Annotated in this window: 34 protein-coding genes; 19 read left to right on the plus strand and 15 right to left on the minus strand. The window is 64.4% G+C overall.

Annotated elements, in window-relative coordinates:
• From CRM90_RS25325 to CRM90_RS25345, 5 genes are all read left to right on the plus strand, one after another.
• Nucleotides 1-2,487 (plus strand): SDR family NAD(P)-dependent oxidoreductase (locus tag CRM90_RS25325; RefSeq protein ID WP_142391452.1); only part of this gene is annotated, 2,487 nt, incomplete at its 5' end.
• On the plus strand, nt 2,484-8,969 hold the full coding sequence (locus tag CRM90_RS25330; protein WP_102809660.1) for a beta-ketoacyl synthase N-terminal-like domain-containing protein: 6,486 nt from the start codon (nt 2,484-2,486) through the stop codon (nt 8,967-8,969). The genes CRM90_RS25325 and CRM90_RS25330, both read left to right, overlap by 4 nt.
• A complete protein-coding gene (gene rfbA, locus CRM90_RS25335) occupies nt 8,966-9,835 on the plus strand; it encodes a glucose-1-phosphate thymidylyltransferase RfbA (RefSeq protein WP_102809661.1) in 870 nt (289 codons plus the stop codon). The genes CRM90_RS25330 and rfbA overlap by 4 nt, the downstream gene beginning before the upstream one ends.
• Nucleotides 9,835-10,833, plus strand: a complete 999-nt coding sequence (rfbB, locus tag CRM90_RS25340; RefSeq protein ID WP_102809662.1) for a dTDP-glucose 4,6-dehydratase — start codon at nt 9,835-9,837, stop codon at nt 10,831-10,833. Before rfbA ends, rfbB begins: the two co-directional genes overlap by 1 nt.
• A 16-nt stretch (nt 10,834-10,849) precedes the next feature.
• Entirely contained in the window at nt 10,850-12,286 is a 1,437-nt protein-coding gene (locus CRM90_RS25345) for a sugar nucleotide-binding protein (protein WP_102809663.1), read from the plus strand.
• Nucleotides 12,287-12,439: 153 nt separating this feature from the next.
• Here CRM90_RS25345 and CRM90_RS25350 read toward each other — a convergent pair whose 3' ends face one another.
• The 5 genes from CRM90_RS25350 to CRM90_RS25370 all read right to left on the minus strand — a co-directional run bounded on the left by CRM90_RS25350 (nt 12,440) and on the right by CRM90_RS25370 (nt 21,555).
• The gene (locus tag CRM90_RS25350; RefSeq protein ID WP_286145664.1) at nt 12,440-13,135 is read right to left on the minus strand and encodes a rhamnosyl O-methyltransferase; all 696 of its coding nucleotides are present in this window, start codon (nt 13,133-13,135) and stop codon (nt 12,440-12,442) included.
• 256 nt (nt 13,136-13,391) lie between these two features.
• A complete protein-coding gene (locus tag CRM90_RS25355) occupies nt 13,392-16,331 on the minus strand; it encodes an MMPL/RND family transporter (protein WP_142391453.1) in 2,940 nt (979 codons plus the stop codon).
• Nucleotides 16,332-19,214: an MMPL/RND family transporter gene (locus tag CRM90_RS25360; protein ID WP_102809664.1), complete on the minus strand. Its 2,883-nt coding sequence runs from the start codon at nt 19,212-19,214 to the stop codon at nt 16,332-16,334.
• Nucleotides 19,211-19,630, minus strand: coding sequence for an MmpS family transport accessory protein (locus tag CRM90_RS25365; protein WP_102809684.1), 420 nt, complete (start codon nt 19,628-19,630; stop codon nt 19,211-19,213). The genes CRM90_RS25360 and CRM90_RS25365 overlap by 4 nt, the downstream gene beginning before the upstream one ends.
• 530 nt (nt 19,631-20,160) lie before the next feature.
• The gene (locus tag CRM90_RS25370; RefSeq protein WP_102809665.1) at nt 20,161-21,555 is read right to left on the minus strand and encodes a condensation domain-containing protein; all 1,395 of its coding nucleotides are present in this window, start codon (nt 21,553-21,555) and stop codon (nt 20,161-20,163) included.
• 110 nt (nt 21,556-21,665) lie between these two features.
• Between CRM90_RS25370 and CRM90_RS25375 the strand changes: the two genes are divergently transcribed.
• The 3 genes from CRM90_RS25375 (at nt 21,666) to CRM90_RS25385 (ending at nt 24,818) form a co-directional block, all read left to right on the plus strand.
• Nucleotides 21,666-22,640 carry a sulfotransferase family protein gene (locus CRM90_RS25375; protein ID WP_102809685.1) on the plus strand — a complete coding sequence of 325 codons (975 nt, stop codon included), beginning with the start codon at nt 21,666-21,668 and terminating at the stop codon, nt 22,638-22,640.
• A gap of 4 nt (nt 22,641-22,644) precedes the next feature.
• The gene (locus CRM90_RS25380; protein WP_102809666.1) at nt 22,645-23,913 is read left to right on the plus strand and encodes a glycosyltransferase; all 1,269 of its coding nucleotides are present in this window, start codon (nt 22,645-22,647) and stop codon (nt 23,911-23,913) included.
• Nucleotides 23,914-24,011: 98 nt separating this feature from the next.
• Nucleotides 24,012-24,818 (plus strand): TylF/MycF/NovP-related O-methyltransferase, encoded by an 807-nt coding sequence (locus CRM90_RS25385; RefSeq protein ID WP_199190053.1) that lies wholly within the window; start codon nt 24,012-24,014, stop codon nt 24,816-24,818.
• Nucleotides 24,819-24,859: 41 nt separating this feature from the next.
• On the opposite strand, the gene CRM90_RS25390 is transcribed toward CRM90_RS25385, so the two are convergent.
• On the minus strand, nt 24,860-25,672 hold the full coding sequence (locus CRM90_RS25390) for an alpha/beta fold hydrolase (protein ID WP_142391454.1): 813 nt from the start codon (nt 25,670-25,672) through the stop codon (nt 24,860-24,862).
• Between the two features lie 224 nt (nt 25,673-25,896).
• Between CRM90_RS25390 and CRM90_RS25395 the strand changes: the two genes are divergently transcribed.
• Complete coding sequence (locus CRM90_RS25395; protein WP_102809668.1) at nt 25,897-26,886, plus strand: Gfo/Idh/MocA family protein; 990 nt, start codon at nt 25,897-25,899, stop codon at nt 26,884-26,886.
• A 132-nt stretch (nt 26,887-27,018) separates the two neighbouring features.
• Complete coding sequence (locus CRM90_RS25400) at nt 27,019-28,017, plus strand: Gfo/Idh/MocA family protein (RefSeq protein WP_102809669.1); 999 nt, start codon at nt 27,019-27,021, stop codon at nt 28,015-28,017.
• A gap of 42 nt (nt 28,018-28,059) precedes the next feature.
• On the opposite strand, the gene CRM90_RS25405 is transcribed toward CRM90_RS25400, so the two are convergent.
• Both CRM90_RS25405 and CRM90_RS25410 read right to left on the minus strand, forming a co-directional pair.
• Nucleotides 28,060-29,178: a class I SAM-dependent methyltransferase gene (locus CRM90_RS25405; RefSeq protein WP_102809687.1), complete on the minus strand. Its 1,119-nt coding sequence runs from the start codon at nt 29,176-29,178 to the stop codon at nt 28,060-28,062.
• 47 nt (nt 29,179-29,225) lie between these two features.
• Nucleotides 29,226-30,863, minus strand: coding sequence for a GMC oxidoreductase (locus CRM90_RS25410; protein WP_102809688.1), 1,638 nt, complete (start codon nt 30,861-30,863; stop codon nt 29,226-29,228).
• A gap of 176 nt (nt 30,864-31,039) precedes the next feature.
• Here CRM90_RS25410 and CRM90_RS25415 point away from each other — a divergent pair, with 176 nt between their 5' ends.
• The 5 genes from CRM90_RS25415 to CRM90_RS30350 all read left to right on the plus strand — a co-directional run bounded on the left by CRM90_RS25415 (nt 31,040) and on the right by CRM90_RS30350 (nt 37,350).
• A complete protein-coding gene (locus CRM90_RS25415) occupies nt 31,040-32,308 on the plus strand; it encodes a glycosyltransferase (protein WP_102809670.1) in 1,269 nt (422 codons plus the stop codon).
• 132 nt (nt 32,309-32,440) lie between these two features.
• Nucleotides 32,441-33,823 (plus strand): nucleotide sugar dehydrogenase, encoded by a 1,383-nt coding sequence (locus tag CRM90_RS25420; protein ID WP_102809671.1) that lies wholly within the window; start codon nt 32,441-32,443, stop codon nt 33,821-33,823.
• 42 nt (nt 33,824-33,865) lie between these two features.
• Nucleotides 33,866-34,855: an NAD-dependent epimerase/dehydratase family protein gene (locus tag CRM90_RS25425; RefSeq protein WP_102809672.1), complete on the plus strand. Its 990-nt coding sequence runs from the start codon at nt 33,866-33,868 to the stop codon at nt 34,853-34,855.
• 12 nt (nt 34,856-34,867) lie between these two features.
• Nucleotides 34,868-36,076 (plus strand): acyltransferase family protein, encoded by a 1,209-nt coding sequence (locus CRM90_RS25430; protein ID WP_102809673.1) that lies wholly within the window; start codon nt 34,868-34,870, stop codon nt 36,074-36,076.
• On the plus strand, nt 36,073-37,350 hold the full coding sequence (locus CRM90_RS30350; protein WP_142391455.1) for a glycosyltransferase: 1,278 nt from the start codon (nt 36,073-36,075) through the stop codon (nt 37,348-37,350). The genes CRM90_RS25430 and CRM90_RS30350 overlap by 4 nt, the downstream gene beginning before the upstream one ends.
• A gap of 12 nt (nt 37,351-37,362) precedes the next feature.
• Here the strand turns inward: CRM90_RS30350 and CRM90_RS25440 are convergent, their stop codons facing one another.
• From CRM90_RS25440 to CRM90_RS25465, 7 genes are all read right to left on the minus strand, one after another.
• On the minus strand, nt 37,363-39,561 hold the full coding sequence (locus CRM90_RS25440; protein ID WP_102809689.1) for an acyltransferase family protein: 2,199 nt from the start codon (nt 39,559-39,561) through the stop codon (nt 37,363-37,365).
• Between the two features lie 71 nt (nt 39,562-39,632).
• On the minus strand, nt 39,633-40,433 hold the full coding sequence (locus CRM90_RS30790; RefSeq protein WP_199190051.1) for an ABC transporter permease: 801 nt from the start codon (nt 40,431-40,433) through the stop codon (nt 39,633-39,635).
• Nucleotides 40,430-41,185: an ABC transporter permease gene (locus CRM90_RS30795; RefSeq protein WP_199190052.1), complete on the minus strand. Its 756-nt coding sequence runs from the start codon at nt 41,183-41,185 to the stop codon at nt 40,430-40,432. The genes CRM90_RS30790 and CRM90_RS30795 overlap by 4 nt, the downstream gene beginning before the upstream one ends.
• The gene (locus tag CRM90_RS25450) at nt 41,182-42,111 is read right to left on the minus strand and encodes an ATP-binding cassette domain-containing protein (protein ID WP_102809675.1); all 930 of its coding nucleotides are present in this window, start codon (nt 42,109-42,111) and stop codon (nt 41,182-41,184) included. Before CRM90_RS25450 ends, CRM90_RS30795 begins: the two co-directional genes overlap by 4 nt.
• A 126-nt stretch (nt 42,112-42,237) precedes the next feature.
• Nucleotides 42,238-43,281 carry an NAD-dependent epimerase/dehydratase family protein gene (locus CRM90_RS25455; protein ID WP_102809676.1) on the minus strand — a complete coding sequence of 348 codons (1,044 nt, stop codon included), beginning with the start codon at nt 43,279-43,281 and terminating at the stop codon, nt 42,238-42,240.
• A gap of 24 nt (nt 43,282-43,305) precedes the next feature.
• Nucleotides 43,306-45,504, minus strand: coding sequence for an acyltransferase family protein (locus CRM90_RS25460; protein WP_102809677.1), 2,199 nt, complete (start codon nt 45,502-45,504; stop codon nt 43,306-43,308).
• 149 nt (nt 45,505-45,653) lie between these two features.
• Nucleotides 45,654-46,154: a DUF2505 domain-containing protein gene (locus CRM90_RS25465; protein ID WP_102809678.1), complete on the minus strand. Its 501-nt coding sequence runs from the start codon at nt 46,152-46,154 to the stop codon at nt 45,654-45,656.
• A 131-nt stretch (nt 46,155-46,285) separates the two neighbouring features.
• On the opposite strand from CRM90_RS25465, the gene CRM90_RS25470 reads away from it, so the two are divergent.
• The 4 genes from CRM90_RS25470 (at nt 46,286) to CRM90_RS25485 (ending at nt 50,679) form a co-directional block, all read left to right on the plus strand.
• A complete protein-coding gene (locus CRM90_RS25470) occupies nt 46,286-46,996 on the plus strand; it encodes a class I SAM-dependent methyltransferase (protein WP_102809690.1) in 711 nt (236 codons plus the stop codon).
• A gap of 18 nt (nt 46,997-47,014) precedes the next feature.
• Nucleotides 47,015-48,286 (plus strand): glycosyltransferase, encoded by a 1,272-nt coding sequence (locus tag CRM90_RS25475; protein ID WP_102809679.1) that lies wholly within the window; start codon nt 47,015-47,017, stop codon nt 48,284-48,286.
• A 287-nt stretch (nt 48,287-48,573) separates the two neighbouring features.
• Complete coding sequence (locus tag CRM90_RS25480) at nt 48,574-48,798, plus strand: MbtH family protein (RefSeq protein ID WP_102809680.1); 225 nt, start codon at nt 48,574-48,576, stop codon at nt 48,796-48,798.
• Nucleotides 48,799-48,828: 30 nt separating this feature from the next.
• On the plus strand, nt 48,829-50,679 hold the full coding sequence (locus CRM90_RS25485; RefSeq protein WP_102809681.1) for a condensation domain-containing protein: 1,851 nt from the start codon (nt 48,829-48,831) through the stop codon (nt 50,677-50,679).
• Nucleotides 50,680-50,705: the final 26 nt, after the last annotated feature.

Consider the following 50,705-nt stretch of genomic DNA (forward strand, 5'->3'; position numbering starts at 1 on the left):
GTTGTGTTGTCGATTGTTTCGGAGAAGACGGGTTATCCGGTGGACATGCTCGGGTTGGGCATGGAGATGGAGGCTGAGCTCGGGATCGATTCGATCAAGCAGGTCGAGATTTTGGCGGCGTTGCAGGCGAAGTTCCCGGGTGCCCCGGAGATCCCGGCCTCGGAGCTGGCCAACCTGCGCACTCTGCAGGACGTCGTCGACACCGTCTCCGGATTCGCTTCAGGTGGCCGCACCGAACAGCCCACCGCGGCACCGCAGGCTACTGCGTCGTCGTCCGCTCCGGTCGGGCTGTCCTGCACCGAGGCCGAGCTGCGCGCCGCGCCGCCCACCGGTCTCGCGATGGCGGGCCTGCGCGACGGCGTCGTCTTCGTCACCCGTGAGGACCCTGCCTTCGCCGATGCCCTGCAGACCGCACTGACGGCTCGCGGCATCAACGCCAGCGCTGTCGACGAGGTACCCGCCGAGGCAGGCGCCGTCATCAGCTTGGCCGCCCTGTCCGCGGCTCGCACACCCGAAGACTGTGTTGCGATGCACCTGCGCGCATTCCACGCTGCACGCAGCGTCGCCAGGAGCAACGCTGCGACAAGGCTTTTCGTCGCCGTACAGTCGACGGGCGCTCGGTTCGGCGCTGCTGACGTACCGGTCGGAGTCGCGAGCCTGGTGAAGACCGCAGGCTGGGAATGGCCGAACGCATCCGTGCGGGCCGTTGACATGGAAAGCCTGGACGCCGAGCGACTGGCTGCCGAACTGCTCGAGGGTGGTAGCGGTATCGAGGTCGCGCTGCGCGCCGACGGCACCCGATTGGTGGCGGTCGACGACATCGAATCGTCGGTCGGCGAGGGTGAGACGATCAGCGTCACCACGGGCGGCGTTGTGCTGGTCACCGGTGGCGCTCGTGGTGTGACGGCGGATTCGGCACTGGCGCTGGCCAAACGCCACGGCCTGCGGCTCGCGCTGCTCGGCCGCACGCCCCTGCGGGATGTGAGCGCCGACGAACCGGCTGGTACCACGGCCGCCGAGATCGCCACCGCACTGGCGACATCGGCGCGGGCCCGCGGTGAACAGCTCAGCCTGCCGCAGGCACGCGCCCAAGCCGAAAGCCTGCTGGCCGAGCGGGAAGTCCGCGCCACCCTGTCGACCGCGGAGCGGCAGGGCACACCCGCACGCTACTTCGCGGCCAGCATCACCGACCGCGCCGCACTGGACACCGTGCTGAACGAGGTCCGGGCGAACTTCGGACCGATTGTCGGTGTCGTCCATGGCGCCGGTGTGCTCGCCGACAAGCGTCTGGAAGACCTCGACGACGACGGCTTCCTCAAGGTGTTCAACACGAAACTGGTTGGTGCGGAGGCACTCCTGGATGCAACGTCGTCCGACGAGCTGCGCTTCATCTCGTTGTTCTCCTCGATTGCGGCGCGAGCAGGCAATCCCGGACAGGCGGCGTACGCGTCCGCCAACGCGGCGCTGGAGGCCATCGCGGCCCGCGAGTCCGCACGGCGCAACGGCGAATGTGTCGTCCGCGCATTCGGCTGGGGACCGTGGGACGGCGGAATGGTCGACGCGACACTGAAGAGCCGATTCCTCGCCGGCGGTGTGGGTGTCATCCCCATCGATGAAGGAGCACAGTTCTTCGCCGACCACGCGCTGTGCCGTTCGTCGGCCACCGCGGTCGTGGTTGCCGCCCCCGCCGAGCCCCGGCTGCGGGCCGCCCACCTGGAGTGGGATATCTCGGCCGAAGACCTGCCGGTGCTGACCGATCACCAGGTCCGTGGCCGGGTGGTGGTGCCGGTGGTGATCGCGCTCGATGCGATTCTGCGCGCCGCTCGCGGCCTGGTCGCCGATACCTGCCCAGTGGTCCGTGATTTCCAGGTGCTCTCCGGCGTGACCTTCGCCGATGGCGAGAAGCAGACACTGAGAATCGATTTCGAACCCATCGGCTCGGAGTACGCGGTGTCCGTCAGTGATGTGCAGGGCCGGGCCCGTTACCGCGCCACCGTCGATACCGCAGCCATCGCGGCACCGCAATTGTCGGTTCCGCCGGTGTCGGGATCGGCCTGGCCGGTCAGCGTCGAGGAGGCGTACGCCGGACCCCTGTTCCACGGGCCGCAGTTCGCGGTGATCGAGCGTCTCGACACGTTCGGCGCTGCCGGCGGAAGTGCCGACCTCAAGAGCCTCGACACTCTCGGCTGGCCACAGAACGGCTGGGCGATCGACGCCGCCGGCGTCGACGGCGGCCTGCAGCTCGGCATTGTATGGGCCGCTTCTCAGGGGCGCCCGCTGGTGCTGCCGATCCGTATCGCGCGTGTCGTTCTGCACCGGGCGTTCGGCGACGGCAGTATCGGCCGCTGCCGGTTGGCCGCACACCCGGTCAACGACAAGCGGGTCGACTTCGACATCGCGTACGAAACCTCCGACGGTGCGCTCATCGCAACGCTCGAAGGTGTCGAGTTCTACGCCGCGGGCGGCGCCGCGGACACTCCGGCGTGAGCGGTTTCGAACCCGTCGCGATCGTCGGACGCAGTTGTGCGCTGCCCGGCGCAGCGACACCGGAGGAGCTGTTCGACGCGTCGCTGAGCGGACGTTGTCTGTTGACCCCCACCCCGCGTGACCGGTGGCGAGGCGTGGACGCGGGAAAGCTGCTGGCCAGCGACAAACCGGGTCTGCGTGTCGCGTCGGCGACCGGAGGCTATGTCGCGACCTCGGTCGATCTGAGCCAGTTCGCCTCGCGGATACCCGATTTCGACCAGCTCGATCCGATCGTCGGGTGGCTCGCTCAGTGCGCTCAGCAGGCGCTCGGCCGTCCGCTCGCGGCTCCGCGCACCGGCTTGATCGTCGGCAATCTGTCGTATCCCAGCACCATGGGCACGGCGTTCGTCGAGGCCTTCTGGACGGGGGAGGGCAACGACGATCCGCGCAACCGGTTCTCGTCGGGGCTGCCCGTGCACCTCGTCGCCGGCGCGATGGAGATGAACGGCCCGGTGTTCACGCTCGACGCGGCCTGCGCATCGTCGCTCTACGCGATCAAACTCGCCTGCGACGCACTACACGACGGCGATGCCGACGTGATGCTTGCCGGCGGTGTCAACGGATCGGACGACCTGTTCCTGCATCTGGGCTTCACCTCGCTGCAGGCGCTCAGCCCGACAGGACAGTCCCGCCCGTTCCACGCGGAAGCCGACGGCCTGGTGCCGTCCCAAGGCGCCGCGCTGGTGGCGCTCAAGCGCCTCTCCGATGCGGAGCGCGCCGGGGACGACATCCTCGGGGTGATCCTGGGTGTCGGGCTCTCGAACGACGGCCGTCAGAGCGGCTTCCTGGCGCCGGCGGTGGGCGGTCAGACCCGTGCCATGCTGTCCGCGCTGGAGCAGGCGGGGCTGACGCCGGCCGACATCGACTATGTGGACTGTCACGCCACCGGCACCCCGCTGGGCGACGCCACCGAGTTGCAGAGCATAGCGGCCGCCTATGGTGACGTTCCGCTGAAACTGGGTGCGCTGAAAGGCAACCTGGGCCACACCATCACGGTGTCCGGCGCGGCAAGCCTGGTCAATGTGCTCTCCGCCATGCAGGCGTCGACCATTCCGCCCACCGTGTGTGAGAAGCCGACCGACAAGCTCGGTGATACGCCGTTCACCTTGGTGACCACCCCCACGGCGTGGGACGGCCCGGTCAAACGCGCGGCGGTCAGCAACTTCGGGTTCGGCGGCAACAACGCGCACCTGATCGTCGAGAACTACCGCGGGCCAAGGCCTTCGGTGAACCGGCAACAGCCGCCGACCGACGAGATCGTGATCTGCGGACTCGGTGTGGTCACCGGCGACGCGCGCGATGCCGAGGCATTCCGTCGCCGGGTGTTCGGCCCGGAGGCGCAGCCCACCCCGCTCGACAGCGTGGCCCTCGAGCTTGCCGGACTCGGTTTCCCGCCCAACGAACTCGCGGGCAGCCTCAGTCAGCAGACCGTGATGCTGGCAGCGGCCGGGCAGGCGCTCGACGGTGTCGTCACCGATCCGGAGCGAACCGGGGTGTTCGTCGGCATGGGCTGCGATGCCATGATCGCGCGGCAACGGTTGCGGGTGCTCAACACCGACAACGAACGGTGGCTGGAGGCCAACGCACAGGCGGCCCCCAGGCTGACCGCCGACGGCGTGGTGGGAACCATGCCGAACATTCCCGCCAACCGCATCCATGCGCAGCGCGATTTCCGCGGATTCGGATTCACCGTGTCCACCGAGGAACTGTCCGCGATCACCGCGCTGCAGATCGGCATTCGCGCGCTGCGACATCGTGAACTCGACACTGTCGTGGCCGGTGCGGTGGACATGTGTTGTGAACCTGCGCATTCGCAGGCTGCCGACGCGCTCGACGCCGACACGAGCGTGGGACACGGCGATGCCGCGGTGGCCTTCGTGCTCAAGCGGCGCGGGGACGCCGAAGCGGCCGGTGACGAGATCATCGCCGTCATCGACACCGACGACGAACCGATCGAAACCGACCCCAACTTCGCGGTCGGCCGGATCGGTCGCACTCATGCGGCCAGTGCTGCTGTGGAGATCGCGGCCCGCGCCGAGGCAGTCCGGGCCCGGGTGCGGGTGGACACGGCCGGGGCTCAACCGGCGCCGGGCGGAACCTCGGCGGCGGTGTGGGTGGAGGCGCTGGGAGGCCACGCCGACGGCATCACCGTGTCTGCCGGAGATGGTGCGCCCAAGCCGCTGGCTGTTGGCGTTGTTCCGGTTTCGCAACGCTATGCCGGCGACAGCCGGGCCGACCTGCTGGCGCGGATGAAGCGCGGCGAGGCGGGTGGAGCCGGGCCGGTGCGGTGTTCATTGGTGGGTGACAGCGAGTCCACGGTGGACACGCTGCGGCAGCAGGCTATCCAGCGCCTGGAACGCGGCGAGGCTCCGGCGATCCCCGGCATCGCATACGCCGAGGAACCGATGGCCGGCGAACTGGCGTTCACGTTCACCGGCGCGGCCGCGGCGTACCCGGGTGCCGGGCGCGATCTGCTGTTCGCGTGGCCCGAGATCGGTGATGCACTCACCGAACGGCTCTCCGGCGTCGGTGATCTGGCGCGCGCGCTGCACGGAGCCGGGATCACCACGCTGGATCCGCGCACCCAGCTGACCGGCTGCGCTCTGGTCTGCCAGTCGCAGGCCGAGTTCTCCCGAACCGTACTGGGACTCAAACCGACTGCCGCGATCGGACTTTCGTCGGGTGAGACCAACTCGCTGTTGGCCTTCGGGGTCTGGCGTGATCTGGAACCGATGCTGGGCGAGATCGAGGCGTCGGGCATGTACGGCGACGAACTGACCGGTGACTGCCGCGTCGCGGCGGCCGACTGGGGACTCGGAGATCAGCCGGCCCCGTGGGAATGCTGGCGGATCACCGCGCCCCGCAGTGAGGTCGACGCGGCCCTGGCCGCCGAACCGCACGCCTACATGACCATCGTGCAAGCACCCGACGATTGCGTCATCGGTGGGGATCCCGCGGCATGCCGCCGGGTGATCGACGCGCTCGCCGGCGCCACCGCGATCCCGCTGGGGCTGGACATGGTGATTCATTGCGAGGCCATGGCGCCGTTCGCCGATACCTGGCGCAACATTCACACCCGGGACACGCACGAGGTCCCCGACATCCGCTTCTACACCAACGCGGTCAACCGGGCCTACGTCCCCACCCGTGAGGCCGCCGCCGAGGCGATCACCCGTCAGGCCCTCGAGCCGATCGACTTCCCCGCAACGATTCTGCAAGCGTGGGAGGACGGCGTCCGGATCTTCGTCGAGCACGGTCCGCGCAGCATCCTGACCGGTGCGGTGGGCAAGATCCTCGACGATCGGCCGCATCTGGCTGTCGCGCTGGACCCTCAGGAACGGCGCGGGTTGCGCGCCCTGGCCGAGAGCGTGTCCAAGCTGTGGGTGCACGGACTGCCCGTCGACATCGAGGCGTTCGAGGCGCGTATCCGGCAACTACGCGAACAGCGGGGGCCGGCAGCGTCGGAGGGAACTCGCACGCTGACGTTCCCCGCGCACTGGCCGGACATCGTCTCGGTTCCCGAGACGCCCAAGACTGTTTCGCCCCCAGCACCACCCAGGACTGTCTCGACGCCGGCGGCGTCCAGAAACGGAAGTACACCCATGTCTGATGTGCGAAGTGTTCAAGTCATGCCGCCCGCGCCTGCGCAGCTCGCGCCGCTGGTGGTAGCGCAGGACCTCGCAGTGCACACCGTCACGGAGACAAGCACTGTCGTGGCCCGGCCGGTTGCTCCGGCCGCGCCGACGGCTGGCGCGCTCAGCGATCAGACGACGACGGCGCTGAATCTGGTCGCCTCGGTCAGCGACGCGCACACCGCCTTCCTAGAGCGACAGGCAGAAGCCCACTCGTCGTTCCTGAAGTCGCGCGGCGATCTTCTCGCGCTGGTGTCGGGACGGCGGGGATCGATTTCCACGGTCGCGACGAGCGCGCCCGCGGTCTTCACACCCGCACCGACACCCGCTCCCGCGGCGAGCGCACCGGTGATGCCTTCGCCGCCCGCACCGCCTCCGCCGCCGCCGGCACCCCCGGCGCCGCCGGTCACCGTGACACCGGCCGCAATGCACGCGCCTGCGCCTGCGCCGAGCACGCGTCCGGCGGCGGCCACAGAGCCGCTGTGGACCCGTGCTCAGCTGGAAATCCTTGCCGGCGGCAAGGTCTCGGAGGTCATGGGACCGAAGTTTGCCGAGTACGACCAGTACGAGCGGCTGGTGCGGATGCCGGAGCCGCCGCTGCTGCTGGCCGACCGGGTGATGAGCATCGAGGGTGAGCCGGGAACGATGGGCACCGGCACAATCGTCACCGAGACCGACGTCGACCCCGACGCCTGGTACATCCACAACGGCCGCATGTCGCCGGGCGTGGTAATCGAGAGCGGGCAAGCGGATCTGCTGCTCGCCTCCTGGCTAGGCGCGGATTTCACCAACCGCAGCGAACGCGTCTACCGCCTGCTCGGCTGCGACCTGACGTTCATGGGCGAACTGCCCAAGGGCGGTGACACGCTGCACTACGAGATCCACATCGACGGTCATGCGAAAACCGGTGATACGCGGTTGTTCTTCTTCCACTACGACTGCTACATCGGTGACCGGCTGATGATCTCGGTGCGCAACGGGCAGGCCGGATTCTTCTCCGATGCCGAGCTCGCCGAGTCGGACGGGGTGTTGTGGGACGCCGCTGACGACGCTCCGCGCGAGGGCGCGGTCCGCGATGAGCCGCCGGTGGTCACTCAGAAGCGTTCGTTCACCCGCGAGGATGTCGAGGCCTTCACCGAGGGGCATGCCTACCGGTGCTTCGGACCCGGCTTCGAACGGGCCGCCGCCCACACCCGCACGCCGTCACTGCCGAAGGGCAAATTGCGGCTGATCGACGAGATCGCCGAATTCGATCCCAACGGCGGACCGTGGGGCCGCGGGTATCTGCGCGCCACCGCCGCCGTGCCCAAGGACATGTGGTTCTACGACGGGCATTTCAAGAACGACCCCTGCATGCCCGGCACGCTGATGGCCGACGCGGCCACCCAGGCGCTGTCGTTCGCGATGGCGGCCTACGGGTTCTCCATCGAACGCGACGGGTGGCGATTCGAGCCCGTCCCGGATGACATGGCCCGCTTCGTCTGTCGTGGACAGGTGACCCCGGACGCCGACCACATGCTCGACTACGAGGTGTTCATCGAAGAGATCATCGACGGTCCGACGCCGACGGTCTTCGCCGCTCTGCTCTGCCGCAGTGACGGTTTCAAGGTGTTCCACGCCCGTCGCTTCGGGATGCGTCTGGTCCCGGACTGGCCGATGCCGCCGGGCGCACCCGGGCCGGTGCAGATCCTGGCCGGCACCAACGATGTTCGCGGTGACCAGGGCGCGCTTCTGGCGTGCGGGCGCGGGATGCCGTCGGATGCGTTCGGCGCCCTGTACGCGCCGTTCGACGGAACTCGGCGGGCGCCGCGTCTTCCGGACGAGCCGTACCACTTCATGTCCCGCGTACTCAGCGTGTCCAGTCCGCCGGGGGTGCCGACCAAGGGCGGCACCGTCGTCGCGGAATATGATGTGCCAGAAGGCGAATGGTATTTCGCCGACGCTCATGTCGACGCGGTGCCGATGCCGGTGCTCATCGAAATCCTGCTGCAGCCGTGCGGCTGGTTGTCGTCGTACAACGGATTTGCCGCGAATCGTCTCGACGACGTGGTGTTCCGCAATCTCGACGGTGGCGAGGTCGTCCAGCATCGGCCGGCCCGGGTCGGCACGCTGCGGGTGACCTCGACGCTGGAGCGGTTCGCCGACGGCGCCGGGTCGACGATCGTCTTCTTCGACGTGGTCTGCACCCAGAACGACGACGTCATCATGACGATGAAGACGGCATTCGGGTTCTTCAGTCCCGAGGCGCTGCGCAACCAAGTCGGTCTGCGGATGAAACCAGGCGTGCTGGAGGCGCTTTCCGAACCGGCTCCGGTCGAACTGTCGTACCGGGCTCCCGAGCTCGACGGCGCACCTTGGCTGGACCAGGGGAGGCTTCAGGTGCTCGACCGGGTGAAGTTTTGGCCCGGCGGGGGAGAAGCAGGTCTGGGCCGGCTGGTCGCCGAGTATGACGTCACCCCGGAGGCGTGGTTCTTCAAGGCCCACTTCTTCCAGGATCCGGTGCAGCCGGGTTCGCTGGGTCTGGAAGCCATGCAGCAGGCGGCCCGCGCGGCGGTCCGGCTGGCCGGGTTGGTCGGCGTGGGTGACGAATTCGAGTTCGAGCCCGTCGCTTTGGATCAAATGTTCAGCTGGAAGTTCCGCGGTCAGGTGACACCGACCAACAAGCGCACCAAGTCCGAGATCGAGATTCTGTCGACCCAGAGCGACGATCGTGGCGTGCTCGCGGTGTTCGACGGCCGGTTCTGGTGTGACGACCTGTGCATCTACGAGACCCGCGGGATGGGCGTTCGCGTCATCCGACGGATGTCATGAAGGGCATCATCCTGGCGGGTGGTTCCGGAACCCGCCTGCACCCGATCACCCTTGGCGTGTCGAAGCAGTTGATCCCGGTGTACGACAAGCCGATGGCGTATTACCCGCTGTCGACGCTGATGTTGGCGGGGATCCGCGACATCCTGGTGATCACCACCCCGCACGATGCGGAGAGTTTCGAACGGCTGCTCGGGGACGGATCCCGGTTCGGCATCTCGCTCACGTTCGCACAGCAGCCGTCCCCGGATGGACTCGCTCAGGCATTCACCATCGGTGCGGACTTCATCGGCAACGACAAGGTCGCCCTGATCCTGGGTGACAATCTGCTGTACGGTCCCGGACTGGGTACCCAGCTCAAGTGCTTCTCCGACGTCGACGGCGGCCAGATCTTCGCCTACTGGGTGGCCGAGCCCTCGGCCTACGGTGTGGTCGAATTCGATCCCAGCGGAGTGGTGGTGTCGCTGGAGGAGAAACCGAAACAACCTCGAAGCAATTTCGCGGTCCCCGGGTTGTACTTCTACGACAACGACGTCGTAGCGATTGCGCGGGACCTCTCGCCGAGTGATCGCGGTGAGTACGAGATCACCGACGTCAACCGGGAGTATTTGGAGCAGGGCCGGTTACGAGTGCAGGTGTTGCCCCGCGGCACGGCGTGGCTGGATACCGGGACCTTCGATCAGATGACCGACGCGGCGGATTTTGTTCGTACGATGGAGCGGCGGACCGGTTTGAAGATCGGCGTTCCAGAGGAAATCGCGTGGCGGCAAGGCTTTCTCTCCGATGACGAACTGCGTGAGCGGGCCGAGATGCTGGTGAAGTCGGGGTACGGCTCGTACCTGTTGGATCTGCTGGAAAGGGGTCTCTAGTGGCGCAGCTTCTGGTCACCGGAGGCGCCGGCTTCATCGGATCCAACTTTGTGCATTACGCGCATCAGCACACCGACCATCACATCACCGTGCTGGACAAACTCACCTATGCCGGGAATCGGGAGTCGTTGGCCGGCCTGCCCGAGAATCGGGTCAGCTTCGTCCACGGTGATGTCGCCAACACCGAGCTCGTCGACAAGCTGGTGGCAGGGGTCGACAGCGTCGTGCATTACGCCGCGGAAACCCACAACGACAATTCACTGGACGACCCGGAGCCGTTCCTGCACACCAACTTGATCGGGACGTTCACTCTGCTGGAAGCGGTCCGCAAGTACGGCGTGCGGTATCACCACATCTCGACCGATGAGGTGTACGGCGACCTGGCGCTCGACGATCCGGGCCGGTTCACCGAAGCCAGCCCGTACAACCCTTCGTCGCCGTATTCGTCGACCAAGGCCGGCAGCGATCTGTTGGTGCGGGCGTGGATGCGTTCCTACGGCGTGCAGGCGACGATCTCGAACTGCTCCAACAACTATGGCCCGTATCAGCATGTGGAGAAGTTCATTCCCCGTCAGATCACCAACGTGCTGCGGGGGACACGCCCCAAGTTGTACGGGGAGGGGTTGAATGTGCGCGATTGGATCCACGCCGATGATCACTCCTCGGCAGTGTTGCAGATTCTGGAAGACGGCCGGATCGGGGAGACATACCTGATCGGCGCCAATGGCGAGAAGGACAACAAGACCGTCGTCGAGCTGATCCTGACGATCATGGGCCAGCCGGCCGATGCCTACGAGAATGTGCCGGACCGGACCGGTCACGACCTGCGGTACGCCATTGATGCGACCAAGCTGCGCGATGAGCTCGGCTGGCGGCCGCGATATCCTGACTTCGAGCAAGGGCTGGCCGCGACGATCGACTGGTATCGCGACAACGAAAGCTGGTGGGCGCCCGCCAAAGACGCCACCGAGGCTTTCTACGCCAGACTCGGGCAATGACAGGGGAGCGCACGCAATGACGGAGCTTGGAAAACCACTCCGCGCAACGGAGACGGCGATTCCCGGTTTGGTCATCTGGGACCTGCCTGTTCATGGTGACAATCGCGGCTGGTTCAAGGAGAACTGGCAGCGCGAGAAGATGGTGGCCGCCGGGATGCCCGATTTCGGGCCGGTGCAGAACAACGTCTCGTTCAACTCCTCGGCCGGCACCACCCGTGGCATTCATGCCGAACCGTGGGACAAGTACATCTCGGTTACTACTGGCCGGATCTTCGGCGCGTGGGTCGACCTGCGCGACGGGCCGACCTTCGGGACCGTGGTGACCGCTGAGATTGACCCATCGCGCGCCGTCTTCGTGCCGCAAGGCGTCGGTAACGGGTTCCAGACGCTGGAGCCGAACACCGCCTACACCTACCTGGTCAACGATCACTACTCGCCGGACGGTGTCTACACCTCGCTGAACCCCGCGGATGCGACTATCGCAATCGATTGGCCGATCCCGCTGGAGCAGGCCGAGCTGTCCGCCAAGGATCGGGCTCAAGGACCGCTGTCGGACGTTGTTCCGGTCCAGCCGCGCAAGACGTTGGTGATCGGTTGCAACGGGCAATTGGGCCGCGCACTGCGTGACGCCTTCGACGGCCTGTCGCATGTCGAGTACGTCGATCTGCCCGACTTCGATCTCACCAGTGCGGATTTCGCTTCGGCGCGCTCCTGGCGGGATTACGACACGATCGTCAATGCCGCGGCGTATACGGCGGTGGATGCCGCCGAGACCGCCGAGGGACGGGCCGCGGCGTGGGCGGCAAACGTCACCGGCATCGCGAATCTGGCGCGCGTCGCAGCGGCACACCGGCTGACCGTGGTGCACGTATCGACCGACTACGTGTTCGACGGGAGCGCGACGCGGCCCTACCGTGAGGACGATCCGATGACGCCGCTCGGCGTCTACGGCCAGACGAAGGCCGCCGGCGATCAGATCATCGGGACGCTGGACCGGCACTACATCCTGCGCACCTCGTGGGTGATCGGTGACGGACGAAACTTCGTGCGCACCATGCTTTCTCTCGCCGAACGGGGTATCGACCCGTCGGTGGTCGACGACCAGATCGGTCGGTTGACATTCACCTCGGAGCTGGCCCGGGCCATCCGGCATGTGATCGAGACGCGCGCACCGTACGGAACCTACAACGTGACCGGATCCGGACCGGCCACCTCATGGGCCGACGTGGCGCGGCGCACGTTCGAACTCGCCGGTCACGACCCTTCACGGGTCAGCGGGGTGTCGACGGCGGAGTACTTCAGCACGGCGACGAATCCCGTTGCGCCCCGGCCGCTTCACGGCGTTCTTGATCTGGCGAAGATCGAATCGACGGGGTTCGTGCCCGCCGACGCCGGTGAGAGTCTGGCGAACTACGTGCGGCTGGAGAGCCGGGCCGCGTCCGGAGCCAGCTAGCCGCTAGACCGTAGCTTGTATGAGCTGAGAGTTCGTGTCTCTGGCGCTGTGGCAAACCGGGGGTCAGGTGTCAGCGGGCTTGCGCGCTGCGATCAGCTCAGCGTTGATCGGCAAGCGCCGTCCCCAAAAAAGGGACGGCCCTTGCCGTTACGCTCAGTTACGGATCAGGAAGCCGCGGGGGGCAAAGGTGAATCCGAACTTGGCCTCCCGCTCCGAGTCGTGGGTGTAGTCGCCCGGAAACTCCTGCTCGTACTCTTCGATTGCCTCGTACGGCCCGGGACCCCAGCCAGGGAGCACGGGGTGTCCGTTGACGATGCCGTCCTCGACCAAGAGGTAGTCTCCCGGCACCAGAAGAGGTCTCAGCAACTTCATCTCACCCAGCACATGATCCTTTGAGTGGTCGCTGTCGAGAATGGCGAACACCTTGCCAGGGTACTCTTCTCGCAACTTCTTGATCCGCTCCGCGATCGCTGGCGCTGTAGACGACGACTCAACGAATTCGACGTCGGGGTCCAACCTAGCCACCGGATCCAACGGCTTATGGTCGATGTCTACGGAGAGCACCTTGAATGGTCGCCCGTACTGCCGCATCACGTTCGCGAAGTACAGCGCCGATCCGCCCTGATTCGAGCCGAATTCGATGACCAGCGACGGCTTCAGATCAAACAAGATCTCCTGGTAGTTCCACATGTCGCTGACGGATTTCCACGTGTTGATACCCATCCACGTCGTCTTGCGCCAGACGAACGTGTTGAAGTACCACTTGTGGTATTCCTCGGCTTCGTTACCCGTGGGCTGGTAGGCCACGATCGCTAGTGCGGATCGAGCTACTTGACGAACCGACGACAGCGTCGCCATCGCCATTTGCGGCACCGACCGCTTCCCTTGGCTGTGCCCGTGAACTGCCGCTTCGTTGAGTTGTCCCGTCACCGCAGCATATTAACAAGGGCGTCACTGACAGGTGATCGGAATTTGCTAGGTTGACCTAGCGATGTTGATCTCGAGCCCGGGACAACCCGTTTCGCCCCCGAAGATCACGTGACCGTCGGCCCACAGGTTTCTTGAGACCCTGGCCTGGCAGCTACCTTGATCGAACGCGCGGAACTTAGACCGAAGTCCGTGGAATGTCGGCGGTGACCGGATAGTCGTCGGTGGCTTCCCTCGGCAACATGTAGGCCCGCACCGACGCACGCGTTCCTTCCGATCGAAGCATAAAGCTGGCCGGGCGGGGTCGAACCCGTTGCGGCCACCAGAACCACCGGCCAAGCAGGACCGCGATCGCCGGTGTCATAAAGGACCGTACGACAAGGGTGTCGAACAACAGGCCGAGGCCAATGGTCGTGCCCACCTGGCCGATGATTTGCAGATCGCTGGTGACCATCGCAGCCATCGTGAACGCGAACACCAGGCCGGCGTTGGTCACCACCTTGCCGGTACCGCCCATTGCGCGGATGATGCCAGTGTTGATACCGGCGCCAAGTTCCTCTTTTATCCGGGACACCAGCAGAAGGTTGTAGTCGGAGCCGACGGCCAAGAGCACGATCACCGACATCGGCAGCACCATCCAGTGCAATTTGATGCCCAGGATGTATTGCCAGAGCAGCACCGAGAGTCCGAATGATGCGCCGAGCGACAACGCGACCGTGCCCACAATCACGAGTGACGCGATCAGGCTCCTCGTGATGAGCAACATGATGATGAAAATCAGGCAGAGTGCACCGATCGCGGCGATCCAAAGGTCGTATTTCGAACCGACGCTGAAGTCCTTGAATGTCGCGGCAGTTCCGGCGATCGAGATCTTGGAGCCCTGCAGTGGTGTCGTTTTGAGGGCTTCCTCGGCGGCCGATCTCAGTTTGTCGATGCTCGCGATGCCTGCTGGGGAGGCGGGTTCATCCTTGTGGGAGATTATGAACCGCGCGGCCCTGCCGTCGGGTGATAAGTAGGCGCTCATTGCCCGCTGGAAATCCGGGTTCCCGAAAACCTCGGGCGGCAGGTAGAAGGAGTCATCGTCCTGGGCGGCGTCGAAGGCCTGCCCCATCGCCGTGGTGTTCAGGTTCGAATCGTCGAGGACACTAAACGATCCCGACATCGTGCTATGCATTTTCAGCATCATGGTTCGCATCGATTCCATGATCGTGATCATCTTCGGCACTTGTTCGAGGAGCTGCGGCATCAGCTGATCCAATGTTGCAAAATGCTTCAGCATCTCCTTCATCTTGTCGTTGAGGTCAGTGATTCCATCGATTGCATTGAATATCGATCGGATCGCCCAGCACACCGGGATGTCATAGCAGTGCGGTTCCCAATAGAAGTAATTTCGGATTGGTCTGATGAAGTCGTCGAAGTCTGAGGTGTTGTTCATCAGAATGACGATCACTCGAGACATTTCTTCCGTGGTCACGTAGGACTGGTGAGTGATATCGCTGAGCTGCTTTTGCAGTTCGTACATCCGCTTCATCAGAACAATCTGCCTGTCGAGCAGCTTGACCTGCTCGAGTAGGTCGTTCATGCGGCTTTTCATGAAGTTCAGGCTGCTCTGCATCCCTGCGTTCTGCATGTTCATCAGGAAGGGTATCGACGTGTGCTCGATCGGCGTGCCCTCGGGACGCGTTATCCCTTGAACTCGAGAAATGCCCGGGACTTTAAAAATTGCCTTCGCCAGCTTGTGCAAGATGAGGAAATCTGAAGGGTTCCGCATGTCGTGGTCAGATTCGATCATCAGAATGTCGGGCATCATGCGGGCTTGCGAGAAATGCCGATCAGCGGCCGCATTACCGACATTTGCGGGGAGATCCTGCGGTATGTAGAGCCGATCGTTGTAGCTCGTCTGGTAGCCGGGCAACGCCAGCAGGCCGATCAGTGCGATCGCGATCGTCGAGATCAGAATCGGGACCGGCCAGCGCACGACCGCGGTGCCGATCCGCCGCCACCGACGATTCCGCAGCCAGACCTTCGGGTCGAACAGCTTGAGGCGGCTGCCGACGGCCAAAACCGAGGGAACCAGCGTTACAGCGACCGCGACGGCGACGAACATGCCGACAGCCGACGGCACACCCATGCTCTGAAAGATGGGTATGCGGGTGATGCTCAGGCACAGCATCGCCCCGGCGATCGTCAGCCCGCTTCCCAGGACGACGGGGGCGACGCTTCGGAAGGTGCTGTAAAAGGCGGTTTCGATGTCTTCGCTGGCCTGACGTGCCTCTTGGTAACGGCCGAAGAAGAAGATCCCGTAGTCGGTTCCGGCCGCCATTGCCAGGGCGACCAGCAGGCTGGTGGCGAATGTCGAGAGGCCGATGACGTTGTGGTCGGCGAGAAATGCGACGGTCCCCCGCGCGATCAGCACTTCGATGCCGACTGTCAGCAGTAGGCCGAGCACGGTGACGATCGACCGGTAGACGAGGAGCAGGACCGCGAAGATGAGCACGCCACCGACTGCGGTCATCTTGATCATGGAGTGGTCGCCGGCGTGCTGCATGTCCGATACCAGCGCGGCTGGACCTGTGACGTAGACCCTGATGCCCGGCGGCGCCGGCGTCCGTTCGACGATGCTGCGCACGGCGGCAATCGACTGTTGGCCCAGCGTCGTGCCCTGGTTACCGGCCAGGTTCAGTTGGATGTAAACGGCTTTGCCGTCTTTGCTTTGTGCACCCGCTGCGGTGAGTCGGTCGCCCCACAAGTCCTGGACGAACTCGACGTGCTTCGTATCGCTTCTTAGCTGGCGGATTAGCCCGTCGTAGTACGTGTGCGCTTCGTCGCCGAGTTCCTGCTGCCCTTCCATCACCAACATCGCGAAGCTGTCGGAGGACGACTCTTTGAACACGCTGCCCATTCGGTGCATGGCGACCACCGCCGGCGCGTCCTGCGGAGCCATCGGCACGGAATGGTCTCGGCTGACGGTCTCCAGCCACGGGACGAAGAACGTCACGAGGACCGTCACCGCCAGCCACGCCAGGATAATCAGCGGGGATAGTGTCCGGATCGACCGCGCAATCACCGGCCGACTGAGCTGATTCGCCGGCTCTGGCCTCAGATCGGTTTCGGCCACTTACTTCTCTTGGTTCAGCAACAAGGCGCGCACCAACGGACGCGGGCCGGTAGGGCGGAGCATCGTGCTGGCCGGGCGAGGCCGAACCTGTTGCGGCCACCAGAACCACCTGCCGAGCAGCGCTGCGACCGACGGCGTCATGAACGCCCGCACAATCAAGGTGTCGAATAGCAGACCCAGGGCGATTGTCGTGCCCACCTGGCCAATGCTGATGACGTTGCTGACCATCATCGAGGCCATGGTGAATGCGAACACTAGGCCCGCCGTGGTGACGACCTTGCCAGTCCCTGCCATTGCCCGAATGATGCCCGTATTGATGCCGGCGCCGATTTCTTCCTTCATCCTCGCGACCAACAGCAGGTTGTAATCGGACCCGACGGCCAGAAGCACGATCACCGTCATCACGAGCACAGACCAATGCAATTGTATGCCGAGCAAATATTGCCAGATGAATACGGACAGCCCGAATGATGCGCCTAGTGAAAGCAGGATTGTACCTACTATGACCATTGCGGCTATCAGGCTGCGGGTCATCATCACCATGACGACGAAAATAAGGCAGAGTGCAGCGACAACGGCAATTATCATGTCGAATTTGGTGCCGGTGACGATATCTTTCACCATAGCCGCAGTACCGGCCAGAGATATTTGCGCGCCTTCCAGCGGAGTTCCCTTGAGCGCTTCTTCGGCCGCCGTCTTTATCGCGTCGACGCGCGCGATGCCGTCGGGCAGAGTCGGGTCGCCCTTTTGAGAGATGAGCATCCGGACGGCCTTACCGTCCGCCGAGATGAAAATCTTCATGACCCGCTTGAAGTCTTCGTTCTTGAAGACCTCTGGTGGAACGTAAAATGAATCGTCATTCTGAGCGGCGTCGAATGCTTTACCCATTGCGGTCGAATTCGCACCGTTGTCGTCCATCTGGCCGAAGACGCCGGACATGGTGCTGTGCATGGTGAGCAACATGGACCGCATGCTGGTCATGATCGAGATCATCTCTGGGAACTGCGCGAGCAGCTGCGGCATAATCACGTCCATTTGGTCGAGATTTCCGACCAAATCGCGTAACTTCTCGGTCAGTCCGTCGACACCGTCGAGCACGTCGAAAATGCTGCGAATCGACCAGCACAACGGGATGTCAAAGCAGTGCGGTTCCCAGTACAGGTAGTTTCGGATGGGCCGGAAGAAGTCCTCGAAATCCGCAATGTGATCCCGCAGTTGTTCGGTGATCTCCTGCATCTCGTGGGTGCTCTTGACCATGCTGTGCATCGTGGCCGACATCTGCTGCATCAGCTCATACATACGGGACATGATGCCGATGGTCTGACCCAGTTGTTCCGCCTGTGTGAGCAGATCACTCATGCGCTGTTTCTGGAAAAACATGAATTGTTGCTGGCCTGCTTGCTGTGCGCTCATTAGATACGGGATCGTGGTGTGAGCAATCGGGGTTCCCTCGGGCCGCGTCACCGCCTGAACTTTCTCGATACCCGGGACAGCGAGGACAGCTTTCGCCAATTTGTTCAGCACCAAGAAGTCCGCCGAATTGCGAAGATCATGGTCGGCTTCGACCATCATGATTTCCGGGGACATCATCGCCGAGGGAGGGAAATGTCGCGATGCCGCGGCAATCCCGTCAGCGGCGGGAATGTTCTTCGGAAGGAAGTGCTGGTCGTTGTAATCCGGCTTGAATCCGGGGAGCGTCAGCAATCCGACAAGCGTCACCGCCAACGAGGCGACGAGAATGGGTCCGGGCCACCGGACGATTGCGGTTCCGATCCGGCGCCATCCGTGCGTGGTGACTTTTCGCTTGGGCTCGAACAGACCGAACCGGCTGCCGACCGCGATCATCGCCGGAACGAGCGTGAGCGCGACCGCGACCGCGACCATGACGGCCACCGCGCATGGGACGCCCAGCGCTTGGAAGAAAGGGAGCCTGGTGAAACTGAGGCACAGCGTCGCACCGGCGACCGTGAGACCGGTTGCCAGGACGACATGGGCGACGCCACGATAGGTCGTGTAGTACGCCGTCTCCCGGTCTTCGCCGGCCAGGCGGGCCTCGTGGTAGCGGCCGATGAAAAAGATCGCGTAATCCGTTCCCGCCGCGATCACTAGAGCGACCAGCAGATTCACTGCGAAGGTGGACAGACCAATGATCCCATGATGACCAAGCAGGGCCACGAATCCCCGGGCTGCCTGCAGCTGTATCGCGACGACGAACAGCAGCAGGATGACGGTCAGAGGTGAGCGGTACACGATGAGCAGCGTCAAGAAAATCACCGCGATGCTCACCAATGTGATCGTGGTGACCGTGCTGTTGCCGCTGGCGCCCATATCGGCGGCGAGAGCCGCGGGGCCGGTGACGAAAGCCTTGACTCCCGGCGGTGCCGGCGTCTGCGCGATGATGCGCTGGATGGCCTGGACTGATCCGTTGGCTGACGCCTCGCCCGGTTTGCCGGAGAGCAGCACCTGAACGTAAGCGGCCTTGCCGTCGTCACTTTCCGCGGCACCCTTGGTGAGCGGGTCGCCCCAGAAGTCCTGGATGTACTGGACATGCTTCGTATCGGCCCGGAACTGGTGGATCAGGCGGTCGTAGTACTCGTGGGCTTCGTCGCCGAGGGTCTGCTGGCCTTCGAGGACGACCATCACCGGGGCGTTGCCGTAATTCGACTGGTCGAAAGCTTCGTTTATCCGCGCGGCCGCCTTGTACGACGGGGCGTCGGTGGGGTTCTGGGATACCGAGTGCTCAGCTTCGACCTGTTCAAGGGGAGGGACACCCAATGTCAAGCCGACGACGACTGCCACCCAGGCCAACATGACGAGCACCGCGAAACGGCGGATCGCCCGTCCCATGAGCGACTGCCCAGTGTGGAGTTGGTGGTTACTCATGCGGCCTTCAGCAGGCAGGAGACAAAGGAACTCACTTCGTGGGTGGTCGTTTTCTCATCTTTGACTTCGCCATCGATGCTGATCCGGCAACCGATCGTGTCACTGTCGCCCTGCGCGGCGATACTGCCGATGCCCGCCGCTGCCGAGATCGGGAACTCCAACGACCACGGCAGGGTTACGTCCTGGTGGACAGGGTTGGCGTCTGCGTCGAAATAGCTGACCTGGGCCGGCGTCCCGGGAGGACCGAAGACCTCATACTTCATGTGCTTCGGGTTGAATGGCTTCGCTTTCTCATTCTTGGTATCGCCGTAGGAAAGGGTCTTCTCGCTGCCGAAGATGCCGTGTAGACGTGACACGGTCAGCCCTCCGGCAGCGAGGACGGCGATGACGACCAACGGAATCCACAGGCGCCTCAGCAACGCAAACACGAGCCCCCGATTTCGACGGCCCTGGCGAGATCTGCTCTCGGCTGGCGGCGGAGGCGGCGATTGGTCAGCGGGCTGCACTGCGGTGTCCTCGCGGGGCCAGGTGGTGGCTTCAGGCTCAGTTTGCGCAACGTGGGGCAAACTTCCGTCGATCACTGCACGCCGACCTTTCCCGTCTGCCGAGTGTTTCCACTCCTGGCGCCAGCCATCAAATGGAGCGTCTGACTACGCATCGAGGCACGGCGTCTCTCGTAGCCCCCAAGGAGAGGGCGTCACGGTCAGCGCGACAACACTCCCCGCAAATGTGCGGGGTCGTCGATTACGCGACCGATCTCGACGAGAGTCAACCATGGTGATGGCCTCCGTGTGGGCTCTTTGCGATGCAACAGCGGAGCATACGCGTTAGGGCATGCGCGGAGCTGCGGTAATGGCTAAGTCTTATGTTGGTTCCCAGGCTAATTGTATTGACGCTCCCGCAACCGGTAGGGCGTCATTAGGGCAGCTCTCATATAGAGGTGACGTCAGTCGATCTCGCCGCTCAGTGCGAACTCCGTCAGCGTGCGCTCGGCCAGCTCTCGTAACTCGGCCCGGGACGTCACAGTGCCCGGCTGATAGCCGCGAACGCAGACGCCGACCTGGTTCATCTCCATGGAGGTGCCGACAAAGACATGCAGCTGGCTGCCGGTTCGCTCGAGCCAGCCCCGCGTGACGTTCTGGCTCGCGCCCCGGGCGAACATCCCGTCGCACAGGGTGCCGTCGGGGTGGCTCGCCGCCGGACCCGTGTCGCCGAGGTTCGAGCACACCGCGGGTTGCTCCGGGTCGCTGACCGCGTAGTCCATCAGGTGCTTCCAGGCCCGCTTGGGCGTGAACGGGGTCAGGGCGACGAGCTCCGCCGACTCGTCGGGAGTGTCCTTAGCGTCCTTGAGCGCCTGCTTGATCGCGGTGCGGGCGGCAGTCAGATCGCTTGCAGCGTCTGTCGGATCGATGCCGACCCGGACGAAGGAGACCGCTACCGCCCGCGAGTCGTCCATGGTGCGCGTGTTGACGGTCAGCAGCATCCTGACGTCGTCGGCGTCGCCGTGCCTGCGCCCCATGTGCCGGTCGAGACGCGCGGTGAAGGCAGCGGCCAGCGCGCTCGCCGTCCCACCCAACGCCTCGGCGCGCGCGTTCCAGTCGTCCAAGCGGAGGCGGATCCAGATATTGGGCACGATCACGATGTCGTCGGCGCCGCTGGTCGGTGTGGCCGCCGGCAGGGAGGCCTGGGCTTGGGAGTGCACGACATCCTGTTGGCGACGCCGAGCCTCCTTCGCTCCAGCGAGCACGGCCCGCCCGACTTCTGGGGCGTCCCGCGCGGTTTCGCGAACGTCTTGAAACAGCGCCTGTAGGCGGGAACGCGACCGGGGCGGTGGGTAGCCGAGGTCGACCGGTATGCCCAACAGGGCCTGGGTGACGGCGACCGCAGCACCGATGCCGTCGATGACGTAGTGGGACAGGACCAGGCTGATCGCGGTCGAGCCGTCGCTGAGCGGAGTGACGCTGATCCGCCAGCCGGGTCCGGATTCCGGATCGATGGGCAGCTGGGTGCGTTCGTCGAACCAGTCGCCGAGTTCGTCGCGGGGACGGGGGACCGTCGCGACATCGAGTTCCGCCGGCTTGGGGTCCGACACCCACCGCCACCGGCCGAACGGCAATGGCGAGCGCTCGATGAGCCGGCCCATCATTCCCTGGCTGAGTTTGTCGCGGAACCGCTCCAGCGCTTCGAGGTCTACCGGGTGGTGATACAGCCAACCGACCTGCATCACTTCCCGCTGCCCCGCGGCGTGATGCCCGGCGTAAAAGGCTTGATCCATCAGGACCAGCCGGTTGTCCGGCCGTGCCTTGTCGGGTGCTTGCGCAGGACGTTCCTGGATTGACACGAGCGTCAGAGTAGCTGACCAGATGGGTCGATTTGGCGGGGTTGGGTGCGGCAGCGCAACCGCCCAATACCTTGTCGAAGCGCTGGCGTGAACCCTATTCTGCCGCTGTGATCACAAGCCGGCCCAGCGCCGAGAAACGTCCGGTTGCGCTTTTTGTGTTGGGCAATGGCCGGTCCGGGACATCGGCGCTGGCTCGGGTTCTCTCGCTGTGCGGCGGCTCGCTTCCCCCGGGTCTACTGGGCGCGACGTCGGAGAACCCGCGCGGCTTCTTCGAGGCGCGAGCCGTCATCCATCTGAACCAGGCGATCCTTCATGACCACGGCACCTCCGGATACGACATGGCGCTGGATTCCTACCTCGACGGCACCTTCGACGCCGACCGAAACGGCGTCTGGGTCGCCAAGCTGCGGGATTACCTCACGAGCCTGCCCGCCGCCCCGGTCCTGATCATCAAGGAACCCAAGACGACGACAGTGTCCGGGATCTGGTTCGAGGCGGCGCGGCAGGCCGGCTTCGACGTCGCCGCGGTGGTCGCGGTGCGCCATCCGGACGAGATCATCGGGTCTCTGGAGAAGCGGGCCAACCAGCAGAACTACGTCGACTCCTCACCCGAGCTCACCTGTGCTTGGTGGTTGAAATACAGCCTGCTCGCCGAACGCGACACCCGTGATGTGCCGCGGGTGTTCGTCGAATACACCAACCTCCTGGCCGACTGGCGCAGGGAACTCAAACGGATCTCCACGGCGCTGGCCGTCGATCTCGACGCTCACGATGAGGTCGACGAGTTCCTCACCCCGGATCTCCGGCACCACCAGACTCGCGGCCCGGCCACCGAGCCCTTCGGCACCGACTGGATCACCACCGTGTACAACGCGTTGGCCGCCGCCGCCCGCGACGAACCCTGGGACGAGGCAGACCTCGATCGGGTCTTTCAGGCCTATAGCGCGAGCGAACGCGGGTTCCGGCAGGCGTTCAAAGACTCCCGTCGCTACCTCAACGTCGACCGTCTGTTGCCGCCGTTCGTGGTGAAGCTGGGTCTGGAAAGCCTTGCGCTGGTTCACCGGCGCAAGGGGACGTGGGCGTAACGGGATGAAACTCGTACTGGCTTTTTACGGGACTCGTGGGGACGTCGAACCGGGGATCGCCGTGGGTCGCGAGCTGCTGCGCCGCGGTCACGATGTGCAGATGGCAGTCCCGCCCGATCTGATCGGTTCGGCCGAGTCTGTCGGACTCACAGCGGTCGCCTACGGCCCCGATACGCAGTCATGGCTGGAAAACACCCGCGATTTCTGGGGCTACTTCTTCCGCAACTTCTGGCGAGTCCGCGATGTTAAGAAGTATCTCGAGGACTCCCGCAGCCCCGGGATGCGCGCCTGGGGTCCGATGACCCGCGCCCTGGCATCGGTCGCCGGCGGGGCGGATCTGCTGGTCACCGGGGTCAGTTACGAGGAGCTGGTCTTCGACGTCGCCGAGTATTGCGATGTTCCGCTGGCGACGGTGCTGTGGTACCCGATGCGGGTCAACGGAAAGCTCTTGCCCTTCCTGCCCGAGCCGGTGGTCCGGCTGGGGATGAAGGCGGGGGAGTCGCTGATCTGGCGTGGTGTGAAGAAGGAAGCCGATAAGGCGCGCCGGGAACTGGGCCTCACCCCGGCGACAGGGCCGGTGCCGGGGCGGATCGCCGAACGCAAGCTGCTGGAAATCCAGGCCTATGACGACGCGCTCTTCCCCGGGCTGTCGCAGGAGTGGGAGCAGTGGCGCGGCCAGCGGCCGTTCGTCGGCACCTTGACGCTGGAGCTGGCCACCGAAGAAGACTCCGGCGTGATGGCGTGGATCGCCGCGGGGACACCGCCGATCTGCTTCGGGTTCGGCAGCATCCCGGTGGAGTCGCCCGCCGACATGATTCGCATGATCGCGGGGGCGTGCGCGCAAGTGGGCGAGCGCGCATTGGTGTGTGCGGGCTGGACCGACTTCAGTGACGTTCCCATGTTCGACCACGTCAAGGTGGTCGGCGCGGTGAATTACGCGACGGTCTTCCCGGCCTGCCGTGCGGTCGTGCACCACGGCGGTGCGGGTACCACGGCCGCGGGCCTACGCGCGGGAATCCCGACGCTGGTTCTCTACATGGCCGATGTCCAGATGATCTGGGGCGCCGCCATCAAAAAGCTGAAGGTGGGCTCGTCCCGGAAGTTCGCGTCCGCTACTGAGAAGAGGCTGGTCAAGGATCTGCGCACAATCCTCGCGCCGGATTACCGCACCCGGGCCCGCGAACTCGGCGCCAGGATGATCAGACCCGCGGACAGCGTGACGAGAGCTGCCGACCTGTTGGAAGACTTCGCTCGACGCAAGCGGATCGGCTGAGTGCAGATCTGATCTGCGGGAAACGCCGCAAACTGACGGCCCTGCAAGTTTAGACTCAGCGCCGAAATGCCGGCATGCGAGATAGGGCCATTTTGACCATCACCGACTACGACGTCCGTTCTCTGTACCTCGAGCTGCTCCGACGCAACCTGACCCGGTTCGGGATGCATGAGCGGATGCCCTCGGATTGGCCGTTGCGGCGCCGTCTCCTGCTCAAAGCGGCCAATACCTTCGGTCCAAAGCTTCGGGGTGCGAGGCGTGACCAGAACCTTCGCGAAGTGGGCCTGGACTGGCCAGCCGAGGCTGAGACAATGATCGGGATGAAGCGGCTAACCAGCTTGCAGCAATGCGTGGAGACTGCACTGGCCGACGACGTCCCCGGCGACCTCGTAGAAACCGGCGTGTGGCGTGGAGGTGCGTGCATCTTGATGCGGGCAGTTCTGGCGGCTTACGGGGACAGGACTCGCAACGTCTGGCTGTGTGATTCCTTCCAGGGCGTCCCGCGTTCTGACACCGAGAATTACAAGGCGGACAAAGGAATTCACGCAGAAATCGTTTCGGGAATCCTGGGGGTGTCAGAAGCCGACGTCAGGAGGAATTTCGAACGCTACGGGCTCCTGGACGACCAAGTTCGTTTCCTCCCAGGCTGGTTCAAGGACACGCTGCATGACGCCCCGATCGATGCCATCGCGGTCCTGCGGCTAGACGGCGACCTCTACGAATCCACGATCCAGGCTCTCGACGCGCTGTACCCCCGCCTGTCGCCCGGCGGCTTCTGCGTCGTCGATGACTACCTGGCCGTGAAGGCGTGTGAGCAAGCTGTCACCGACTACCGCAACAGGCACGGGATCACCGAGGAGATCGTCGACATCGACGGCACGGGCGTGCTGTGGCGTAAGAGGTGAAGACATAGGGGCCGTCTCGGTCGCGTTCGGAGGCAGCTATATCACTGGGGCCGTTGAGATTCCGGCAACAGATGACGACCTGACGCGGGCACTACGACTTCCGTGGGTAGTGGGTTTCGGCGTAACCATGCGTCGACAGTTCGGGAAAAGAGATCGGGACGGCACAGGGGCCAGTCGTGGGGCATGCCGGTCGCGACTCCGTCGATGCCGTAGGGCATCGAGTCCGCGAGTGTCTGTGCCAAGTATCGGACGAATCGCAGTTCCTTCTCGCCTGTGAGGAACAGCGTTGCCACCGTAGACTCTCCGAGCGTGGTGGGCAGCGTGAATCCCGCTGAGGCCTCAGCGATTTGCGCAAGCTGTGCGCCCGAGTTGAGCTGTGCGTCGTCCTGGTAGTCAGCGTTCTCGGCTGCCTCGCGTTCGTCCCAGAATCGGTTGATGACTGCCCACCGAAACCATGAGGTCTGGGTGAGGAGTCGCGCCAATCGCCGCGTGAGCTGCACCGCGGGCAACATGTTGACGAAGGTGCTGCTTAGCACCGCTCGGTCGATGAGGTGCGGCTGCGTTGCAAGCAGTTGTACGCCAACCTGAGCCCCGAGCGAGAAGCCAACCATGTGTGCGCGGCCCGTGCTAGCCCGCGCGCGGATAACCTCTGCAACCGCGGCAGCGGCACTGCCCATCTCGAAAGGTCCCTGTTCGGAGCTCCGGCCGTACTGGGGGAGGTCAGGGACCAGGCAGTGATACTGCAGCATCCGGTCGACCACGGGCTCCCATGTCCAGCCACTCATCAGTCCGCCGTGTAGGAAGACGATGGCGGGCGCGTCGACTGGACCGGATTCGCGCACGAACAGATCCACGTTCGCGATGCTATCCGCCAAGTGCGAATGATCGGCGAAACTGGACGGTGTCGGCTCTGTGTGTGACTCCTGCACGCGGGTCCTCGATTCAGAACCAGTCTTCGGAACGGATTCAGAACCAGTCTTCGGAACGTCGGGGTACTCTTCCCACGGCCACCCCTGAGCCTAAGTGGGCCACACGAGGGTGGCATTGCGCGGAGACGAAGAAGCTATGCAAGGAGCGCATGGTGGGCCAGATACGGATCGGCGTCCTGGGGGCGGCCCAGATTGCACCGGCAGCGCTGATCGCCCCCGCGAAGGACAACTCCGAGTTTGCGGTGGCCGCAGTGGCTGCCCGAGATTTGACGCGCGCTCAGGCCTTCGCCGCCAAACATGGCATCCCCCGCGTGCATGACAGCTACGAGTCGCTCATTGCCGACCCGGACGTAGATGCGATCTACAACCCACTGCCAAACGGCCTGCACGGCAAGTGGACTCGTGCTGCGATTGAAGCGGGTAAACATGTGCTATGTGAAAAGCCGTTCACCGCCAATGCCGCTGAGGCCCGAGAGATCGCAGAGTTGGCCGCCACTTCGGACCGAGTGGTCATGGAAGCGTTTCACTATCGCTATCATCCTCTCGCGTTGCGGGCCGAGGAGATTATCGCCTCGGGGGAGTTGGGCACTGTGAAGCACGTGGACGCAGCGTTCTGCTTTCCACTGCCGAAATACTCTGACATCCGTTACGACTACGCCCTCGCCGGAGGCGCGACAATGGATGCCGGATGTTATGCGGTCCACATGTTGCGGACATTCGGCGGAGCGACCCCGGAAGTTGTTTCGGCACAGGCGAAGTTACGTGGCAGCAAGGTGGACCGGGCGATGACGGCGCAGCTCCGGTTTCCCGGCGGGCACACGGGGCGGCTCCGATGCTCGATGTGGTCGACCGATCTGCTGAGGATAAGCCTGCGGGTGACTGGTGACCGGGGCGAGTTGTTTGTGCTGAATCCCCTGCTGCCGCACCTCTTTCATCGGTTTTCAGTGCGATCAGACGCCGGCAAGCGGGTGGAGCGATTCCGTCGCCGTGCTACCTATGCTTATCAGCTGGACGCGTTCGCGGCCGCGGTGCTGAGAGGGGAGCCGGTGCGGACGACACCGGACGATTCGATCCATACTATGACCGTCATCGACTCGATCTACCGCGCTGCGGCGCTTCCGCCACGCGAGCCCAGCTGAGCCGCTTTGCTCACGGTTCCGGCAATTCTGGCTACGCTAGTTAGAACGTCTTCTAGTATCGCGTCGGTGACGGGGCCGCCGGGTGTGTCAGCCTCATCGCCGCCGTCGCTCATCTAGTGGGAGAGAGAAGTAATGCCAGACAGCGCTGGCCGGGTACGCATCGGCATCTTGGGTGCGTCAAGTTTCGCGCCGACGACGATAATCAACCCGGCCAAGGGGAACCGCGATGTCGCGATAACGGCTGTCGCGTCACGCGACCAGCCCAGTGCTGATGAGTTTGCGGGCAAGTACGGCGTCCCCAAGGCTTACGGCAGCTACGAAGCGCTGATCGACGATCCGGAGCTGGATGCCATCTACGTCTTGGTGCCAACCAGCATGCACGGCAAATGGACGAAAGTCGCGCTCGCTGCCGGCAAGCATGTTTTGGTCGAGAAGCCGTTCACGGCCAATGCCGCCGAAGCGCAAGAAATCGCCGATCTGGCCGCTAAGTCGGATCGCGTGGTGATGGAGGCGATCCAATTCCGCCACCATCCACTGACGCGGCGGGTGCAGGAGATCATCACGTCGGGAGAGATCGGCACTCTGCAGCGAGTGGATGTCACGCTGTGCGTAATGCTGCCGACGTTCAAAGCCAACTGCTACAACTACGCCATGGCCGGCGGGGCGATGATGGATGCCGGCAGCTACGTGACAAACATGGCCCGCACCTTCGGCGGCTCGACCCCGGAAGTCGTTTCGGCAGAAGCGAAACTGCAGAAGCCCCACGTGGACCGGGCAATGAAAGCCGAGCTTCGTTATGCTGGCGGTCACACCGGCCGTCTGCAGTGCGCACTGTGGTCAGGCAAGCTGTTTCGGGCAAGTGCGAAAATCGTTGGTGACGAGGGCGAGCTGGGTTGGCTCAGTCCGGCGGCACCCAATCTCTTCCCGCGGCTCTCGGTACGATCGTCCAACGGAAAACGTGCAGAACGCTTCTCACGCCGCACCACCTACTCATTCCAGCTGGACGCCTTTGCCGGCTCGGTGCTGCGCGGAGAGCCGGTACGGACGTCACCGCAAGATGCTGTCGAGAACATGAGCGTTATCGACGCGGTCTATCGCGCCGCCGGCCTCCCGATTCGTGAGCCGAGCTGATCGAGGTCGTCGGCTGCTGTAATGCGCGACGCAGAGATCTGCCTAACCCCGTTGGGGACCAAGAGTTCCGAGGCCGGTGATTTCGAGGCTCACGGACTTCCGAAGGCCTGCCGCGCCGAGCATAAAAAGAATGTCACCCATCGGCGCGCCCAGCCAGAACCGCCAAAAGCGCCTGGTGAAGATCTTCCACAGGTAGCGACCATCGAGCAGATGGATGGTGACTGCGGCCAGGCGGTATAGGGTTCGCTTCCAACGAGACGTCACCATCTCGGCATTCATCTCGCCGACCTCGAGACCCCAGGACCTGTAGCGCCATTTCAGCCCGTAGCGGCTCTGGAATTCGAAGAAGGCACGCATCTCTCCATTGGTAACCAGATACTCGTCGAAGACGAGAATTGATCCTTCGACGAATCGATTCTTGCAGATTTCCAACCCATGCAAGCAGCTCTCATAGGTGTCCAAATCCATGTGGAACAACCTGATTGAGGCCGTAGGACGTTCCGCCAAGAACGGGGCCAAGGTGTCGTAGGTGCTCCCTTTGATGTACTCCACCTCGCGGCCGAGCGCAATGGGCACCCCGTCGTCCAATGTCACACCCGTATCTTGGATGAACCGTCGCGCCAGCGGATCTGACAGCGAGAACGTGCCCTGCTTGATGAGGAATTGGTCCTCGATCTGCCAGTCCTCGACAAGGCCTTCGAATGTGTCGAAACCGTACACCGTGCGGCCCGATGCCTCCGACGTCAGGCGCGTCGACCAGCCGATCCACACACCAAGGTCGAGCAACAGTTCGTCGGAATTCTCCGGCGTCGGCTCTGGTAGCCGGGAGGCTTCCCACAACAGTGGGTGGCCCGCAATCCTGCGGTCGCGCAGCTCGGTCAGCGACTGCGTGATGAACGCTTGGTACGGCTCGTCGTAGCGCTTAATGTCGCGCGCATATAGGTTGGGAATGTATCGGCCGCGGTCACGGTAAACCACGCGGGCGCAAAGCAATCCGACCAGCAGCGCGGCGATCACGATGAGCAGAACCGGCACGAAATAGCATGCGGTCGCGATCCCGAGTCCAATCAGCACGAGGACCGCTCGCCAGATCCGATGGATGTTCGTCCGGTCGACGGTCTGGTTGGTTCGACCCACGGTGCCGCTATCGACGACTCCCAACGTTTTCACCTCCAGGTTTCCGGACAGACTAGGACCGACTCGATGACTCAGGTGGCGAAGTGCGCCTGGTTCATGTGGGCGGCGACCCGCAACGCGTTGGCCGCAACAGTCAGACTCGGGTTCAAGCCGGCGCTGGACGGAAAGAAGGACGTGTCCACGACGTAGAGGTTGTCGACCTCGTGCGCACGGTTCTGGGAATCCAGCACGCTGGACGCGGGGTCGGTCCCGAATCGGCAGGTGCCGCAGACATGGCCCATGTTCGAGTTGTTCTTGCCGCTGCCCAGACCACGGGTGCGAAACGGCTTCAGCACATCCTTGAACATCCGCAGAAAGGCCGCGTGCCGCTCGATCTCGTTCGCGCGCAGCCGGTATTGCATCCGCATCCGCTGGCGACCGTCGGAGCCGGGCAGGTCGGACAGCAGCACGCGGTTGTCGCGATAGGGCAGGTCTTCCATCATCGCGGCCAGGATCAGTCCACCGGTGAAGAACTTCTCGTACACACGCCGCACCGCGGGCCGCATCAGGCGTAGCGCGCTGGCCTGCGGTCCTGGGCGGTTGAGCAGCCACTCCATCGGCGGTATCGCGCCGAACGACTGCACGGTTCCGTACTTCTGGCCCTGATGAAAGTAGAAGTCGTTGAGCCCGATCTCCTTGTTGGCGTCCGTGATTGCGGAACCCGGTTCCGGCCAGAGCATGATCGGATCGAGCAGGTGGCGCATCAGGTTGCGGCCCACCATGTCTGAGCCATTGGCCAGGCCGCGCGGCCAGTCGCCAGAACGAGAATTCAGCAGCAGAACGGGGGTCGCCAGCGCGCCCGCGGCCAGCACCACGACCTTCGCCGTCAATGTCAGCCGGCCGCTGGGGTGCTTGCAGATAACCTGCCGTACCCCGGTGCGGTCGGCCTCCAGATGCAGGACCCGGCATTCGGTCAACAGCTGGGCGCCGTGTTCGGTGACCGCGGGCAGCACGCAGTTTCGTGAGGCGTCGTTCTTGCACGACTGGGAGCAGAGGTACGTCTGGCACGTGGCGCAGTCGGCGGTGTAGTCGCAGGCCATCGGCAAGTGATAGGGGTGAAGGCCGCGACCCGTCAGATAATCGACCAACGGCTTATTGTCGGCCGAAAAGGGTGGAGCGGCAGGGAGATTGACGCCTGAATCAGGTCGCAGCGGATCGGGCTGGCCGCGGACCCGGAATAGCTTCTCCGCCTCGGCGTACCAGGGCCGCATCTCGTCGTACGTGACCGGCCAGGCCTCAGGCACGGTGGAGTCGCCGGGGTCGGCGAAGTTCTGCCGGGGGGTGAAATCGCGGGCGAAGAACCGCTCGCACACCATGCCGTAGAGCGCCGAGGACCCGCCGGTTCCGCCGCCGATGAACGGCACGAACTTCTTGGGGGAGCGCCCGCTGATGTCCTCGACCTCGTCGGTTGAGCGTCCGCCACGGGCCAGGGCGTCGTGATAGGTGTCTGCGGATCGGGTGGCCAGCGGCTCACCTAGCTCCGGCATCGCCGAACGAATCGTTCCCGGCGTCCCGGGAAGGGTGGACCGGCCCTTTTCCACATAGAGCACCCGCCGGCCGGCTTTGGCGAGCTGATAGCCCAGCGTCCCGCCGCCCATGCCGGTGCCCACGACGATCACGTCCCACTCGATGCGTTCCGTCTCGCGCGCAGTCAATGCGCCGTCAGCCAAAATCGAGCTCCTCAGCGTGATGGCCCAAATATCGGCCTGGGCTCGGCGATTCGGGATCGTATCAACGTTGAGCCGCACGCATGGCCGAACGCTTACTGGCTCGTCAAAAAACCGGTAATAATGTCCGTTGCTCCTGCGGGTGTGCCCGCAGGACGATCGAAAGGCCAGAACCGGCGATGAAATTTGTGCTGTCCAGCTACGGCGGTCGCGGCGATATCGAGCCCGCCGTGGTGGTCGGCCGTGAGCTCCTGCGCAGAGGGCACGACATCCGCATGGCCGTCCCGCCCAATCTGGTCGGCTTCGCCGAGGCGGCCGGCCTTCCGGCGGTGGCTTATGGCCTGGATTCGAAAGACATCCTCGAGCTGCAGTGGCGCTATTTCACGCTGTACGGCCGCACCCCGTGGAAGCTCAAGGAGCTCAACCGGATGGCCGCGGAAACCGCGCAGTTCGCCGACGAGTGCTGGGCGGAGATGACCAGGAACCTGGCTGCGGCCGCCGAGGGGGCTGACCTGCTACTCACCGGGCTGATCTTCGAGCAGCCGGCGGCCAATGTCGCGGAGGCGTACGACGTTCCGCTGGTCACCCTGCACTACTTCCCGTACCGGGTGCACGGTCAGCTGCTACCGCTGCTGCCGGCGCCGCTGAGTCGCATGGCGATGACGGTGAATGAGTGGACCGCGTGGCGCGGGACTCGTCGCGGCGAAGATGCGCAGCGGCTCGAATTGGGGTTGCCCAAGGCCACCAGCCCCGTACCGCGTCGCGTCGCGGACCGGAGTTCGCTGGAGATCCAGGCATACGACGAGTTGATGTTTCCTCGGCTGGCGGGCGAGTGGCGCAAATGGGATCGCCAGCGGCCATTTGTCGGCGCCCTGGCGATGGCGTCGCCGACCGAGTCCGATGCGGAGGCGGCGTCGTGGATCGCCGACGGGACGCCGCCGATATTTTTCGGATTCGGAAGCGTCCCGATCGGATCGCCTGCCGATACGGTCGCGATGATCGCCGCAGCGTGTGCCCAGTTGGGGGAGCGCGCGATCGTCGGCGCGGGCGGTACCGACTACACCAGCGCCCCGCAGTTCGACCATGTCAAGGTGGTCGGCCAGGTCAACTACGCGACGATCTTCCCGTCCTGTCGCGCGGTGGTGCACCACGGCGGCTCGGGAACCCTGGCCGCATGTCTGCGCGCGGGAGTCCCCCAGCTTGTGCTCTGGACACTGCCTGACCAGCCGTTTTTTGCGGCTCAGCTGAAACGGCTGAAGGTCGGGGCGGGGCGCCGCTTCTCGACAACCACCGAAAAATCACTGGTGAAGGACTTGCGTCGGATCCTGGCCCTGGACTACGCGGCGCGGGCTCGTGAGATCGCCCCGCGGATGACGACACGTGACGATGCGGTCGTTGCTGCGGCTGATCGTGTGGAGGAATTTGCACGCCTGAAGTGCCGGGCCTGATCACTTTTGCCAGCCGCCCGAATTTCGGGTCGGCAGCGTCAATATTCGATTAGGCTGCGCAGCGACCGCTGGTCGTGAGGCCCGGTCCGATCCAGGACGCGCACGGGGTAGGTGAAGGAGCTAGGTACGGCGATGGCTAGAGGCGCGTTCGGGCGAAGCGATGCTGAGATCGACCTCTTGGTCCGGGGCATGCGGTCCGGGATCGCGGTTGTGGGCTTCGGCTACATCGGCACGGTGATCGGGGCCGTTCTGGCTGACCGCGGCTGGCCGGTGACCGGTATCGACGTGCGACAGCACGTGGTCGACGAGATCAACCAGGGCAAGAGCCACGTGCCGGAGCCCGGCCTCGGCGAGATCGTGGCGGAAAGCGTCCGGGTCGGCCGACTGCGCGCCACGACGGACTTCAGTGTCATCGCGGACAACGACTTCATCATCGTCACGGTCGGCACGCCGCTGGGGCCGGACTACGAGCCCATCGTCGACGACATCAAAGCGGCGGCGCGGGCGGTCGGCAAGCACCTGCGTCCAGGCCACCTCGTCATCCTGAAAAGCACCGTCCCACCCGACACCACCGAGACGCTCGTGCGGCCGATCCTGGAAGAGGCGTCCGGGTTGAAGGCCGGGGACGATTTCGGGTTGGCGTTCTGTCCCGAGCGGCTAGCCGAAGGGCAGGCCATCCGGGAGCTCACCTCGATTCCCGTCGTGGTCGGCGCCGTCGATGAACGCAGCGCGCGCAGCTGCGCCACGCTCTGGCGCCACGCCCTCGGCTTGGAGTCCATCATCGTCGAGGACCCGCGCACGGCCGAGATGGTCAAGCTCGCCGACAACCTCTGGATCGACCTCAACATCGCGATGGCGAACGAATTGGCCAAGGTGTGCGACCGTCTGGACATGGACGTGCTGCAGGTGATCGCTGCGGCCAACTCGATGCCGAAGGGCACCCACAACGTCAACATCTTAATGCCGAGTATGGGCGTCGGCGGCTACTGCCTCACGAAGGACCCGTGGTTCGTCAACCACCTCGGCGAGACCGTGGGACTGGATCTGCAGGTGCCGAAGACATCTCGGACCGTCAACGACACGATGCCCGGCTATACCTACGGACTGCTCACCCAGCTGCTGGCCGATCAAGGCAAGACGATCGAGAACAGCAAGATCGCCGTCCTGGGCATCGCGTTCAAGAACAACACCGGTGACTGTCGGCTGACCCCGACCAAGTACGTCGTTGCGCTGCTTGAAGAGTCGGGATGCCAGCTCTCTGTCCACGACCCGTGGGTGCCCGACGAGGAAGCGCACACGGTGACGAAGGTTCCGCTGAGTCCGGACATCGAGTCCGCGGTCAAGGATGCCGATGCACTGGTTGTCCTTGCGGGACACCGGGAATTCCACCAGATTCCGCTCGTCCGCCTCGCGGATCTGGCGGCCGACCGCTGCGTGTTTCTCGACGGGCGCAACAGCTTCGACCCTGCGGCCGCACGGGCGGCAGGGTTCATCTATAAGGGGATAGGCCGCTAGCGGCTGGTCGTCTCCATCAACCGATAGAACGAAAGAGCAACTATGTCCAATGTCGTCGTGACCGGCGGCTACGGCTTCATCGGATCGCATTTGGTGACCGCACTGCTGGAACGCGGAGATACTGTCACCATTTTCGACTTCGCGAAGAACACCCGTGACACCAGCATCGATTTCGACAATCATCCCACCTTCCGGTTCGTGCAGGGCGATGTCACCGACCTGGCGGCGCTCGAAGAGGTGTTGACGCCGGACGTCGACACGGTGTTCCATCTCGCCGCGGTCGTCGGCGTCAAGAATTACATGGACGATCCGCTCCAAGTTCTCGACGTCAATGTGATCGGGACCCGCAACGTTCTGGAACTCAGCCACCGCAATGGAATTCGGGTGGTGTTCGCCAGTACGTCGGAAGTGTTCGGCAAGAACCCCAATCCGCCATGGGCCGAGGACCACGACCGCGTCCTCGGTTCGACCAAGACCGCGCGGTGGAGCTACAGCACCAGCAAGGGCATGGCCGAGCACTTGGTGTTCGCCATGCATGTCGCCCGCGGACTGCCGGTGACAGTGGTCCGCTATTTCAATGTCTATGGGCCGCGCCAGAATCCGATCTTTGTCGTGTCGCAGACCGTGCACCGGATCCTCAACGGACGCCAGCCGTTGCTCTACGACTCGGGCGACCAGACCCGCTGCTTCACCTACGTCGACGACGCGGTTGCCGGCACCCTGCTGGCCGCTGACAGCGATGCGGCGATCGGGGAGGCGTTCAACGTCGGCAGCATGGTGGAGACGACCATGCGTGAGGCTGTCGATTTAGCGATCAAGATTGCCGCCGTCGAGGGGGTGTCGAGCGCCGAACCCGTCGACACGGCGGCGCATTTCGGCGGTCGCTATGAAGACATTCCCCGCCGTATCCCGGATTCGATCAAGGCGCAGCGAGAGCTGGGCTGGCGGCTGAAGATCGATGTCGAAGAAGGGATCCGCCGCACCATCGAGTGGGCGCGGGCGAACCCGTGGTACCTCAAAGAATCGGGCTAAGGATCGATTCGAATGACGACAGACCCCAAACTCGCCACTGACGGTGACCCCGCGGTTGCCGGCGGCAAGAGCCTCGGGAGTGTATTCGATCCTCGGGCAAACGCACTCAACGCCTGCCGACTGGCGATGGCCACAGGGGTCATCCTTTATCACTCCTGGCTGCTGACGGGCCGGCACCTGTCGTTCGCGCCGGCTCACCAGCTTCTCCGAGATGTGTGGGTCGACGGATTCTTCGCGATCTCAGGGTTTCTCATCACCTGGAGTTGGTTCAGACACCCACAGGTCCGCGAGTACTTCGTCGCGCGGGCGCTCCGCATTCTGCCCGGCCTGTGGTTCTGCCTGATCGTCACCGCCTTCGTGATAGCACCGATCGGAGTGGCCATCCAGGGTGGCTCGGCAGGCAAGTTACTCCTGTCGCGTGCGCCCTTCGAGTACGTCGTCGGCAACCTCGGAGTGATGCTCACCCAGCAGGGCGTCGGGGGTACACCGAGTGGCATCCCGGTGTCCGGGGTGTGGAACGGCTCGCTCTGGACGCTGATCTGGGAAGTGCTGTGCTACATCGCTGTTGCGGTGTTCGGTGTGGTGGGGTTTCTGCGCCGGAAGTGGTTCATTCCCGCGTTGTTCGCTTTGACGCTGTTGTGGTCGATGAGTCTGCCGGCATGGAGTGTCTTCGCGGACCTGGCTGAGACGCAGCAGAAGATGGACCCGGCCACCGCAGCGCTGTTCGTGCAGGCGATCGTCGCGCGCTTCGCGCTGATGTTCTGGGCCGGAGCACTGATTTATGAGTTCCGGAATGCGATCCCGGCCAGATGGTCACTTGTGGCGCTCAGCGTCGTTATCGGTTTGGCGGCGAGCTTCTTGCCCAATTACCGGCTGCTCGCGGCCATTCCTTTGGCCTACGCCGTCATCGTCACAGGCGCGCTCATCAAGAACAAGCGACTAAGACTGCGGACGGACTTTTCCTACGGCGTCTATGTATATGCATGGCCGATCCAGCAGTTGCTGGTCATGTCTGGACTCGCATTTCTCAACCCGATTGTGTTCGCGATGGTCGCTACCGCGGTCACCGTGCCACTCGCCGCGGTGAGCTGGTTCCTTGTCGAGAAGCCCGCGGTTTCTCTCAAGCGTCGTTATGAGCAGAGGAGACGCGCGGCCGTTGGGGGATCGGAAGATGGATTCGGGGAGCTGATTGCGCAGAACTCGAAGGAGGCACCGCAATGAAGATTGCGCTAGCAACCTATGGAACTCGTGGTGATGTCGAGCCGTCACTGGCTGTCGGCTGCGAGTTGATGCGCCGAGGCCACGATGTGCGGGTGGCTGTCCCACCCGACCAGGTCGGCTTAGCCGAAGCGGCGGGGTTCAGCGCTGTTCCGTACGGACCGGATTCCCAGAAGGCTCTGGCTTCGAACTCCGGGGCAAACCTTTATGGCGAATCGACATACCGCCCCTGGCAGGTAAGGACACTGCACAAGCTGTACAGCGAAGACTGGGAATTCTCCATGCGCTGCCGGCGCGAACTTAATACGGCATTGATGACACTCGCCGAGGGTGCGGACGTACTGTTCCACGGCCAAGTTTTCGAGGACCTCGCCGCCAACGTCGCCGAGTACTACGACATCCCGATGGTGACACTGCATTACATTCCGCTGCGACCCAACGGTCAGTTCCTGTGGTTCCTACCACCAGCGTTGAGCCGGATGGCAATGAGCTCCTTCTGGTGGTTGACGTCGCGAGTGGCCGGCAACGCGGAAAAGGGGCAGCGCCGTGAACTGGGTCTGCCGAAGGACTCGCGTGCCGCGACGCGGCGGATCACCGACCGGGGATCGCTCGAGCTCCAGGCTTACGACGAAGTGTGTTTCCCCGGTCTCGCAACCGAATGGGCGAGGTGGAAGGAGCAGCGGTCTTTTGTCGGGACCCTGACGCTGGAGATGCCGACGAATGCCGATGAGGAGGTCGAGTCGTGGATCGCCGCGGGCAGCCCGCCGATCTGCTTCGCGTTCGGCAGTATGGCGCTGAAGTCACCGGCCGACACGATCGCCATGATCAGCGAGGTGTGTGGACAGCTGGGCGAGCGGGCATTGGTCTGTGCGGGGTCGAGTGGATTCAGCACGGATACGTATGCCGAACACGTCAAGGTGGTCGAGACGATGAACTACGCGACGGTCTTTCCGGGATGTCGTGCGGTTGTTCACCACGGCGGTGCCGGCACGATGGCGGCCGCGCTCCGAGCTGGTATTCCACACCTGGTCCTGTGGTCGGCGCCAGACCGGCGGATGCGGGGAGCTGCCATCACGCGCCTGAAAGTAGGTACAGCCCGGCGCTTTTTGGCACTCAGCAGCAAGACGCTGGTCTCAGATCTTCGGCAGATCCTCGCGCCGGAGTATCTCGATCGGGCTCGCGCCGCCGCGACGCAGATGCGGACATCTATTGCAAGTGCCTCAGCTGCAGCAGATTTCATGGAGGCCTTCGCCGGATGTCAGGCGTCCTCGCAGTAGCCTGTCGAGAACTTATTGGGCTAGCGCGCGCTGTGCCAATGCCGCTATGACAGGTGCCAGCGCCCGGGAGTATTCGGACGTGATGTGCGTCCAGTCGGGGTAGACCAGGGTATCGCCGACAACGACGGGGCACAGGTCTGCGGTGCAGAACAGGTCGGTGACGTCGGCGTATTGTCCGCCGCCGGCCCGGGTGGCGGCAGCCTCGGCGACGATGCCGGATTCGTTGACCGCGCTTGATCGTCGGGGCGTACAGGCGGCGACGTCATCGAGGTGGCCGGATAGGCAGATCGGCACGTCGGTGTGCGGATCTGGGACTGGTCCGAGCACCAGTACCTGCGCGCCGGTGCTTCGCAATTCTTGGACGAGCCGGGTCAAATTGGCGAGCCAGACAGAATCGTACGAGTGGAAACCTGACTGTCCCTCGAACCCGCCGCCGCTCGCGCCGTAGCCGCGCCACATGCTGACCACGACCAGCTTCGGACGCTCCGCTTGCAGTCGGGTGAGGATCTCGTGCCGCCACTCGTCGCACTTGTCGATACTCAACGCCAGCCGATGCATCGGATTGGTGAATGACGGTGATGCCATCAGCGGGCACGCCGATTTGGATAGCGTCTCCAACCGCCAGTGTTGCTGCTCGGCAGCAGCCCGGAAGGCGGGGTGCCACATCGCGGCGTGCGAGTCACCGACGATCGCAACGGTCGTCGACGAGGAGAGGTCGCCGGTCGCACACTCAGGCTGGCCGCCTTCAAAGGGCATGCGCATGCAGCCGTTGAGCTTCAGGGACCTCAGCTCGGCGGAGGCGTCAGCCAGCGAAGGTGTCAGGTTGGCGGGAACCGCCGTCAGGTCTTTTGAGGCCGCGAGCGCAGCATGCACTTGGGCGACGGTCTGACGGAATACGGCGTCGTAGGCGTTTGCGTCCGCTCCTGCGGGGACGGACCCGGCGGTGAACGTCGGTGTCTTTCCGGGGGCGCCGCGTCCGATTGGGTGAGGGACGAACAGCGTGAGGGCGACGCCGGCGGCGACGGCGGCGACGGTGGCCGCCGCGCCCAGACCGAGGCTGCGCCACGGCGAATTACGGATTCTCGGGGCGAATCGCAGCGGGTTCTCGAGATACCGCAACGTAAACCAGGCGAGCAATCCCGATAGCAACGCGGCTGTCAACCGACCGGCCAAACTCAGGGAATGGCCCAGCAGGGCCGGTGTCAGGATGAGTACCGGCCAATGCCACAGATACCAGGAGTACGAGATCCGGCCGATCGCGCGCATCGGCTGCAGTCCCAACAGCTTCCCGCAGCCGTCGGCGGGTGCGGCGCAGCCGGCGCCGATGATGAGCGCGGCACCGAGTGTGGGAAGCAGTGCGGCAACCCCGGGGAACGGGGTGGTCGGGGTAAACCAGACGCAGGCCAGCAGGATCAGGACCAAACCGGTCCAGCCCGCGACCGAGGCAGATCGAGGTGACAGCCGGCGCCACTGGGTGGTGGTGAGCGCGACCACCCCTCCGACGGCCAACTGCCAGGCCCTGGTCGGCAGCGAAAAGAACGCGGCGGCAGGCATCACATAGGTGACCACCAGCGACAGCAAGAACGACGTGATGGACACGATGACGAGTACCACCAGGAACGGACGATGCGAGGAGGTGGCGGCGATTCTCGTGCGGTTGTGTGTCCGTCGGATCAACCATGCGGTGAGCAGGATCAGCGGTGCCCACACCAGGTAGAACTGTTCCTCGACGCCTAAGGACCAGTAGTGCAGAAACGGCGACTGCGGTAGGTGACCGCCGAAGTAGTCGCCGCCGCGGGCAACGAACCAGTAGTTGCCAACGTACAGGGCGCTGGTGATTCCGTCTTGGAGAGCAGTGGTGGCCTGCAGAGGGGGTAACAGGACCGCGGACGCGATCATCGTGACGATGCCAACCGCTGCCGAGGCGGGAAGAAGACGGCGGGCGCGAGCCCCGTAGAAGCTGCGCAGCCGAACGGTGCCGGTGGTATTGGCTTCGCGCCAGAGCAATCCGGTGATCAAAAAGCCGGAGATGACGAAGAACACGTCCACGCCGACGTATCCGCCACCCACGCCCGGCATCTCGGCGTGAAAGAGGACGACGGCGACTACCGCGATAGCGCGCAGGCCCTCGATGTCCGCACGGAATCGCGACTGCGCAGACTGTCCGCTCTGCTGCTGGTTGGAGGCGCTGACGCTGTCGGCCTGGTGCACGATCACTCTTTCAATGGGCTGCGTAACAGGGCTGGTTGTGTCGGCGGCCTTCTAGGGCTTGCTGCTTCGTGTCAACCGCGAGCGCCCCCGGACTCAGCTGCGGCACGGTAGCCGCGGACGGCCAGCGGCCCGACGACGGCGGCCGTGACAACCGTCCAGATCAGACCTATGAGTAAAGGAGCCACCGGAAGACCGCCCTGGGCCAGCGTCCGCATGGACTCAACAATCGGCTCCATCGGTTGTAGCCGTAGGAGTGGCCACATCCACGAGGGCAACGATTCGACAGGCGGGGAGCCCGAGCTGGCGAAGACTGCTGTGATCGCCGGCAGTCCTAGCCAGATAAGCATCGTTCCGTCCTTGGCGCGCACCGCGATTGCGATCACCGCCATCGAGAAGGAGATGACCACCAACATCGGCACAAGCAGGAAAAGGAGGAAGTTGAGCACCCCGCCGTGGAAGCGGAGGCCGAGTCCAAGTCCGACGGCGGTGATGACGACCGTGCTCACCAACGTCCGCACCGCCTCGGCCATCAGCCGGCCGGCGAGGGGGCTGGCGCGGTGCACTGGCAACGCCCAAAATTGGCTGAGCAGTCCGCGATCGCGTTCTAGCGGCAGGGTGAGGCCGGCCGCAAGCGCTCCGGAGAACGCGCCGGCGATTGCACACGTCGGGACCAGTCCGTACAGACTGTCGGTGCCGGTCATTCGCAAGATCGACTTGCCAACTAGCAGATAGTAGGTGATCAGCAGAAACGCTGGGAACAGTACTGATTGGATCGGGACTAGCGGCGAGCGGCGCCAGTGGGTCAGCAGCTGGCCGGCGAATACTAGGCTCTCGTTGATCAGTGAGCTTCGCACCGGCTGGTTGTCGGTCACTGTGTACGCCCCTGCATTCGCGCTGTGAGTGCCCCGAATACCACCAACAGCCCGACGCACCACGCCAAGGAGGCCGCGACGCTGCCGATCGCGACGTGGCCGGCGGCGACACCTCGGAGGGTCTCGGTCATCAGCGAAACCGGTTGATACTGCACGAATCCGTGCAGCCAGTTCGGAAACGAGTCGATTGGCGCCATTCCGGTGGACAACATCACGAGGAGGAACTGCGGAACCAGCAGAACCTGGCTCGAGCCGCCGTCCCTGGCGATCGAAGCCCCGGAGACCCACACGCCCGTAGTGTCCGCAGCCAGCGACAGCGACAGCGTCAACAGCAGAACCAGAGCCGTGAAAGCCGCGAGGAAACCGGGACCGCCGATCATCCTGAAGCCGAAGGCATATCCGACGGCGAACGTGGCGACCAACGCGATCGCTCCGCGGAGGAGGCAGTACAGCATGCGAGCTGTCAGCGGTGCCCACTGGGAGAACGGCAATGTTCGGAGCCGAATCCCTAGCTCCGACTGATGGTCTCGGCTCGCCCGGTCAACAGTCGTCAGCGCACCGAGCAGAGTCACCTGCACGATGATGACCGGTAAGAGATATTGCGAGTAGCCAATCCCGCCGGTGTCAATGACATTGCGAAGCGCCAGGTTGAATATGACAAAGTTGCCCGCCGGCGCCAGAACTGCGAACGGCAGGTCGCTGCGCAATGTGTTCCGGACGATGCGTTCGGTGAGAACACCAACCGCTGTCACGCGTTTACGCTGCCCGTCAGATGTAGGAATACCTCGTCCAGCGAGGGCTTGCGCAGCGAGATGTCGGCGAGTTCGATGTTGAGTTGGTCGACTCGGCGGAATACCTCGCTGAGAGTGGCAACCCCACTGGACGCCAGCACCGAAACGGTGTTGGCGTCCTCGTCGGCCTCGGCGTCCTGTAGATCGGCGACCGCGGCCAGGATCTTGGGCAAGTCGGCGGGATCGACCGGACTCACTGTGCAGTAGCTGAACCCGACCCGGCTCTTGAGGTCTTCGGCAGTGCCGCTTGCGATCACCCGGCCGTGGTCGATCACGACGATCGAATCGCTGAGCAGGTCGGCCTCTTCTAGGTACTGCGTGGTGAGCAGAACGGTGACGCCGTTGGCGGCCAACGACGACACCAGGTCCCACACAGTGCGGCGACTGCGCGGATCGAGCCCCGTCGTCGGTTCGTCGAGGAAAAGCACCTTCGGCGGAACCACCAGGGCGGCGGCAATATCGATTCGGCGTCGCATGCCACCCGAATAAGTGGCCACGGGCCGGTCGGCCGCGTGCGGCAGATCGAACTGCGCTATCAGCGCGTCGGCTCTGGCCCGCGCGTCCTTGCGTCGCATACCGTGCAGGCGGCAGAACATCACCAAGTTCTCCCGCCCGGTGAGCTGCCAGTCGAGCGCGGCATGCTGGCCGGTCATGCCGATGGAAGCGCGGACCCGGCTGGGTTCCTTGACGACGTCGTAGCCAGCGACAACCGCTTTGCCATAGGTTGGCCGCAACAACGTGGACAGGATATTGATCGTCGTGGTCTTGCCTGCTCCGTTGTGACCGAGCAAAGCGCATATCGATCCAGTTGCAACGGAAAAGCTGACGTCCCGCAATGCCAGGACGCTGCCGTCGAATGTCTTAGCTACCCCATCAAGCTCGATCACGAATATTGACCATAGCGTGAGTGGCGGAGCTGCGGGTCGAGTAGCGACGACTTGGTCGCAACCGAGAAATACACGAGGTAGACCTATCTCTTGGAACTGTGATCAGCGGATTCGCCGAGCGATCGGTTATTTGCCGATCCAGTCGAGGAGTGCGCGCATGCCTTCCTCGAGCGACCATTTGGGACGCCAACCGAGCTCGTTGGTGGCCGGCTCGATGTCACACCGGGCGGCGCGAACGTCACCGTCGCGGAATTTCCCGACGACAACCGGTTCGGGAGCTCCGCAGATGGCTGCGAGCTGCTGCGCGAGCTCGTGGATGGTGGTCGGCACACCCGAGCCGATATCGACGTAGCGTGACGGTGCCGCGGGACTCTCGATCGCCGCGAAGAGCCCCTCCACCACGTCGTCGATGTAGACGAAATCGCGCACGATCCGGCCGTCTTCGTAGACCTCGAGCGCCTGCTTCTCCCGGGACAGCCGGGCGAACAGCGCGACGATGCCGGTGTACGAATTGGTCAGCGACTGGCCAGGGCCGTAGACGTTCTGCAGGCGCAGCACGGTGAGCCTGGTGTCGTGGGCGGCCGTCCACGCCGCAAGGATGTGCTCCTGGGCGAGCTTGGTGGCGGCATAGATGTTGGTGGGCCGGGGCTCGGTGCGCTCTGCGCTGCTCGCGAGCGGTACGGCCGGATCTCCGCTGGGGCCCTGCGGATCCCAGATCCCCGCGACGAGCTGGGCATGGCTACGCGGCGGCGGATAGAAGATGTCGGTGGCCGACTGCCAGGCGCCTTCGCCGTACACGGCCCGCGACGAGGCCAACACCAGTTGGTCGGGCACATGCCTGCAGCGGCTCAGCGCGTCGAGCAGTTGGGTCGTTCCGACGACATTGACCGAACCGTGCCGGCTGGCTTCTGAAAGCGACTGCGCCGTACCGGTTTCCGCCGCCAGATGCACGATCTGGGAGGGCTTGAACAGTCGCAGCACGGCATCGCAGTCGGGTGCGTGAGTGACATCGCCGGTGAACAGCCGCACCGATGGCGGGAGATCGATCGCGGCACCCGCGGCGTGCACCTGCGGGTGAAGGATATCCATCACCGCGACGTCGTAGCCGGCCTCGACGAGGCGGCGCGCGAGCGTGGACCCGATGAATCCCGCCCCGCCGGTGATGAGCACAGATTTCGACATCAAGCCTCCTGATCAGTGACCGCGCGCGAGTGCGCGGTCGGTCAGTGCACCGATGGCCGGTGCCAGTTGTCGCGAGTACGGGATGGACAGGTGGCTCACGTCCATGTAGATCAATGTGTTGCCGACGATGACGGGGCAGCGTTCCGCAGTGCAGAACAGGTCGCTGAGATCGGCGTATTGCCCGCCGCCCGCCGCGGTGGCGGCGGCTTCGGCGGTGACGCCGGGCTGATTCACCGCGGCCGAGCGGGACGGTGCGCAGCCCGTCGCATCATCAAGATGCCCGGACAGGCAGATCGGCACATTCGCATGCGGACTTGCGATCGGGCCGAGCACCAGTACCTGCGTGCCCATGTCGCGGAGCTCCCGCACGAGCCGCGTTAGGCTTTCGGCCCAGGCGGGGTTGTAGGCCTTGAATCCGGTCATTTCCTCGTCGAAGCCGTAACCGCGGAACACGCTCACCACGACCAGTTGGGGAGGTTGGGCTTTCAGGCGGGCCATGACCTCGGCGCGCCACTGTTCGCAGAATTGGAAGGATTCGATCAGGCGACGGAAAGCGGTGCCGACGGCCACGTCCATGACCGGGCAGGCCTCCTTGGCTAACAGCTGTAGTCGCCAATGCCGTTGCGGGGCAAGCTGTTCGAAGGCAGGCATCCACATCGCGGCGTGCGAGTCGCCGATGAGGGCCACGGTCGTCGACGAGGTGGTGTCGCCCATCACGCAGTCGGGTTGTCCCCTTTCGTACGGTGTACGCAGGCAGCCGTTGTAGGTGATGTTCCGCTGCTCGCCCGACAAGTTGGACAGGGGCGGGTTCAGGTTCGACGGAACGGCCCTGGCGTCGAGCGCGGCCGCGAGCGCGGTCTGCACCTGGGCAACAGTCTGCGCGACGGCGGCGTCGTAGGCGCTGCTGTCGGAACCGGCCGCAACCGCCGGCGGGGCGGTGAAGGCCGCGGCGTTGGCGGGTGCGCCGGGCCCGACCGGGGTGGGAACGACCTTCAACAGTCCGAGGCCGACGATGACCGCGATCGTGGTGGCGACCGCGCCGAGGCCGAGGCTGCGCCAAGGGAAGTCGCGGATTTTCGGTGCGAAGCGCAGTGGGTTTTCCAGATAGCGCAGGGTCAACCAAGCCAGACCCGCGGCCAGCAGCGCCGCAATGATGCGCTCGCCCAGACCAAGTGCGTGCCCCAGCAGCGCAGGCGCAAGCACCAGCACCGGCCAGTGCCACAGGTACCACGAGTAGGAGATGCGGCCGATGGCGCGCATCGGCGCCGTGCTCAGAAACTGCCCACAACCCTGGGATGGTGTGGCGCAACCCGCGCCGATCACCAGCACCGCGCCGAGGGTGGGCAGCAACGCGGCCGTGCCGGGGAAAGGCGTCGCCGAGGTGAACCACCCGCAGGCGACCACGATCATGGTCAGCCCGACCCACCCGGCGATCGCCGCGATCCTGGGCGAGAGGCGTTGCCAGTGAATCACGGTCAGCGCGACGAGCCCGCCGATGGCCAGCTGCCAGGCACGAGTGGCGAGCGAGAAGAAGGCGATCGCCGGCACGACATAGGTGATCACCAGCGACAGGGCGAACGACAGGACCGTGACCAGGCCGAGCACCACCAGATACGGCCGACGCGAGGACCCGACGGCTCGCGCTCGGTTCCGGCGGAACCGCCGGATGACCCATGCGGTGCCGAGCATGAGCGGGGCCCACACGATGTAGAACTGCTCCTCGACCCCCAGCGACCAGTAGTGCAGGAACGGCGACGGCGACAGCGAGTCGGAGAAGTAGTTGATGTTGTCGAGGATGAACCAGTAGTTGCCGACGTAGAGCGCGCTGGCGATGCCGTCGTAGAGGACTGTCGGGACCCGCAACGGTGGCAACAGCAGGATCGAGGCGACCATCGTGACGACGCCGACCGTCGCCGATGCGGGCAGCAGCCGGCGGGCCCGGGCCCCGTAGAACTTCCGAAGCCGGACCGAACCCGTTCCGCTCACCTCACGCCAGAGCAGTCCGGTGATCAGAAACCCCGAGATGACGAAGAAGACGTCGACACCGACGTAGCCGCCGCTGACGCCGGGGATCGCAGCGTGAAACATGACAACGCCCAACACGGCAATGGCACGCAAGCCCTCGATGTCCGGGCGGAAGTAGTCCTGTTCGGAGCGCCGACTTTGCTGTCCTTCGCTAGCCCTGAGGCTGTCGGCGTGGGCCAATGTCACCTACCTGCTAAATCAGCGAACACGTCAATTGAGTCGAGGCATTCTTACACTCGTGCGCAGGCGCCACAGCTGGTTTCGGGATCTGCTCGCTACTAGTTCGCTGCCAAATGGGGGCGAGCGCGGTCGGCATCAACCATCAGACGGGTGATTTATCCGTGTTCGGCGATCCACGTGGTGGTGTAACGCAGTGTCGCTGGGATGCTCTTGGCCAAGCCCGCGCCGATCGATTTTTCGAGCTGGCCGCCCAGCAGGGGGATTTTGACCTCGACGCTTACCGCCGAGCGCAGCTGCGAGACGTGGCCCGCCGCAGCCAGCCAGTTCTCGGCGCGGCTCGATCCGAAGCCGCCCGCCGCCGACACTTCGACCTCACCTCGTACCCGACCGTCACCGGCGGATCGCCACGTTTCGCGGTACTGGAGCTTCAGGTCGCCGGGAACGGCCTTGGCGATCAGTCCGGGCAACATCTGGCGACCGAGGTATTGGGTGATGTGCACATCGACCGCTCCGTCGGTACCGACGATCAGGGCATCCAGGGTGGACGCGGCATCGCCGGCCAACCGGTCCGCCCAATAGTCTTCACGCCTGAACGCTGCATGAATTGACTCGACGCTGGCGGCGGATTCGGCGACGACCTCGAATGAACGCGGCATAGCCGACCATTCTTACCCGCAGGGGCAGTGAGCCGAAACCCTCATACGGTGCAAGCGCTTTGTGGTAGGAACCACGCGTGAATATCAGCGGCGTCAATTTCAACAGCGGCCTCGTCAAGTTGGTGGACGCGATGCCAGGTGTGAACCGGATCAGGGCGGTCCAACAAGCGCTCGCCATGCGCACCGATCCGGTCTATCTCGAGATCGGCGTCTCGCGCGGGCAGGCCTTCCAGCGCATCAGCGCCGACGTGAAGTTCGCCGTCGACCCCGCGTTCCGGCTTACCGAGCGCACGCGTGAACTCGCCGACGCCAAAGGTCGGGTCACCAAGTACTTCGAGACCACCAGCGACGCGTTCTTCGAGAACGAGACGGCTCTGCTCGCGGAGCATCCCGTCGACGTCGCGCTGATCGACGGACTGCACACCTACGAGCAGGTGGTGCGTGATGTCGAGAACACCGTGCGCTACCTGAAGGACGACGGCGTCATCTTCCTGCACGATTGCAACCCACCGTTCGAACTGGCCGGCCGCCGCGCCGACTCGTGGGACGAGTTCATGGCGCAGCAGTCCGGGCCGTTGAAGATCGGCATCTGGAACGGCGACGTCTGGAAAGCGATCGTCGAACTCCGCAGCACCCGCTCCGACCTCGTGGTCGGCGTGCTCAAATGCGATCAAGGTGTCGGATTCGTCCGAAAAGGATCGCCGGAGTCGACGTTGCCGTATTCCCCGGCACAGGTCGAGGCGCTCACCTACGCCGATCTCAAGGCCGATCGCACCCGGCTGCTCAACCTCAAGCCACCCAGGTACCTCGGCGAGTTCCTTGCCATGAGCCCCGCCCAGTAGCTCGTCCTCGACTCGACGATGAAGTTCGTACTGGCAACGTGGGGGAGTCGCGGCGATATCGAGCCCACCGCCGCCGTCGGCCGTGAGCTGGTGCGCCGCGGGCACGACGTGTCCATGGCGGTTCCGCCGGACCTGATCGAATTCACCAAGGCTGCGGTCCCGGACACGGTCGGATTCGGTCCGAATTCGCGATCGATTCTCGACGCGCACCGCGATTACTGGACCTGCTTCTTCAGCACGCCGTGGCGGCTGCGGAAGATGGCCGAAGCGCGGCGGGAGATCTCAGGCCCCCTTTTTCAGGGCTGGCAGGACATGAGCGCGACGCTGATGTCGCTGGCCGACGGGGCCGATCTGATCTTCAGCGGCATCAACTTCGAAGACGCCGCCGCCAATGTCGCCGAACACCTCGACATCCCATTGGCCACCTTGCATTACTTTCCGCTGCGGCCCAACTCCCGCGTGCTGTCATTTCTGCCTGCACCGCTGAGCCGGGCAGTGGTCAGGGCGTTCTGGTGGATGTCGTGGCGCGGGACGAAAAAGGTCGAAGATACCCAGCGTCAAGAAATGGGGTTGCCCGAGGCGCGGCACTCGGCGCCACGGCGGATCACCGAGCGCGGGTCGCTGGAAATCCAGGCCTACGACGAGGCATGCTTTCCCGGCCTCGCGGACGAATGGGCGCAGTTCGACCAACAGCGGCCGTTCGTCGGGACGCTGACCCTGGAGTTGGGCGCCGACACCGACGACGAGGTGCTGTCCTGGATTGCCGCGGGCACTGCACCGATCTTCTTCGGCTTCGGCAGCATTCCAGTCGAGTCGCCGGCCGACACGATCGCGATGATCGACTCGGCCTGCGCACGGCTGGGCACACGGGCGCTGGTCGGCGCCGCCAACACGGACTTCAGCAACGCCCCGCATTCTGAGCGGGTCAAGGTCGTCGGTCTGATGAACTACGCGACGGTGTTCCCGGCCTGCCGCGCAATCGTCCACCACGGCGGCTCGAGCACCACGCCCATTGCCATGCGCGCCGGCGTCCCGCAGCTGATTTTGTTCTGGGACCTCGTGCACGCGATCTACGGGGGCGCGGTCAAGCGGTTGAAGGTGGGCACCGCCCGGCGATTCTCCACGGTGACCGAGGAGACATTGGTGGCCGACCTGAGCGCCGTTCTTGCTCCCGCTTACGTCGCCCGAGCCCGCGAACTCGCCACCAGGATCACCGAACCGGCCAAGAGCGCTGCCACTGCCGCCGACCGTCTGGAAGATTTCGCTCGCAGAGGTCGCGCCGCGCGCTGATGGCGGCGTCGAGAACCGCGCTTGCTGGCTCACGACGCTAATGGTCGTAGCCGGGCTGGGAGCACCTATCGGGCACCTGTCGGCGTGAGCGCGAAAAGCCACGAAAGTGGGTCTAACCGCGCCATTTGAGAGAAACCCGTGGCCACCACTGTCAGTCGTCGGGGACGGAGCGCAAAAGGTTGCTATCCGGTGATGTGAGTCACACCGAACTTCATGACATGGGTCACACCACGAAGTATGGTTTGGAACTTGTTCTACCTATATTGACGAGAGTGTCGGGAGACGCGGTGAGCACCAATCCCTTCGATGACGACGAGGGCAGCTTTTTTGTCCTGGTCAACGACGAGGAACAGCACAGCCTGTGGCCGGCCTTCGCGGACGTCCCGGCGGGATGGCGTGTCGTTCACGGTGAAGCCGACCGTGCCGCGTGCCTGGAGTACATCGAAGCCAACTGGCCCGATATCCGACCGAAGAGCCTGCGCGACCGGTTGTCAGGAAAGTCGAGCGTCTGACTAGTTGAGAGTTTGGGTCTGGGAGTCGTGATGGAACTCAACGAGGATGCGCTTCCGTTGACGCGCGCGCAGCTGGATATCTGGCTGGCACAGGAAACGGGTCAATCCGCAACCGACTGGCAGATCGGCATGCTGTTGAAGGTCGAGGGCGCGCTGGAGCGCGACGCCTTCGAGTGGGCGCTGACGCGCGCGATGCGAGAAGCCGAACCGGTCAGGGCGGCGTTCTTCGAGGAGGACGGCCAGGTCTTCCAGCGGGTGATCGACTATCCGGAGATCGATCTGGACTTCTACGACTTCAGCGGATCGGACGACCCGGAGCGGGACGTGCAGCAGATGGCGCTGTCGATTCAGCGCGCGCCGATGCCGTTCACCGGCCCGCTGTTCAAGTACGCGCTCTTCGAGACCGGGCCGGCCGAGTTCTATGTGTTCGGGTGTTTCCATCACATCGTCATCGACGGCGCCGGAATCTGGTTGCTCGTCAACCGCGTCGCATCGATCTACTCCGCCACTATCTCCGGTGACCTCGTCCCGCCCGCGTTCTTCGGTTCGCTGAAGGACTTGCTGGACTGCGAAGCGGAATACGAGGCATCCGCCGACTTCTCCGCCGACCAGGAGTACTGGTCGCACCACCTCCCGGCCGAAAGCTCGGCCGGCAATCAGCGGTCGGAGTCGCCCGACGACAGCGACCTCGGCTTCCGCTCGGCGCCTGTCCGGCTGGATCCGGCGGTGCTGCGCCGTGTTGACGAGCTGGCCCACATCTGGGACATCCCCCGCACCGCGGTCATCGCCGCGGCGAGTGCGCTGCTGGTGCGGGGTCGGTGCGGTGCCGGTGCCGAAGTGGTGTTCGACTTCCCGGTCAGCAGGCGAGTCCGGCCGGAGCTGAAGACGCTGCCCGGCATGGCAGCGGGATTGGTGCCGCTGGTGCTCGGCACTCCGGCGCAGACGTCGGTCAGTGACTTCTGCAAGCTGGTCGACACCCGCATGCGAGAAGCACTGCAGCACCAGCGATTTCCGGTGCACGCACTCGAACGCGGTTCGCAAGCCTCCCGGTTGTCGATCAACTTCTTCCCGGCCGCATTCACGTTGGACTTCGGCGGCGCCCCCGCATCGGCGACCATGACCAACTCCGGTCTGGCCGGCAGTTCGGGATTCACCTTCTCCGGGCTGGGGGAGGAGCTGTATCTCAACGTGCTGGGCTCGGGACGCCTGTTCTCGGAGTGGGATTCCGCCGAGGTGACCAGGCGCCTGCTGCAAGTCCTCGTGGCGATGACCGCCGACCCGGCCAGGAGCCTGTCATCGATCGACGTGCTCGACGGTGCCGAACGCGACCAGCTCGCGTCATGGGGCAATCGGGAAGGGCTCACCGATCAGCTGGACAAACCAGTGTCGATCCCAGCACTCTTCGCGGCGCAGGTGGCCCGAGTCCCCGATGCGGTGGCGCTCAGCTACGGCGAGCAGGCATGGACCTATCGCCGGCTCGACGAGACATCGAACCGGTTGGCGAACCTGCTGGCGACGCGCGGCGCGGGCCCGGGGCAACGGGTGGCACTGCTGCTGCCGCGGTCGGCCGACGCGATCGTCGCCATCCTGGCCGTTCTGAAGACCGGCGCGACCTACATCGCCATAGATCCGGCGGTTCCGGAGGCGCGCATGCAATTCGTGCTCGACGATGCCGCCCCCGTCGCCGCGATCACCAATTCCGAGCTGCGTCAACGCCTTGACGGACGTGACATGCTGATCGTCGACTTCAGCGATCCGGCCGTCGACGACCAACCCGCGACCGCGGTGCCGGGGCCGGAACCCGACGACATCGCGTACATCATCTACACGTCGGGCACCACCGGAACCCCTAAGCCTCAATCCGTGGATCGACCCTGTTGAGGTCCGGTCAGACTGATTTTGCTGTG

Source organism: Mycobacterium sp. ENV421, assembly GCF_002887815.1.
Taxonomy (GTDB): Bacteria; Actinomycetota; Actinomycetes; order Mycobacteriales; family Mycobacteriaceae; genus Mycobacterium.

Excerpts from the sequence above, each read along its gene's own strand:
- CRM90_RS25465 (WP_102809678.1), bottom strand. The coding sequence starts at position 46,154 with ATGCCGCGTTCATTCGAGGTCGTCGCCGAATCCGCCGCCAGCGTCGAG.
- CRM90_RS30350 (WP_142391455.1), top strand. The coding sequence starts at position 36,073 with ATGAAGATTGCGCTAGCAACCTATGGAACTCGTGGTGATGTCGAGCCG.
- CRM90_RS25360 (WP_102809664.1), bottom strand. The coding sequence starts at position 19,214 with ATGAGTAACCACCAACTCCACACTGGGCAGTCGCTCATGGGACGGGCG.
- CRM90_RS25420 (WP_102809671.1), top strand. The coding sequence starts at position 32,441 with ATGGCTAGAGGCGCGTTCGGGCGAAGCGATGCTGAGATCGACCTCTTG.
- rfbA (WP_102809661.1), top strand. The coding sequence starts at position 8,966 with ATGAAGGGCATCATCCTGGCGGGTGGTTCCGGAACCCGCCTGCACCCG.
- CRM90_RS25345 (WP_102809663.1), top strand. The coding sequence starts at position 10,850 with ATGACGGAGCTTGGAAAACCACTCCGCGCAACGGAGACGGCGATTCCC.
- CRM90_RS25380 (WP_102809666.1), top strand. The coding sequence starts at position 22,645 with ATGAAACTCGTACTGGCTTTTTACGGGACTCGTGGGGACGTCGAACCG.
- CRM90_RS25430 (WP_102809673.1), top strand. The coding sequence starts at position 34,868 with ATGACGACAGACCCCAAACTCGCCACTGACGGTGACCCCGCGGTTGCC.
- CRM90_RS25395 (WP_102809668.1), top strand. The coding sequence starts at position 25,897 with ATGGTGGGCCAGATACGGATCGGCGTCCTGGGGGCGGCCCAGATTGCA.
- CRM90_RS25425 (WP_102809672.1), top strand. The coding sequence starts at position 33,866 with ATGTCCAATGTCGTCGTGACCGGCGGCTACGGCTTCATCGGATCGCAT.
- CRM90_RS25475 (WP_102809679.1), top strand. The coding sequence starts at position 47,015 with ATGAAGTTCGTACTGGCAACGTGGGGGAGTCGCGGCGATATCGAGCCC.
- CRM90_RS25485 (WP_102809681.1), top strand. The coding sequence starts at position 48,829 with ATGGAACTCAACGAGGATGCGCTTCCGTTGACGCGCGCGCAGCTGGAT.
- CRM90_RS25415 (WP_102809670.1), top strand. The coding sequence starts at position 31,040 with ATGAAATTTGTGCTGTCCAGCTACGGCGGTCGCGGCGATATCGAGCCC.
- CRM90_RS25470 (WP_102809690.1), top strand. The coding sequence starts at position 46,286 with ATGCCAGGTGTGAACCGGATCAGGGCGGTCCAACAAGCGCTCGCCATG.
- CRM90_RS25400 (WP_102809669.1), top strand. The coding sequence starts at position 27,019 with ATGCCAGACAGCGCTGGCCGGGTACGCATCGGCATCTTGGGTGCGTCA.